Here is a 54431-nt window from a genome sequence, read left to right on the forward strand (position 1 = left end):
CGGCCGAGGTGCTGGCGGGGGAACACGTCGGTGAGGATGGCGGCGCTGTTGGCCAGCAGCATCGCGGCGCCGGCGGCCTGCAGCACCCGCAGCCCGACCACGGTCCAGGCCGTGGGCGCCAGGCCGAGCAGCAGGCTCCCCAGTGTGTAGGCGGCGAGCCCGGCCAGGTACATGGCCCGGCGCCCGAACATGTCGGCGAAGCGGCCGAAGACGATGATCAGCACCGTGTTGGCCAGCATGAAGGACAGCAGGATCCAGCTCGCCTGCACCGGGCCGGCGCGGAAATGCCGGACCACCGCGGGCAGCGCCACGTTGAGCGAGTTCCCGCCCAAGCCCATTAGAACGCTGGCCATCGTCACCACCGACAACGTCCACCAGGCATTGCGCGAGGGCACAGCGGCGAGGTGGGGACGGTCGGTGTCGACGTGCGCGGGACAGCTCACGCTCGTCCCTCCGTGCGGCCCATGAATCCAGGGTATTGGAACGTTTTTCTAATATCTAGTTCTAGAATGGAGCTTGGGATGGCGGCGTTCGGTCGTGCGGGTCAGCGCAGGGATCGCGCCGCGGCGCGCCGTCCCGGCCCTCGCCGAGGTTCACCTCAAGGGGGCCACCTCCTACAGCCTGACCAGCGAACTCAACGCCTGGGCCGCCCAGCGCACACCGAGGCCGTCGGTTTCGAAACGCTCCGTCGGCAGGGCGACGATCATTGCCAGCCGCGCATGTCGACCGGCCATCGCTCGATCACCTGTTCGCCGTCGACCAGGTGGAGGGTGTCGTGGAGGGTCACGGTCGGGTCGACGTGGGCGGGGAGCACGCGGATGAGGTCGCCTACCGCGGGTCGGGTGCCGTCTTCGGTGCTGAACGTGGTGTGTTCGTCGGAGCAGAACCAGACCTTGGCGCCGTCGATGCTCGGGAGGCCCTGGTCGAGACTGTGCGACTTGAGCCCGACGTCGACGACGGCCCATTCGGGTGACACCGAGATGACCCGGCCCAGGACGGACAGGGCCTGCTGGAACGGCTGTCCGAGCTCTCCGTACGCGGTGTCCATCAGGGCGTAGGAGCCGGCCTGGATCTCGGTGGCCCAGGTGTTGACGGCGTAGGTGCCGGTGCCGCCGGCGCTGATCAGGTCACCGCCGACGTCGGCGCTCGCGGCGAGCAGCAGCTCCATCGCCTGTCCGGTGCGTTCCCGGCGTTCGTCCTGCGACTGCACGAGCATGAGGTGCCCCTCGTAGCCCATGACACCGCGTACGGACAGTCCGGTCTTGCGGGCGAGGTCGGCGAGGGGGCCGGCGTCGGCGGGCGGGCAGCCGCAGCGCGGCAGCCCGACGTTGACGTCGATGATGACCTCGCGGACTCCGCCGGCGGCGGCCGCCTCGATCGTCTCGGCGGAGTCCACGGCGACCGTCACCCGATGCCCGTCCTGGACGAGGCGTCCCAGGCGGCGGGTGTCGAGCACCTCGTTGGCGAGCAGGAGGTCCTCGCCGAGCCCGGCCGCGGCCATCGCCTCGACCTCGCGGATCGTCGCGCACGTGAAGCCGGCGTGCCCGTTGGCGTGCTGGAGCCGGGCCAGACTCGTGCACTTGTGCGCCTTGACGTGCGGCCGGAGCCGCGCCCCCGGCAGCGCCGCGCTCATCGTGTCGAGGTTGTGCCGGAGCACCGCCCGCTCGACCAGCAGCGCAGGCGTCTGAAGTTCCTTGACCAGCATGTGTCCTCCCGGCCTGTCCGGCTCCCAGTATTCGCCTCGACCCACCGCTGATGATGTTCCGCTGCCTGACCGGCCACCCCTTTGCCGGGCCGCGGGGCTAGTGTCCGGCCAGTTCGGCAACGACCGGGGCGAGCGTGTCGGCGAAGTCGGCGCCGAAGACGAAGTAGGAGAAGCCGAGCTCCTCGCGCCGCCGCTGGATCTCCTCGACGGCCGCCGCAGGGTCTTCCGGAAGTACCGCCAGCGAGTCCGCGGCGTGGAGGGCGGCGGGGTCGGTGTCGGGGGACGCCATGAAGGGCGCGACGGCGTCGCCGATCACCGCCACGTGCTGGGCGAGTTCGACGTCCCGGGTGAGGCGGGTGCGGAAGTCGCGGACCACCCGGGTGATCTCGTCCCGCTCGTCTCCCGGCATGAGGGCGATGGCGACGGTGTCCGCGAGGTCGGCCGCCAGCGCCCGCGCCTTCGGCCCGCGCACGGCCATCACCACCGGCGTGTGCAGGTCGGGCCCGTCGAGATCCCGCAGCGCCGTCACGGTCTCGCGCATCTGGGTCAGCCGCTCGCTCGGTGGGACGACGGGCAGTCCCAGGTCGCGGAGTTCGTCTTCGATGCCGGGCCGGCCGGTGCCGATGCCCATCTCGAAGCGACCCTCGGTGAGCACCGACAGCGAGTGCGCCTCCCACGCGGTGCTCCAAGCCGGGCGCAGCGGGGAGGCGTACACCCAGCTGCCGACCCGCAGGTCGGTGAGGGTGGCCGCGACGGCCAGCGTGGGCGCCGGCGCCGGCTGCCACTGCGGGACGTCGGGCATCAGCAGCGTGGAGTATCCGCTGTCCGCGATACGGCGCAGCCGCTCTCGCCACGTCGGCAGGTCCGTCCTGAGCGGGGCGACGACCCCGAACCTGAAGGGCTTGGTTCCGCCGTTCGCCGTTGAATCGGTCATCGTTCCCGTCCTCGCCATTGTGGTTCCGGCTCTGCCGAGGCTCCGTGGTCGGTGCCTCACCCTTGCTACGAACGCCGATGTCCCGATCCGACACCGCCTCCCGAGAATTCTGCCGGGGATCTTTCCGGGACGCCGGACGTTCGTGCCCGAACTGCGCGACTCCGGTTCCGCATCGGGGGCGGGGCGTGCTGATGGTGGCGCGCGGGGGTGGTTCGGTAGCGGGGCCCGTGGTATCGATGGCGGGCATGAGCGAGACGCCTATCCCGTACGTCGGCGACCACAACGGGCCCACGCGGGTCCTGCGCCTCCACACACGTCGCGGGGTGGTCGCCAAGGCGGGCCTCACCGTCGGCGTCGACGGCGCCCACTACCACCAGGGTTGGGGGAGTGCGGCCTTCGAGATCCCGGCGGATAGGCCAGTGCACGTCAGCGTGTCACAGGGAGGCGGTCAGGTCGGGGTCGCCGCCACGGTCCTCACCCCGGAGCAGCCGGCTGAGCTGGAGTACCGCGGCCCTGCGGCGCTGTACCTGGCGGGCACCATCGGAGCCCCCGGCACCGTGAAGCAGCGCGGCTGCCTGCTCCAACTCGCGATCCTCGCTCTCGTGCCCCTCGTGCTGCTGGCGCTCGTGATCGTCGTCCTCTTGGCCGGATGACCGCCGGCGCGCCGCACCGGCCGCAGATCCGGCCGGGCGGTCGTGCCGTGGTGGACGGGGTCGGGTGCGCCCTCAGCGCCAGCCGAGTTCGGGTGCCACGTGGGTCAGGATGTTCTCCAGGACGTGCGCGTTGTAGTCCACACCGAGCTGGTTGGGGACCGTGAGCAGCAGCGTGTCCGCGGCCTGGATGGCCTCGTCGTCGGCGAGCTGCTTGACCAGCACGTCGGGTTCGGCCGCGTACGAGCGTCCGAAGACCGCCCGGGTGTTCTCGTCGATCATTCCGATGTGGTCGCCCGAGTCGGCGTTCCGGCCGAAGTAGGCGCGGTCCAGATCGCTGGTCAGCGCGAAGATGCTGCGGCTGACCGAGACACGCGGCTCGCGCCGGTGTCCGGCGTCCTTCCACGCCTGCCGGTAGGCCTCGATCTGCTTGCGCTGCTGGACGTGCAGCGGCTCGCCGGTCTCATCGTTCTTGAGCGTGGAGCTTTGCAGGTTCATGCCCAGCTCGGCCGCCCACACGCCGGTGGCGTTGGAGCTCGAGCCCCACCAGATGCGGTCGCGCAGCCCTGCGGAATGCGGTTCGATGCGCAGCAGCCCGGGCGGGTTGGGGAACATGGGGCGTGGGTTCGGCTGGGCGAAGCCCCTGCCCTGCAGCACCGTGAGCAGTACCTCGGTGTGCTTGCGCGCCATGTCGGCGTCGGTGTCGCCCTCGGGCGGCTCGTACCCGAAGTACCGCCATCCGTCGATGACCTGCTCCGGCGATCCCCGGCTGATGCCGAGCTGCAGCCGCCCGCCGGAGATCAGGTCGGCGGCGCCGGCGTCCTCGGCGAAGTACATCGGGTTCTCGTACCGCATGTCGATCACGCCGGTGCCGATCTCGATGCGGGACGTCTTCGCGCCGATCGCGGACAGCAGCGGGAAAGGAGAGGCCAGCTGCCTGGCGAAATGGTGCACCCGGAAGTAGGCGCCGTCGGCGCCGAGTTCCTCCGCGGCCACGGCGAGATCGACCGACTGCAGCAGTGCGTCCGCCGCCGACCGCGTCCGCGAGCCCGCGACGTCGCTCCAGTGACCGAACGAGAGAAAACCGATCTTCTTCACACCGGCGTCAACCATCTCGGTGCCTGCGAGATTCCAGAGCGGCCGACCACGCGGCGGCCCGCGGCCACCGGCCGTCACGAATCAGGCCGTCACCGACCGTCCGGCAGGAGGCGGCGAGGGGTCAGACGATGCGGGTGCAGAGGGTGCGTCCCCGGATCTCCCAGTGGACCCTTCTGCCGCCCGGCGGGCAGGCACCGCTGGTGTACGCGGTGATGCGCAGGACGAAGTCGTAGTCCCCGGGAGCGGAGCCGTCCCCGCACGGCCACGACGTCATCAGATCCGAGTTGTCGATGGCGACCGAGTTCTCGTTGGCGTCCTTCGTGTCAAGGAAACACCGGTGCGTTTCCGCCGTCCCCGATGATGGCCCAGGCGGCGAAGGCGACCAGCAGGACGCCCACGACCGCGGCAGCGGCCACCGGTAGCTTCATCCGTCCGAGCGGTGGAACCCGCCGGCCGCTCCCTGGGACGTCCCGCGGCGGAGGCGCCGGCACCTCGGTCTCGGCCACCCGCGTGGCGATCATCGTGCTGACGGCCTCGGGCAGCGGGGCGTCCTCGCCCTCGGCGAGCGCGGAGCAGCGTTCGAGGATCACGTCGAGGCCGGGCCGGTCCTGCGGGTCCTTCTCCAAACCGGACGCGATCAGCGGGAGCAGCGGCTCCGGCACGCCGGACAGGTCGGGATCCTCGTTGACGACGCGGTAGCCGAGGGCCTCGATCGGGCCCTCGCCGAAGGGCCGCCGTCCGGTGGCGGCGAAGGCCAGCACGGCGGCCAGGCAGAACATGTCGCTAGGCGGCCCGACCTCGCGGCCCCGGAACTGCTCGGGCGACATGAACCCGGGCGTGCCGACCACGCTGGTGCGGGTGGTCTGCGAGGTGGCATCGAGCGCGCGGGCGATGCCGAAGTCGATGATGCGGGGCCCGTCCTGCGCGAGCAGCACGTTGCCGGGCTTGAGGTCCCGGTGGACGACGCCCCGCTCGTGGATCGCCATCAGCCCTTCGGCCAGGCCCGCGCCGAGCGCCGCGACCGCCGCCGCGGAGAACGCGCCGTGCTCGCCGACGGCCTCGTGCAGCGTCGGCCCAGCGATGTACTCGGTCACCAGCCAGGGCGGGTCGGCGTCGGCGTCGGCGTCCACCACCTGGACGGTGTGGATGCCCCCGACCCGCCGCACCGCGGCGACCTCCGCCTCGAACCGCCGCCGGAACTGCGCGTCCTCCGCCAGGTTCGGGTGGATGACCTTGACCGCGACCGGACGGCCGCCCTTCGAGCGGCCCAGGGCACGGGCGGGGCCGGTGCCGCGGGTCCGTGCTAGACATCTGCCGCATGGAACGACGAACCGTGCGCTGCTACCGGTATCTGTTGATCATGGCGGTGCTGGTGGTGTTCCTGGCCGTCAGCGCCGGTCTGCTGATGCGAGCACTGCTCCGGGGTTTGGCGTACCTGGAGACGCTCGGCGCGATCATCCTTCTGGCCGTCCTCGCCGCAGCCCTCGTGACGGCCGTCGCCGCGCTGCGCGGCCGCGCCATCGTCGACGACCAGGGCGTCACGATCGTGGGCGCGCTGCGCCGCTGGCGCTACGCCTGGGACGACGTCACCGAGATCTCCCTGCACGCATCGCTGCGCTACTGGGAGGTGTACCTGCGCACGGACGACGCCGAACGCCGGGTCTTCTTCTATCCGGTTGGAGTGTTCGCGCCCCCGGCCGCCGGAGAGCGCCACTCCACACCCCCGCCCTACACCCCGCCCGGCCTGGCGAATCTCTATGCGCGCCTGACCGGGCCTCTTGGCTAGAACGTGCCGCAGTCGGCGGGGTCCCCGGGACCGGGCCGACAAGATCAACCCACACGTGTTGAGCTATATGCTGACCTGCGCAGATTTCGCCGAGCAGGATCGATCAGGGTGACGGGACAGCGATGCCGACTCACGAGTGGACCATGGCCGAAGACGACTACGGCTCGCGCGCGCGTCCCAGGCGGAAGACCTTCCTGATCGTCACCTTGGCCGTGGCGGGGCTCCTGGGAGTGCTCGGCGTGCTCTACCTGACCGGCACGCCAGGCGCGAGCACCCAGTCCCTCGGCCCGAAGAACTACAGCACCCACGTCGAATGCCAGGTGGACACGAACGGATCGCAGGGCACGGTGACCATCAGCGGCACGATCACGGGTAACGCGACGAGGTACGCGGTCACCGTCGAGGTTCTGGACGCGGCCTCTCGCCAGCGGATCGGCCTGCAGACCTTCGACGTCCGGGGCACGAAGGCCTTCGCGGGAACCACCGCGGCGCAAGCTCCGATCGGACCCGCGGGCATCGAATGCAAGATCGTCAAGGACGACTAGAAACATCGCCTCATTCGATGAGGTGACGGCGCCGGGCCAGAGCGGCGCCGAGGCCGTCGTCAGGCGGAGCTGGAGCAGCGCGACGAGCCGCTCCTCCGGGTCGTCCAGAGAGAGGTCGGCGGCGCGCCGGACGCGGTGCCGCAGCGTGTTCGGGTGGACGTGCAGGAGCGCCGCCGCATCCGCCGCGCCGTCGCGCCCACCGGCCTCGACCTCACCGACCCCGACCAGCGCCTGGCCGCGATGCTTCACCTTCGCCTGGTCAGCGGGTCTATTGCAGCTCTTTCCGGACCTTGTGGAGGTAACTGAAGTCGTCCCGTTCCGGCCGGTAGGCGAGCATCGGGCGGATCTCCCGGGTCGCGATGTTGATGGCGTAACCGCTTACCGCTCCCATCAACCAGCCGACATCGGGAACCACCAGGGCTCCAAGGGCGGCTGCGGCGACGCCCACGGTGGCCGCGACGGACCGGCTCGCCCAGGCGATTCCGGCGGCCCGGCCCGCGGACCGGTGCTCCTTGGCCGCTTCGTCGAGTTCCCTTCGGAGTTCGGTGATGACGTCGGAAGGGTGCTCGTAGTCCCGGCGCAGGTCTCCGAGGAGCCGATGCACGGCCCGCATCAGGCGTGCGCGCTCGTCCGCATGGCGTTCGCGGAAGGCCAGGACATCGGAAAGCGAGGTGGTGGGCGCCGGCGTCGGCAGGACGCGTCCGAGTTCCACCTCCCAAGCCGCCTCGCGATCGCCGCGCACCGTCATGTGCATGGTCTGCCGACGTGCGGTCGGGCTGTCGGTGTACGGGTAGAGGGCGCCGTCCGCTCGCTCTTCGAGATCGACGGCGATCTCCCGCGCGAGCGTCGCGATGATCAGTTCTCCGACCGGTCTCGGCACCACGATGGGGCCGCTGTCGTCAGGCCAGGTGGCGAGGCGGAGCCGGAGGAGTTCCCGTTCGAGCCGGTTGGGGAGCTTGGTGGGCCACATGTGGAACGCGGGCTCCGTGCGGACCCCCGGCTGGACGGCCATCCGCCGCAATTGGGAGCTGAGCGCCTTCGCCCAGGTCGAGCGCCAGTCCGCTCCGTAAAGGGGTGCGCGTACGGTGAGCGGTCGGTAGAGCCCTCGGTCGCCGAGTTCTTTCAGCGGTGCGGGAACGGCGCGGTCGTAAAACCGCTTTTCCTGCGGTACGACGGACGCGAAGCCGTCCCAGTACAGCAGCGACTGGTAAATGACCTCTGGGGGCGGAACCACGAACGGGTAGTAGAGCAGCGCGCCCATCTGGCTCCCTCCAGCCTCTTCGAGAAAGGTTACTGATAAGGGTCCGCGAGGCTGAGTGATTTCGTGCGCCGTCCGACGGATGGGGCGGCGGGGTCACGGTGTTCTGGCTTGGTTCCCTGCCGTGTGTCGCGTCGAGTGGTCTGCGCGGTAGCGCGAGGGCGCGGTTCCGTACTGGTCGATGAAGGCTTGGCGGAGCGTCTCTGCCGTCCCGAATCCGCAGCGCCGGGCCACGCTCGCGATCGGGTGCGTCGTCGTCGCCAGCAGGTGGGCGGCCGCTTCGGTGCGGGCCTGGCGTACGTAGCGTCCCGGGGTGTGGGCGAGGTGCTGGAGGAACAGCCGGGTGAGGTGGCGCTCGCTCACCCCCGCCAGCCGGGCCAGGGCGGCGGTGCTCAGATCGCCGTCGAGGTTGCCGGCGACGTGGTCGGTGATCTGCTGGACGAGGCTGTGCTCGGGCTGCGGTGCGGCGGCGACGAACATGCTCATCTGCGCTTGGTCGCCCGGCCGCTGCAGGTAGGTCACGACCAGTTGCGCCACGCCGCGTGCCAGTTCCGGCCCGTGGTCGTCCTGGATGAAGGAGAGCGTCAGGTCGAGCGCGCTGGTGACGCCGGCCGAGGTGGTGATGTTGCCTTCGCGGATGTAGATCGGGCCGGGGTCGAAGACGACCTTCGGGTACCGTGCGGCGATCTCGTCGGCCCACATCCAGTGGGTGGCGGCGCGCCTGCCGTCGAGCAGCCCGGCCGCGGCCAGCACGGCGGAGCCGGTGCACACGGACGCGACCCGCCGGCTCTCCTTGGCCAGCCGGCGCACATGTCCGACGAAGCGGGGGTCGGCCGCGGCCTCGCGGTAGCCCAGCCCGCCCGACACGATCAGCGTGTCCAGCGGGCCCTTGAGCCGTTCGAGCGCTTCCTGCCCGTGCAGCGTCATCCCGTCGGTGCAGGTGATCGCCCGGCCGCCCGGGGTCGCGAGGAGCACCTCGTAGGGCGGGGTGGCGCCCCAGTTCGCCTCGTTCAACGTCGATGTCACGCAGGCGATGTCGAGCAACTGCGCCCGGTCGTATCCGACGACCACCATCAGCCGTTCGTCCACTCTCAGGACCCTATGCCGCCGCGACAGGAGTACCAAGTTTTCGGACATTGTCGCCACGTTTCGTTGCCGCTCGCGAATCGGTCTTCGATGGTGAGGTCACCCCCGGAAAGACACCGGTCATTCGCGGATGCCGGCCGGGGCTTTGATCATTGAAGGAGCACCGCATGTCCGATGTTCGCGTGCACAACTTCTCGATCTCGCTCGACGGCTTCGCCACCGGAGCGGGTCAGGCCCCCGGCGCCCCGTTCGGGCACGCCGGCGAACGCCTGCACGAGTGGATGTTCGCCACCCGTTTCTGGCATCAGATGGGCGGTGGCCCGGGCGGGAGCACCGGCGCGGACCACGCCGTCGCCGCACTGCACGGGCCCGGGATCGGCGCCGAGATCATGGGCGCCGGCAAGTTCGGTCCGCCCGGCTGGCAGGACGATCCCGGCTATCACGGCGCGTGGGGCGCCGACCCGCCGTTCCACACCCCGGTCTTCGTGCTCACCCACCGGCCGCGGCCGTCGATCGAGATGAAGGGCGGCACCACGTTCCACTTCCTGGACGCCCCGCCCGCCGAGGCGCTCGAGCGGGCCCGCGAGGCGGCCGGTGGCCAGGATGTGCGCCTGGGCGGCGGGCCGTCGGTGGTACGCGACTTCCTCGCCGAGGGGCTGGTCGATCACATGCACGTGGTGCAGGTCCCGATCCTGCTCGGCCGGGGTGTCCGGCTCTGGGACGGCCTGGAGTCGCTGGAGGACGCGTTCGACATCGAGGCGGTCTCGACGCCCTCGGGCGTCACCCATCTGACGTTCACGGCGAAGAGCCGGTGACCGCGATGCGATCGAGCCTCGGGCAACACGCCAGCCCTGAGGCGGGCCGGCTGTCCGCGCCGGCCCTCGACGTCGTCCTGACCGTGGCGCTGGGCGGCGCGCTGAACCTCCAGAGCGCGAGGCGGCGAACCCGCAGTTCCGCGCATTTCAGTCAGGCTTTCCGCAGCGCCTATGACTTTCACCGCTGTGGCCAGTTCGTAGGAGTGGGTCATGCGATTTCCGAGGTGGTGGCGGGCCGGTTCGCGGCGGCAGCCGGGTGACGGCGTAAGAAAGAAACAGGGCGCGCGGGCCTTGCGGATCCTCGGCCGTGGGCTGGTCGTCCTTGCGGCCTTGTTCCTCGTCCCGGGCGTGGAGTTCCTCGTCAGCGCGCGGGGCTTTGCTTCCTACAGGTACGCGCCGCCACCGGCCAGGCAACTCCCCGCAGTGGCTCCGCCTGCGCATGCTCCGGGCAAGCCCACCGTGGTGGTCGTAGTCGGCAACGCCGGTGCCAACGTGGCCGACACCCTCGTCCCGTACGACGTTCTGGCGAGCACGGGAAGGTTCAACGTCTACACGGTCGCACCCGAACGCCGGCCCGTGCCGCTGCTCGGAGGGCTGGACCTGGTCCCGGACCTGGACTTCGCGCAACTGAGCACGCGGCTGGGCGGCAGAGCGCCGGACGTCACCGTGGTACCGGAGATGCCGTCCGACGAGGACGGCGATCGCCGCGTCATCGGATGGCTGCGGAGCACCGCGAGTCGCGGGCTGGTGCTGAGCGTGTGCACCGGGGCGCGGCTGGCCGCCGACGCCGGTCTCCTCGACGGCCGCGACGCCACCACGCACTGGTACCGGCTCTCCGGCCTGCAGGACGCGCATCCCGCGGTGCACTGGCGGCGCGGCGTCCGCTACATCGACGACGGAAACGTGATCACCACGGGTGGGCTGCTGTCCTCGGTGGACGGGACGCTGCGGGTGATCGAGCGGCTGGCCGGCACGGACACCGCCGCCGCGGCCGCCCGGACCGTCGGCTGGCGCCATTACTCTCCCGGCGTGCCCGCGCGCATGCCGGAATCGCGGTTGTCCCCGTCCAACGCGATCGTGCACCTGCTCAACCTCGGATTCCGCTCGAACACCAGCAAGCTGGGGGTGGTGCTCACCGGCGGCGTCGGCGAACTCGAACTCGCCTCGATCTTCAGCCCGTATGCCGAGGTCAAGGCCGCCCGGACGGTCGCGATCGCGTCCACGGCCACCGTGCGGTCACGGCACGGGCTGACCTTCGTTCCGCGGAGACGTCTCGCCGACATCGGAGACGACGTCGACCGGCTGATGGTCCCGGGCACCACCGCCGCGGGGAACCCCGACCCCGCTATCGCAGCCGCCGCCCGCCGCGCCGGCGTCCCGCTGGAATACCCGCACCGGCGGCCGGGCTTCGCGTTCGACCCGGTGCTGCGTTCCATGGCCCGCACGTTCGACAGGCCCACGGCTAGGTGGACCCGCAAGATCCTGGAGTACCCCGCCGCCGATCTCGGCACGTCCGGCCCCGGCTGGCCGTGGACGCCCACCCTGCGCCTCGTGCTTTTCGGCCTGGCCGGTGTGGTCGCTCTGGCGATCGTCCGCTTTGGCACACGGTTGGTCATGACCGCTTCACTTCGCTCGAGAACCGCGGACCGCCCACCCGATGGATCGCCGAGTGGCGGCCGCGACAGTCTCGGTGAGGACAAGGAGGAGCCGTGAAGGTGATGATCGTGGGAGCCGGGATCGGCGGGTTGTTCACCGCGTTGCGGCTGCACGCCGAGGGCATCGACTGCGTGGTCCATGAGCGCGGTGAGCGGATCCGGGAGCTCGGCGTGGGGATCAACGCGCTGCCGTTCGCGGTCCGGGAACTCGATGCGGTGGGGCTGCTGGACCGGCTCGACGGCATCGGGGTGCGCACCGGTGAGCTGATCTACACCCACCGGCTGGGGCAGGAGATCATGCGCAGGCCCTGCGGTGTGGCCGCCGGATTCGCGCACCCGCAGATCAGCGTGCATCGCGGCCGGTTACAGGGCCTGCTCCACCGCGCGGTGCTCGAACGGCTGGGCGCGGACGCGGTGCGCACCGGTCACCGCCTGGTCGGTTTCGAGCAGGACGCCGAGGGCGTGACCGCCCGGTTCGCCGACGGCTCGCACGCACGCGCGGACGTCCTCGTGGGCGCCGACGGCATCCACTCGACCACCCGGTCGACCCTGTTCCCCGATGAGGGGCCACCGCGCTGGAGCGGCATGATGACCTGGCGCGGCGCCACCGACTGGCCCGAGTTCGGCACCGGCCGGACCATGGTGATCGCCGGAGGCAACGCCGCCAAGCTGGTCGTCTACCCGATCGCGGCGGGCACGGCACCGGGCACCAGGCTGACCAACTGGGCCATGGGCGTCCTGACGGGCCGTCCCGGCGACCCGCCGCCCGACGAGCAGGACTGGACGCGTCCAGCCGAGCCGGCGGCCCTGGCCGCGCACGTCAAGCGCTTCACCTGCGACCTGTTCGACCACGCCGCCATGATCGCGTCCACCCGGGACCGGTTCGAGTTCCCCATGTGCGACCGCGACCCCCTGCCCCGCTGGACGCACGGCCGGGTCACCCTGCTGGGCGACGCCGCCCACCCCATGTACCCGATGGGCTCCAACGGCGCCGGCCAGGCCATCCTCGACGCGGTGAACCTGAGCGCCCACCTCGCGACCCAGACCGACCCCGCCCGAGCCCTGCTCGCCTACGAGCGCGACCGCCTCCCCGCCACCACCCAGATCGTCCTCCGCAACCGGCTCGGCGGCCCGGAACAGGTCATCGACGAGGTCGAGCGCCGGGCCCCGCAAGGCTTCGACCGCATCGAGGACGTGATCACCCCCGCCGAACTCGAGGCCATCGTGGCCGGCTACACCCAGGTCTCCGGCGGCCACCGCGACCGACCGACGCCCGGACCCGGCAAGGACCGCGCCTGACCGACCACGGCGACGAACTGACACGCGGGGCATCTCGGATGCCCTTGTGCAGGTCCGGGACGCACCCGCCGGGGCTTCGAACCCGTCAAATCGTGGCGCTCGCGGTTGGGGGAGGTGATCATATAGCGATGACCGGAGAAGCGGCTTCCGCCCGCGGGTACCTGCTGGACAACGCGCGCGCCGAGGCGGGTGAGAGGTTCGTCTGGCTGGCCGAGCTGTTCGACGGTGTGACGCTTGGGCACGTCGAACGACTGGGCGTCGGGACCGGCTCGCGCTGCTGGGAGGTGGGGGCCGGTGGCCGCAGTATTCCGGAGGCGCTCGCGGCGGCCGTCGGACCGACCGGATACGTCCTGGCCACGGACATCGACCCGTCGTGGCTCAAGGCAGGCGCCGGGTACGAGGTGCGCCGGCACGACGTCGCCGCTGATCCGCCTCCGGAGCCGGGGACGTTCGATCTGGTGCACGCCCGGCTCGTGCTGGTGCATGTACCCGACCGGGCCCGGGCGCTGGCCACGATGGCGGCGGCACTACGGCCCGGCGGCTGGCTGCTGATCGAGGACGCCGATACCGCTCTGCAGCCACTGGCATGCCTGGACGACAGCGGACCGGCGCAGCGGCGGGCCAACCGGCTGCGCGACGCGGTCCGGGAACTGCTGACGCGCCGCGGCGCGGACCTGCGCTACGGCCGGACGTTGCCGCGAGCCTTGCGTGATGCCGGCTTGGTGGATGTCGCCGCGGCGGGCTCTTTCCCGGTCGGCGGGCCGGCCTGCGATCGGCTCGAGGCCGCGACCATCCGGCACGTGCGCGGCGAGCTGCTCGCCGCCGGCCTGGCCGACGACGCCGAGATCGACGCCCATCTGGCCGCCGTCCACGCGGGCGAACTCGACCTGACACTCGCGCCGCTGATCTCCGCCTGGGGACGCCGACCAGCCGAGCACTCACCGGCACTCGATTAGCCGCGGATCAGGCGGGCGGCATCAGGTCGCTTTCGCTGACGGTGTACGTCAGCGGGGGATAGGCGAAGTCCGTTTCGCTGTTCTCGCGGCGCCGCAGCCGGTAGAACTCGCGGCTCTGCTCATCGTCGGCCAACGTGAGGCGCGCACCTTCGGGGAGGAGTGCATGGCCGTCGTGAAACCGAAGCAGAGTACTTGACGTCCGGAAGGTCACGCCGAGCCATTGGTCGTCCGCTGCCTGGACGGACGGGGGCAGCACGATCTTGTGCTTGAGGTGTCGATTCGCGTCGGTGGAGAATACGACGACGCTGTTGTGGGTGAGAGGGATCTCGAGCTTCTCGTCACTGGCCGCCTTCGACTCGACGATCAGCTTCCTCGGTGGGTTCGCCTCGGCATGCTGGTAGCAGGAGAAGACGGCGATGAACGACCCGTCGGCCAGATCGAGAGCTTGGTCGGAATGGCTGCTCATGGTCTTGTAAGCGTTCGTGTAGCTCTCGATCAGGGCGTTGTTGAAGCCGACCGGAAGCGCCGCCTGTTCTTGAATCCGCTGCGCTAGCCGTTCGTGCACCGCCCGGAAACGCTGCGCCGGGCTGCTGTATCGAGTGGTGGTGCGTACGAGAGGCACGCGATTCGCCTCGTCGATCCTGGTGAGCACGGCGCCACGCCGGCCTTTATCCACGTCCTCCCAACGAACGGAGGCGGACAGTTCAGCAAAGAGGTCCTCCTCGGTCGGCAAGGCGTACGAGAGGACCTCAGCCGAGATGCTAGGTCCGGGGGGCAATGTAGTCTCCCGTGTTCATGCTGAAGAAGAACGCGTCGCCGTAGTCGATGAAGGACGTGATCTTGTTCTCCTCGGCGTACAGTCTGCGCAGGTCGTTCATGCCTTCCGGGGTGGGCGGCTCCAGCCTCACCAGATCTCCGTCCACTTTGAGGAACGTGTCGCCGTTCTTGTGGACGGCTTCGGCGTTCGAACAGCGCACGACGTATCCCAGGCGAGTCGGGAGCAGTCCGGCGTCCAGCATCGAGGGCCGGATCTCGTGCGTGTACAGGCGGTTGGTGGACAGCGGCATAAAGAACACAGAGCCGGGATAGAGAGTCACGGTGAACTGCGGGGGGAACATTGCGTCGTCGCGTTCTCCGGTCGGCTCCTTGAGGCGGAAGTGGAGCTTGGTCAGCCCGCTGACGCCCTTCACGCCGTAGTCGAAGGCGTCTCCGGCCAGTGGTCGCAGTTTGTCGAGCCGGTCATAGAAGGTGCAGAAGGCCATGATGCCGTTGACGGGCATGTCCTTGGTCTTGTCGGCATGGGCCGAGATCTTGGCCTTCGACTGCTTGCGCTCGGCCGTGGCGGGGGTGTTGTGGTAGATCTGAGCGAGGACGTGATTGAGCGGCGCCTGGTTGCGGAAGACGGTGGCGGCCTCGCGGTTCAGCGCCTCGACGATGCCCGTGTCGGTCGGGCGGAAGCCCTCGGTCGGCCCGGAAAGATTCGTGGAGCACCGGAGCAGGCGGAAATGCAGTTCGTCGCCGTTTCGCGTGACCGGCGTCAGGTAGATTCCGCTGCGATGCGCCGTTCCAGGCTTGGTGGACTCCGTCAGAGACTGGAACGCATGCTCGGCACGGATCCGGTTGAAGTGATCGGAGCCGAGATCGAAGAAGCGGCGATAGTACACGCCGGCCCCATGTACGCGGATGGGAACCTGACCGAGCTCGACGAGCGGCCAAGCTTCGTCGTACCCGTGTGAGAGTTCCCGGATAACGAATACCCGGTCCGCCGCATGCAGGTGACGGTCACTGATTTCGGATACATCGCCACACAGGTAGACGGTCTTCCGCGCGAGGTCGACGGAACCAGAAGCAAGCTCCTCTTGCGTGACCACGGACCCGAAAAAGTCCCTAATCAGATCATGGTCTCGCGGCATCGAAGGCGCGACCAAGATGTTGCTCGCATCATCGAGCCAAGCTTCCGCCGGTTCTGCCTCGTACATCGAATTGCGCCCGCCATTCGTATTCCGGACGGTAGATGATATGAGATTATCACTCCTCAGCCCGCAGCGCCTTGGGAAAAAGCTGGTGACCGATCACCCGTCACCGCCGCCCTTGGACGACGGGCGAGCGGCCACCGCTGACCCGCTGGCGCGACCTTGTAGCTCAGGGCCCATCGAACGAAGTCGGGACGCTCGCCCTGGAGATCGTCCAATCGCTCCCGGCTGCTCTGCCTCTCAGAAGCGGGATGCGGTGAGGACGGGGCCGGACGCGGTGCGGTAGAGGTGGGCCAGGCGCGGGGCGACGATCGCCGTCGGCAGTTCGGTGTCGAACCAGCGGTCCACGTATGTCCAGTGATAGGGGTGGAGGAGGTACTGCCCGTTGAGCCCGTCCTCGTCGGCGAACTCCTGTTCCCACGCGTGCGTCCAGCGGCCGGTTGCCCGGCTCAGCGCCCACGAGCGGATGGCGGGAATGTGGCGGGGCATCGCCATGAGGTCGGCCTCGAAAGACACGATCGTGTCGGGCGAAGTGCCGGGGCGGACGGTCAGCAGCAGAGTGCGTTTGATGCGCCGTCCGGTCAATTCGACATGCGCGGTGGCGATCCGCGACAGCTCGACGGCTTCGGCTCCCGGTATGTCGGGGGCGGCGTCGCAGGCCAAATCCCAGTGCGCGCCGCGACCGCCGACGCTGCCCGGCAGATCGGGGCCGCCGTCGGCGCCGGGCACCGTCGTCTCCGGAGGAGTGAGGATCACCCAGCGGGACATGGAACCTCCTCCAGGACGCGCCTTTCGCGGTCGTGGGCGAGCGCGTCGGTGGCGGCCCAGAATTCCGTCACCGACGGATCGGCCGCAGCCGCCGCGCGCATCGCGTAGAAGTCGTAGGGCGTTCGCAGGGACCACAACAGGTAGACGGTGACCTGCTCGGGGCCGGTGTAACAGCGCCACATCCGCTCGAACCGCAGCCCGCGCTCCCGGGCGCCCGGTAGGTACTCGCCGCGCCAGCGGCGCAGCCACATTTCGACCGTCGGCTCGGGCAGGACGACGGTGTCGAGAACCCCGGTCACAGCTTGTCCAGCACGGTGTCGCGGTAACGGTCGATCTGGTCGCGCAGGGCGTCCAGCCCACGCGGCCCGAGCAGGCTCTCCGGGCGCGGGCCTCCGAGGCGAGGTGCGATCACGATGCGGGTGGCGCCCGCCTCGACGTACCGGCGGACGAAGTCCGGATCCCCTTCACGTCCCGGATCGCAACTCCCGGGCCATGCGGTGACTTCGACGGTGCGGCCGGCGGAGGCGGCGCGCAACAGGTCAGCCCGCTGCGCGAACTCCTCAGGCGCGATCGTGTAGGGGAACCAGCCGTCGGCGACGCGGCCCGCTCGCCGGACGGCGGGTTCGCTGTTGCCGCCCAGCACGATGGGCACCGCACCGGACGCGGGACGCGGCAGGCAGTGCACGCGGTGGAACGCGACGAAGTCGCCCCGATAGCCGGCAGGAGATTGCGACCACAGTGCCCGCATCGCGTCGATGCACTCGTCGAGACGGGCGCCGCGCCGCTGGTAGGGCACGCCGACCGCGGCGTACTCCTCCTTCTGCCAGCCGATCCCCAGGCCGAGCATCAGCCGTCCGCCGGAAAGCAGATCGATGGTCGCGGCGCGTTTGGCCAGGACGACCGGGCTGTGCAGCGGGGCGACCACCATGGCGGTTCCGAACCGCAGGGCGTCGGACCCGCCGGCCATGAAGGCGATGGTGTCCAGCGGATCGGGCATCGGAACGCCTTGCGGCGGGCCGGGGATCCGGCCGCTTTCGGAGTAGGGGTACCGCGGTTCGTACTCCGCGGCGACGACCACGTGTTCCACCGTCCACACCGACTCGACGCCGCACTCCTCGAGCGTGCCCGCGTAGTCCCGCAGGAACCCGCCCGAGGTGATCAGGCCGTCGGCGAACGGTGCCATCATCCCCAGCTTGATCATGCGCACTCCCGCCCACAGGGTCACCCTTTTCGGTGACGGCCATCACAGCCGCCCCCCCTCAGGCGGTGACAGGGTGCTTCCCGGTCACCGGGAGCCGTGCCGGTTCCCGGACCAGCCCATCGACACGATCACGATCCGGGGGCGGCGAAGTGAGGCCCGGCCCAACCGGTGGCGGCGACCACCTCCCGCGCGATGTCCACGACGAGCCGTCCGTCCGTCGCCACCCGCACGGTCTCTGCGGGGGCCCGCTGGTGCCGGATGCACCTGCCCCATGAAGTCGCCATCGATGATCGCGTGAGCGACGCCCTCGGAGCGCAGCAGCGCCGAGACCTCCCACCCCACCGTCGTCTTGCCGGCACCGGCTCGTCCTCCGATGAGCAGTACTTTTGCATTATCCATGAAGGCAGCGTGCCAGCGGGCGTCCAACTCACGCGACCCGATATCGGAGGGAATGCCGCAAGGGCAGCACGGATGGAACCTGGGACCGTCACGTCTGGAGTGAATATGGCGATCGTGTTCGAACTCGTGCTGAACTACGGGCAGAACCATGCGGCCATCGAAGATGCGCGCCGTGTCGTCGCCGCGCACCCTCCGCTGCCCGCCGGCCCGTACCGGGTGGCGCTGCACGAGCCATTGGTCGACACCGTGCTCGATGCCGCTGACCAACCCTTTCTCGAGATGTCGATCATTCCGGTCGGTGTCGGTCACAATGTGGCGATCGACCGGCACTCCCGGGTGCGGCTGACGCCCGAGGAACTGGACGAGTTGGGCGTCGGCCTGTACGGGCTTCTGGCCAAGCTCAGCGGATACCAGCTCGCCATGGTCGGCTGGGATCCGGAATGGCTCGTCGATCCGGTCGAGCTCCAACGGGAATACGCCGACAGGCTCCAAGCGGGAACGTTGTACGGCCTGGTCGTCGCCGAAACCGTTCAGCTCGGCGTTCCGATGCCTTCCCTGGTCCCGTTCGCCGATGGCTTCCTGTGGTTTCCCTTCAGGGACGCGCTGCCATCATTTTGATGCCGAACCTGACGCTGCCCGAGGAAGTAATAGGCGCTGTTTCAGCCGCCGGCCCCGTCGCCGGGCGAGGCTCCGGTGATGGCCTGCATCTCCTGGCCGATCATCTCCTGCAGGGGCATGCCGTCGCCGTTGCCGAGGATGACGCCGACCCAGCCGGTGTACGGGTAGATGTCCCAGTTGGCGCCGACGCCGGGGTTGCCGCCGGCGCGCTGGTACATCCACTGGCCGCTGACGATGGAGATCGGGATCCCGTACGCCCCGAACGACGCCGGTCCGTGGGGGATCTTGGCCCCGGTGAGCACGTCGGCCCACGGCCGGTCGAGCAGCGTCCCGTCGCTCAGCCCGCGCGCGAACCGGACCAGATCCGGCGCAGTGACGAACCCGCCGTCTCCGGGGGCATCGATGAAGGCGCGCCCCGGATTCTTGCCGAGCACGTTCGGGTCCGAGCTGCTCTTGTCCAGGTTTCGCACGGCATCGACCTGGCTGCCGTCGGCCAGCGTCATATAGGGGTGCGCGATGTGCTCGTCGGTGAGCCATTGCGGCCGGGTGTAGAACGCCGAGCCGGTCATGCCGCAGCGCCGGAAGATGTGTTCCTGGACGTAGTCCCAGTACGTCATGCCGGCCACGGCTTCCACGATCAGCGCGGAAATGGTGACCTCCGCCTCCGCGTGGGAGGTGTCGGGCACGCCTGGGACGCCCACGAGTTTCGCCTGCCGGGCCCGCTGCTCGTAATACTCGTGCACCTCTTCGCGGCTCTGGAAGACGCGTTGCACGTCCTCATCCGGACTTTCGAGCCCGGACGTGCCGGACAGCAGGTGGTGGACGGTCACCTGCTCGGCGATGTTCTTGGCGAAGCCCTTCAGGTGGGTGCCCACCGTGTCCGACAGCTTCAGCTTGCCCTGCTGCGCCAGCTGCAAGACGGCCACCGCGTGGAACGGCTTGCCCGCCGAGCTGAGGCTGAACGCGGTGCCCTCGTGATTGCGGATCCCTTTCTCCTTGTCGGCCATGCCATAGCTGCGCGACAGAACCGTCCGGCCCTTGTGCGACAACAGCACCACGCCGGAGAACTTCCCCTCGGCGGCCAGCTTCGCCACGTACCGGTCGTAGGCACCGCCGGGACGGGTGGCCGGCGGGATGCCGGGGCCGGTTCCGATGGGAAGTCGCCGTCCCGCGGCCACGGCGTCCGCGGATCGAAAGCCCATCAGCGGCGCGCTGGCCGCCACCGCCCCGGCGGCCGTCAACCCGCTCCACCCGAGCAGCCGCCGCCGGTTGAACCCACGTACGGAATTCGAGTCCATGATCACGGACCTTTCCTGATCGACGAATCCCCGGTCCTCCACTGAAGACGGAGGACCGTTGCGGTGACGTATGGGATTTTCGATACGCCCGCGATACACCGACACCAAGGAACCAGCGCAGGACGGCAGCGCATTGGAGCCCGGTGGGCTGAGCGGCGATGCCGGCGGTGCTCGCGTCGTGGCGGCCCGCAGGCCACGGGGACTAAGGCGACCAAGGAGGCTCTAAGGCGTCCTAAGGCGTGCGAATAGGGCGTTGTCCCGATGTGGGCCCCGGGGCCTTAGGGCGAACCTTGTACATGTCGGGCCAAGAGGGCCCGGCGGAGACAAGGAGCAGGACATGTACAGCATGGACATCAGCCGGGTCATCATCGCCGACCGCGTACGCGAGCGGCAGGCCGAGGCGCGCAACGCCCGCCGCGCCCGCCTCGTCAAGGCGCTCAAGCGGTGACCCCTGCACAGCGCCCTCACCCGCCAACGCCCCCGTCACGCGACGGGGGCGTTCTCTTTTGCGTGTAGTCGACGCGGTATCCCGCCGGTCTCTAGGAAGCGCTGGACGGCGCGTTCGTATCGAGCAGCGTCGCGGCGGCAGCGCGTGCGTGACGGGCGGGGACGGGGTCGCCGGTGATACCGGCGGTCACGATGGCCCCCTCGGCGAGCAGGAAGACCGCTTCGGCCGCCGATGATCCGGCGTCCCGGACCCAGGCGGCGATCTGCGCGTGGAACGCCCGCTTGTGCGCGCGGACCTCGGCGAGCACCGCCGGGGACGACGGGCCGAGTTCGCCGTGGGCGTTGACCCAGGCGCAACCGCGGAAGCCCGGTTCGGCGAACCACTCGGCGAGCCAGTCGAAGACCGCGAGGACCCGGTCGCGGGGATCGGGGACCCGCTCCACGTGGACGGTCAGGCTGTTCCTCCAGCGCTCGTCGCGCCGTCGGAGCATCGCGACGACGAGGTCCTCCTTGGCGGCGAAGATCCGGTAGATCCGCTTGAGCGGCAGGCCGGACGCCCTCCGGACGTCGTCCATCCCGACGGCCTGGATCCCGCGCCCGTAGAAGAGCCCTTCCGCCGCGTCGAGCAGGGCTTCCCGGTCGGACCGCGTCTGCTCCTCGGTGATCGGGGCGGGCATCCGCGCCTCCTTGACATTGAGAACGATCGTTCTCTAGCGTAGCGCCCATCGGTAGAGAACGATCGTTCTCAACGCGAGGAGGCCGCCATGCCAGAAGATCGTCCGCCCTACCCCCCGTTCACCCGGGAGACGGCCCTGCAGAAGGTCTAGGCGGCCGAGGACGCGTGGAACACCCGCGATCCCGAACGCGTGGCGTCGGCCTACACGCCCGACTCGGTGTGGCGGAATCGCGACACCTTCGTCAGCGGCCGCGACGAGATCGTCGCCTTCCTGACGCGCAAATGGGAACGCGAACTGGACTACGCCTTGCGCAAGAGCCTGTGGGGATTCCGCGAGAACCGCATCGCCGTCCGCTTCCAGTACGAGTGGCACGATGCGGAAGGCCAGTGGTGGCGCAGTTACGGCAACGAACTCTGGGAGTTCGACGAGCGCGGACTCATGCGACGCCGCGAGGCGAGCATCAACGACGTCGCCATCACCGAAGCCGAAAGGCGTATCCACGGCCCCCGGCCCAAGGACGAATACGGCATCGAAATCCCGCTCCGCTAACGGTCTTAAGCCGGAGGGGCGGGGGACGGCGGATCAGTCTCCTTCCAGTCTTCCAGGATCGACTCCGCGGCCTGACGGATCTCCTCCTCCGTGTCGCGAGCGGCGACGGACGCCAGTGTTGCCCGGTACTCGGGCCAGTCCGCGTATGCCATGGCCCAGATCGCTGCGAGCCGGACGCCGTTGTGTCGGCTCTCGGACGCCTTGGTGATGCGCTCCACGATCGACTGGTCTACCGAAGCGGGGGAGATCGCCGCGAGGAGCCGTACCGCGCGCTCCTTGTCGGCCCCGTAGACACTCGCGTCGAACAGGAAAAGGGCCTCATCGCGGGACCATGCGTCGAGACCGGCGCTCAGGTCGGCGAGTTCCTGGTCGGGGTCCCCGTGCTGGCTGATGGCCATCATGTACCGCTCGCCCAAGAACTCGTCCACGATGTAATGTACGGACACTCCTGCCCGCGCCGCCCATTTCTTTTCGAAGAAGACTCCCTCTTCTGGATTGCGCTCGATGGTGCCGAGCACCGTCCAATCCCGGGCGGCGGCGAACGCGTTCACATCGGCGACCCCGACATGGTCTTTGAGCACCAGCCTGCGGCTCCGGTAAGGCGTCTCGTCCATCATGGGCCCTTCATTATCTGACGCAGCGAGCAGGGGTCGGAGCTCGCACTGTGGAGGATAGGGGCGCGAGAGTCGGCGGTGCCCGGATCCACCTGGCCGGGTGTGTTCGAGACGGCCCTGTCCGGGTCCGGTCGTGAACCGGCTTCCGGATGACGGCGGACGCCCGGGAGGGGTCATGCCGACTGGCGGCTGGCGGGCTTCGTCGAGGAACGCGAGCTCGGCCGGGGCGCGCAGGGACGGGTCGTGCTGGCGCGGGACGCCGAGACCGGCGCCCCTGCGTTGTCGATCCTGAATGGAGGGGGCATGGGCTGCAACATGGACTTCGGCGCCCCTTACGCCGAGATCCGCGACCTGCTGAAACCCCGGTTCGCCGCTCTCCTGCCCGACAAGGCGAAGCCATAACCGTAAAGCCCGCGAGCACGAGCGGGTTTCCCGCGGCACGGCCGTACAGTGAGATGCACTACCCGGAGATGGGAACGGTGCTTTGGGAGGTACCGGAATGACGGGTCTGGAGATCGCGGTCGGATACCTGTTCGCCTGGGCGGTGCGGAAAGCGCGGCGGGTGGCCGGACGCGCGGACCAGGAGGTCGACCGGGGGCTGGACGCGGGAATGGATCGGCTGCACGACCTGGTCAGCCGCAAACTCGGAAACGATCCGGCGCTGGCACGGCTTTCGGACGAGGCGGAAGCCGGACGGCAGGAGCCGCGTCCCCGGACCGGTCAGCGAGTGGTCCTGGCGCTGGAGGACGCGGCCGAGGGCGACACTGAATTCGCCGACGCCCTCCAGCAAGTGGTGGAACAACTACTAGCAGCGTCCAATCCCTCGGCAGGAGTATCGGCGAGTGAGGGTGGGCAGGCCGTCGGCGGAAATGTGGACATCCGGGCCGACCACGGCTCCGCGGCGGCTCTCACCATGGGAGACGTCACGCTGGGAAACCCTCCGGTGCCGGGGCCGGACCGGCGCTGACCGCCCCCGGAGCCGCGGCGATGGCGCGTGCCCCATCAGGCATGGGCAACGTCATCAGCGCGATCGGCGGCTCCATAGCCGCGCACACCATCGGCGCGGTCAACACCTACATCACCGAATCCGCCGTCCAGAAGCAGGCCAGAGTATTGGCGCAAAGAGTCCTCGCCACCGAGCAGAGGACATGGAGGCGGCTTATAGGAGATGACGTCAAGCGCATCGACCTGCGCTACGTCCTCGAACCCGCGCCCGGGCGCTCGGCCGGCGCCGAAGCGGTGGGCAGGCTCTTCGGCGCCCCGGATATCGCGGGCTACTACCGCCGCACTCCCGGACGGCGGCTGGTGATCACCGGTGAGCCGGGCGTCGGGAAGACGGTGCTGGCGATCGAGCTCATCCTCGCGCTGATCAAGCCTCCCGAACCCGGACGGCCCCGGACCCCGGACGAACCGGTGCCGGTGCGGCTGTCGCTGTCGCAATGGGACACCGAAGCCGGCCCGGAGCAGAACCTGGTCGACCATCTCGTCCGCACGTACCGCATGCGCCGGCGCCGAGCCCGCGAGCTGGTCGAGCAGCGCCGGGTGCTCCCGGTGCTCGACGGCCTCGACGAAATGGACGCCGTCCGGCCGAACGGCGCACCCGATCCGGACGCCCCTCGTGCCCGGGCGGTCCTCGCGGCGCTGAACACCTACCAGGACGGGCTCCAGGCGGCCCCGTTGATCATCACTTGCCGGACGGCCCACTACACCAAGCTGGTGAAGTCCGCCGCCGGGCGAGGCTTGAGGGATGCCGCTCGCATCGACATCACACCCGTGTCCCCTGACGACGCGCAGGCCTATCTGGAGGCCCGCGCCAATGACCGGAGCCGGTGGCGGCCCGTCACCGACGCCCTGCGCGAGGACCCCCGGGGCGTGCTGGCGCGGACCCTGTCCACACCGTGGAGGCTGTGCCTGGCCGCGACCGTGTATTTCGAGGACGGCGACCCGGCGGAGATGCTCCGGTACCGGTCCCCGGCGCGCCTCGACCAGCATCTGATCGCCCGCTACATTCCCGCCGCGACACGGTTATGTCCGAGGCGCGGGTACACCCCCGAACGGATCCATCGCTGGTTGCATCACCTGACCGCCGCGGGCGCTGACGCTCGCAAGTCGACGGTGGACCTCTTCCTGGAGAAATTGTGGCCGCTTGCCGGGACCGACCGTGCCCGCGACGCCGACCTGCGCCTCGCCGCCGTGTACTGCGCACTCTGGGTTCTGCCGAACATGCCGTTCCAGGCCTCGCGGCCACCGATCGTCTATTTGCAGATGCCCTTTCTGCTCATCAGCATGGTCGCGGTACTGGCCGGATCGGCGAGGAAGGAACTCAGGCAGAACAGCACGCGGTGGCGTCACCTGAGCGTCGTGACACGGCGGCGGAGAGCGACGGCCTTCCTGGCCGTCATCGTGCTGTTGGGAGTCGCGGACGCGCTGATCAAAGGAACGGTTCTCGGTAGTCCGGCGCGGGGCGTGCTGATCGGTGTCGTCACCACGTTCGCGTTCTGGCTGCTCTTCTGGGTCTGGCTTGCCCCGGTGTGGCATCTGCTTCCGACGGCGGCCCGCCCTGGCGACCTCATCACCGACGACCTCGTCACCCATCTCGCGGTCGTGTTCGCGGGCTGGTCCATGGTCGTCCTGCTGACCTTCGGCGAGGCGCGCGGTCTGACGACCTACCTCGTCCTGTTCGCCTACGTGTGCGTCACGTCCTTCCGCTTCTTCGGCGGTAGCCCAGGGCGGCGCTACTTGGCGTTCCTCCTGATCTCCCGCAGGGAGCGGAAGCTTCCTCTTCGGCTGAAGGCCTTCCTCGACTGGGCCTGCGAAGCCGGAATCATGCGCCTGTCCGGAACCGCATACCAGTTCCGCCACTTGGAGCTCCAGCAATGGGTGGCGAAACGAGAAGCACCGCTCCAGGATTCGGCGTCCCGCGTCACTAACTGATCTCAAGGACCTCACCGCTCGCATCCTCGGCGGCCATTTTCTGATCCGCATCCGCCTGCACGGCTTGGCGGCGGACGCGCAGGCTCACCAGCCCGGTCACCGCCAGGCCGACCAGGCCCAGGGCCATGCCGATCCAGGCCGGTGCCGCGTACCCGTGCCCGGCTTCGATGGTGAGTCCGGCGAGCAGCGAGCCGAGGGCGTTGGCCAGGTTGAACGCGCCGATGTTGGCCGCCGATGCCAGGGCGGGCGCTTGCGACGCGCTGTCCAGCACCCATGTCTGCAGCGGCGGGATCGTGGCGAAGGCGGCCACCCCGAACAGGACGATCGCGACGATGAAGGCCGGCTTGCTACCCGCCGTCACGGCGACGATCGCCGACAGGGCGGTGAGGGCGCCGACGGAGACGCCGACCGCGGGCAGCACGGCCCGGTCGGCCATGCGGCCGCCGAGAAGGTTGCCCGCGACCAGGCCGATCCCCAGCAGCCCCATGACCATGGGCACCGCACCGGGGGAGAACCCGCCCATGTCGGTCATCATCGGCGCGATGAAGGTGATCACGGTGAACACGGGCGCGAATCCGAACACGGTCATGGCCAGTGCCAGCCACACGCCGCCCTGCCGGAAGACGCTCAGTTCGCGCACGAGGCTCTGCTCCTGGGGGCGAGGGCGGGAGGGGACCAGCGCCGCCACCCCGGCGAGGCCGACCACCGCGACGGCGACGACGGCCCAGAAGGCGGCGCGCCAGCCGAGCGCCTGCCCGATCGCGGTGCCGACGGGCACGCCGAGGACGTTCGCCAGGCTCAGTCCGGAGAACATCACCGACAGCGCGCTGGCGCGTTTGGCCGGTTGCACCAGGTCCGCCGCGACGACGGCGCCGACGCCGAAGAAGGCGCCGTGGGAGAAGGCCGCGACGATCCGTCCGGCCATCAGCACGCCGTAGGAAGGGGCCAGCGCTGAAAGCAGGTTCCCTGCCAGGAAGAGGGTCATCAGGGCGAGGAGCATGGACTTGCGGGGCAGGCGCGCCCCCGCCATGGTGAGAAGCGGCGCGCCGATGACTACGCCGGCCGCGTATCCCGAGACCAGCAGCCCGGCGGCCGGGATGCCGACGCCGAGGTCGGCGGCCAGGTCGGGCAGCAGGCCGTTGATGATGAACTCGGTGGTTCCGATGCCGAACGCGCTGAGCGCGAGGGCGAGCAGGGCCACGGGCATGAGGGGCTCCTGTCAGCGGAGGGGGAGAGGTCAGCGCGGGTAGGCGCCGCCGTCCAGGCTCAGCACCTGGTTGGTGAGGTATCCGTTGCGCAGGACGGCCATCGCCAGGTCGGCGACCTCCTCGGGCCGGCCGAACCGGCCGACGGGCAGGGCGCGGGGATCGGCGTTGCCGGGCAGCATGCGGGTGTCGGCGATCAGAGCGGGCGCCAGGGCGTTGACCGTCACGCCGCGGGAGGCGACGCGGGCCGCCAGGAAGTGGGTCAGGCCGTGCAGTCCGGCCTTGGAGGCGGCGTAGTCCGCGCCGATGACGCCGCCGGTGAAGGCGGCGGCCGAGGACATGAACAGCACGCGCCCGTACCCGCGTGCGGCCATGCCTGGCAGGGCGTGCTGGGCGAGCAGGAAGGGGGCGCGCAGGTTGACCGCGAGCGTGCGGTCCCACGCCTGGACGTCGAGCGTGGTGTAGTCCTGCTGGAGCGCATGGCCCGCGTTGGGGATCAGGATGTCCACGGGGCCGCCGAGCGCGTCGGCGGCGTCGTCCAGCAGCCTGGCCGGGATGTGAGGGTCGGCGAGGTCGCCGGCGAACGCGACCGCGCCGACCCCCGCGTTCTGGGCCTGGGCGACCAACTCGTGAGCGGGGCCGGAGTGCGACCCATAGACGAAAGCGGTCTTCACGCCGGCGGCGATGAGGAGCCGGCCCAGCGCCAGGCCGATGCCCCCTGATGCCCCGGTGAGCAGGGCCACCCTGCCGGACAGATTCTGATCGTTCATTTCCCGCCCTTTCCGGTGCCGGTCGCACGAATGGTCTGCTCATCGAAGCTCTGCCCGGAGGCCTGCTCGCCGAAGGCATGGGACGGGACCCGCCCGTGCGGCCTGACGACCGCCGGGCGGAATCCCGCCGTCCACGTGGGGATCGTCATACCCGTGCCAGGGTGAGGCCGATGCCCGTGCCCATCCCCTGCCCGTACGCGAGCTGGACCAGCAGTTCCACGGCCGGCTCCAAATAGCGGGCGTTGGCCAGCGGGCCGATGTCCACGGCGTCGAAGCCGAGCTGCGTGCCCAGCTCCAGCACGGTCTTCTTGGCGGCCTCATCGTCGGAGGCCACCGGCAGGAACAGGCCGGGAACCTCCAGCGTGGCGGCGAACACGGTGTTGAAGGCCTTGACCACCCGTGCGCCGGGCAGTGCGGCGGCGACCTGCTCGCCCGCCGAGGTGGTGTGCCCGATGGTCAGCGACATGAAGTCGGCGGCCAGCGGGTTGGTGGCGTCGATGACGACCTTGTCCCGCAGAGCGGTCCTGATCTGTGCGTCGAACTGGGCGACGGCGGGGAACGGCACGGCCAGCGCGGTGGCCTCGGCCTCGGCGACCTGTGCCGCGACCTGGTCCGGAGCGGTGGAGGAGTCCGCCGTGGTGACGGTGTGCCCGGCCGCGGTGAGACGGCGCTCCAGCGCGGAGCCGACGTTCCCCTTGCCGATGATGCTGATCTTCATGAGCGGCCCTTTCCGGTGGGCGGGCGCGTCGACGGCACGACGCAAAGTGCGTCGAATTCGACGCATCTGGCCTCGATCGTACGATTGCGTCGAATTCGACGCAACTCCGGTAGGCTCGTCGCATGAGCGAACCGCGGTGGTTGAACGAGACGCAGATGCGCGCCTGGACCGGCTTCCTGGAGACGTCTGGCCTGATCCAGCGGCACGTGGAACGGCAGCTGCGCGAGGACGCCGGGCTCACCATGATCCAGTACGAGATCCTGCACTGGGCCAACGAGTGCGCCCCCGAGCGCCGGTGCATCACCGAGCTGGCCGACCTGATGATCACCTCGCGCAGCGGCCTGAGCTACCAGGTGGCCCAGCTGGAGAAGGCCGGACTGCTCCGCCGCGAGACCGACCCCGACGACGAGCGCAGGGCCATGGTCGTCATCACCGACGACGGCCGGCGGCTCCTGGAGAAGACCGCGCCCGGGCACGTCGAGGCGGTCCGCGACGGACTGATCGACCTCCTGACCGACGAGCAGATCGCCCAGCTCGCCGGCATCCTGGACGATGTGCGCACCCGGCTGCGTCCCCGCGTGCTGTCGAGCGGCGTCCGCCGAGGCGGCGGCAGGCGCCGTTGACCTAGGCCCGATCCCTCCGGAACGATCGCCCGGTTTCGCCGGCGGTGCGTCCAGCTGCCCGGGTCCTGGTCAGCTCCACAGATGTCAGGCGGCCGGCTTGAGGTAGGCCGGGAGGGTCCGGTGGCCGTTGGAGATGAAGGAGTCGAGCGGAACGAGTTCGCTCGGCTTCACGGCGAGAGCCAGGTCGGGGAACCTTTCGAACAGCGCCGGCAGCGCGATCGACGCCTCCAGCCTCGCGAGCGGCGCGCCGAGGCAGTGATGGACGCCGTACCCGAACGCCAAGTGCTCCTTGTCGGTGCGGGTGACGTCGAAGAGGTCGGCGTCGTCGCCGTGCGCGTCCGGGTCCCGGCCGGCCGCCGCGTAGCAGGCCAGGATCGCATCACCCTTGCCCAGTTCGGTGCCGTCCTCCAGCTCGATGTCCTCGACGGCGAAGCGCAGCGGCAGGTTGGCGATCGGAGGCTCGACCCGCAGCGTCTCCTCGATGACGTCGTCCCACGTGGCGCGCCTGGCTCGGACCAGGGCCAGCTGGTCGGGACGGGTGAGCATGGCGTGGACGGCGTTGCCGAGAAGGTTGACGGTCGTCTCGTGCCCCGCGCTCAGGAACAGGACGAGCGTGTCGACCAGCTCCTCCTCCGACAGCGGCGAGCCTTCGTCCCGGGCCGCGATGAGGGCCGAGGAGAGGTCGTCCGCGGGACGCGTGCGCTTCTCCCGGACGACGTCGCGCAGGATCTCCTGCATCCGCGGAAACGCCGCGGCGGCCTCCTCCGGGCCGGTGGTCGTCCGGAAGAACGCGTCGACGCAGCGGCGAATCTCCTCCCGCGCGTCCGGGTCCTCGACTCCGAACAGCTCGCAGATCACCCTGATCGGCAGCGGGTAGGCGAACCGGTCGCGCAGGTCCACCGCCTCGCCCGGCGCGGCGGCGTCGAGATCGTCGAGGAGCGCGGCGACGATCGTTTCGACGCTGGGACGCAGCGCGGCCGTGCGGCGCACGGTGAACGCGCTCGAGATCAGCCGCCGCAGCCGCCGGTGGTCCTGGCCGTAAGCGGTCAGCATGTTCCGCACCGCGACCCAGGCGAACAGCTGCCACCCGGGGCCGACCTCCCCGTTGATGAAGGGCGGCCAGTGCAGGTAGGCGTCCTTGGAGACACGGTCGTCGGTCAGCAGCCGCCGGAGCAGCGGGGGACTGCTCACCGCCCACGCCTCCACGTCACCGGGGAGGACGACGCGCGTCGCGGGCCCGCGCGCACGTATCCGGGCGGCGTCGCCCTGCACGTCGCGACCGGTGGGGTCGATCGCGAGCGGCTCGTCGTTCTCGGAAGTGCGCATCGGACTCTCCGTCTGTTCGATGGGGCCGAACGGTCATCAGGACGCCGGACCGAGCGTCTCCGTCCTACGGTCCGCCCGGCGACGCACGTCCGCAAGAGGCCCCGCAAAGCCTTACCGGTTCGTGCAGGGCGCCCATCGGACTCACGACCTGGTGGTGCCGGGAGTGAGGATTTCCATGAGGTGTCCGTCGGGGTCGTGGAAGTAGGTGCCCCTGCGGCCTTCGGCGAGCTTGCCATGGTAGATCTGACCGATCTCTCGGCATGCGGGATCGGCGTAGTGGGCCATTCCGCGGTGCTGGATGCGGGCGAGGGCGGCGTCGAACTCCTGCTCGCTGAGCATGAACGCGTAGTGGTGCGGCTCGAATTCGTCCAGCTGGTCGTAGTCAAGGGTGACGTTGTTGGCCAGCGTGACCGGCGTGAAGTGCGCCACCGGCGGATCGACGCTCAGGCCGAGGATTTCGGCGAGGAATTGCGCGGAGGCTTGCGGGTCACGGGCGGGGACGATGGTGTGATTCAGCTCCACGGTCATTACGACTCCTTTTCAGGAACGGGGGCCATGCGTAGTGGACGGCTAGGCCACCCGATCTATTCGAACACCGGCTAGTTCGTGCGGAGGGGTCAGGCCGGCTGCGCGGCGGGCGCGGGGGCGGCGGCCTCCCGGGCCTTGCGAGCCTTGCGGGTCTCGCGGAGGATCAGCAGGCCCGTGACCGCGATCAGTGCCGAGGTCAGGCCGTGGATGCCGAACGCGGCGGCCGTGGAGCCGTGGTGGGCCAGGACGTTGACCATGTCGCCGAACGGGGCGACGGCCACCATGAGCACGACCCAGCCGAGGGCGCGGCGGTGGTCCGCCACCAGCAGGACGCCCATCGCCAGGCCCATCGCGATCTCGCGGCTGCCCTTCACGACGAGGAAGCCGCCGCCGTCGCCGGAGGGCAGGTTCGGCAGGCCGAAGCCGTGGACGGCCGTCTCGGGGGTCAGGACGAACGAGATCCCGAGGTAGAGGGTGAACAGGACGCAGGCGATGGCGAGGGCGGTGTTGACGTTCTTCAGCGACATGGTTCTTCTCCTCTGACGTTCAGGGGACGGGTCGGTGCCCCGCTTCTGGGACAGAATGTCCCTGAACTGAGAGACATATTGCCCCTAAGTTGGGTTCTGGTGCAAGTTGTCCCAGACTGTGGGCACCATGACACCGGGTGACGGCGGCCGCCGCGGCCTTGAGCGAGAGGGAGCGTTCTCCATGACCCCACGAACCGCCGGAATCGCCGACGGACCAGGGCGCCCGCTCGATCCGCGCACCGTGCGCACCCGCCAGGCGGCGCTGGCCGCCGTCCGCGAGCTGCTCGTCGAGTCGGGACTGTCCGGAGTGACGCACGTCACCGTCGCGGCGCGTTCGGGAGTCGGCCGCTCGACCCTCTACCGGTACTGGCCCGACGTCCCGTCGATGGTGTCGGACGTCATCGCCGAGCTGCGCGTCGCCATCACGCCGGCACCCTCCGGCGACCTCGCGACCGACCTGGTGACCCTGCTGAACGGCACTCGCGAGATGCTGCATCATCCGGCGTCCGAACGGGCGATGAGGGCGCTCATCGAACGAGCGGGCATCGACCCGGCCTACACGGACCTGCAGTCACAGCTGCACGCCGCGGGCGCCGCCGTCATAGAACAGTTCCTCCAGGCGGGCATCAAGCGCGGGGACGTACCCGATGACCTGGACGTCGAACTGGCCGTGGCACAGCTGGCCGGTCCCCTCTTCTATCAACGGCTCCTGGCCGACGGAGAGGTCTCCGCCGAGATGGTCACGAAGGTCGTGGACGCCTGGATCCAGGTCTACGCCCCTGGCCGGGGCGAAGGCGGCTCCTGAGATCCAGAGTCCTTAAGGCGGATGTCATCGCCGACCGGGCCGCGTGATGCGTTCGAGCCATCGTTGGAGGAGGGCGGTCTCGGCGGGCTCCAGGGCCTCGGTCCCGGTGAGATCGAGTTGCGCGTGCAGGCGCAGGGCGTGACCGGCGCCCGACGCCTACGCCGAACCGCCGGGATGCTCGGCCGCAGGACCCGCACCGGCGCGCCGGGCCGGGCGGCCGGATGCCCGGCCCGGCGCATCTGGTAAGGAACGGGCAGGGCTCTCTCCGGAGCCTGCCCCCTGCCGGTGAACGGCCGGCGCCGTGCGGAACGGAGATCGGTCAGTGAAACTCGACGTGCAGTTGGACGGGCGGCCCGACGAGGCCGCGGAGCGCGCCCGCGCACTGATCGCCGCCGGGGTGGACGGGCTGTTCACCTTCGAGGGCCCGCACGACGTGTTCCTGCCGCTGATCGTCGCCGCCGGTTCGTCGGACGTGCCGCCGACCGACCTGATGACCAACGTCGCGATCGCCCTTCCCCGCAGCCCGATGAACCTCGCCAACATGGCGTACGACCTGCAGTTGCTGAGCAAGGGCCGGTTCCGGCTCGGACTGGGCTCGCAGATCAGGCCGCACATCGAGAACCGGTACGGCTCGACCTGGAACAGGCCGGCCGCGCGGATGCGCGAGACGGTGCTCGCGGTGAAGGCGATCCTGAACTCCTGGCAGGACGGCACGCCCCTCGATTTCCGTGGCGAGTTCACCCGGCACACCCTGATGCCCCCGACGTTCGTGCCCGGGCCGAATCCCTACGGCGTCCCGCCCGTCCTGCTCGGCGCCCTGGGACCGGTGATGACGCGGACGGCGGCCGAGGTCGCCGACGGGTTGCTGGTGATGCCGTTCCACAGCCACCGGCACTTTCGCGAGCGCACCCTCCCGGCCGTCGCCGAGGGGCTGGAACGGGCGGGGCGCGCACGCCTCGACCTGTATCCGCAGGTCATCGTCGCGATGGGCGACACTCCAGAGGAGATCGAGGCCGCGAGCTTCGGGGTAAAGGGGCTGCTGGCGTTCTACGGTTCGACCCCGGCCTACAGGCCGGTCCTCGACATCGAGGGCTGGGGGGATCTGCAGCCCGAGCTGAACGCGCTGTCGAAGACCGGCGACATCATGACGATGATCGGCCTGATCGACGACACGATGATGCGGACCCTCGCGGTCGCCGGAACGCCGGCCGAGTGCGCGACCGAGATCAGGACCCGGTTCGGCGACGTGGCCGACCGGGTCTGCGCCTATTTCCCCGGTACGGCCCACCCGCAGGAGCGGATCGCGTCCCTGGCGACCGAACTCCGCGCCGAGGGGCGGGGTTAGCTCCGGTACGGCTCGGTGTCCGATTCCATGACCGTCACGACGGCGGGGTGAGTTTGGCGGCGACGGCGTCGAGGACCCACTCCAGGCCCGTCGCGAAGGACTCCTCGGCGTCCACCTCCGTGCACTCGTACACGAACTTGGCGAGCGCCGGGAAGCGGCCCGTGTCCAGCATCCTGCTCAGATACGGGCCGGAGGCGCGCTGCCACTCGCGCTCGGACAGGCCGGTGGCGGCCTCGGCGCGCAGGTTCGCGATCTCGCGCCTGATCGCGCCGGTGGTGTAGGCGCTGACGGTCTCGACGGCGCGTGCGACGGTGTCGAGGCCGGCGAGGCCGTCCAAGGCGGCCAGCGTGGCCTCGCCCACGGCGAGCGCGTTGGGGCCCAGGGTCGGACGGCCGCCGAGCAGGTCGGCGAGCCATGGGTGCCGGAGGGCGGCCTGCCTGGTGCGGTGGGCGCGGACGCGCAGCACCTCCCGCCAGTCGCCGGGCGGCTCCTCGGGGAGGATCTCTGCGTAGACCTCGTCCAGCATGAGGTCGAACAGCTCCTCCTTGGAGGAGATGTACCCGTACAGCCGCATCGGGCCGGCGTCCAGCCGGGCGGCGACCTTGCGCAACGACACCGCCTCGAGCCCGCCCTCGTCGGCCAGCGCGACGGCGGCGGCGACGATCCGCTCCCGGTCGAGCGGCACGGGCCGGGTCGGCGGCTCCGGCCGGTCCCACACAGTCATGCCTACACCGTACAGTTGCGATACAGCGTATCATGTCAATACAGTGTATCGACATGAGACGCCGTATCGCCGTGATCGGAGCCGGCCCCGCGGGGCTGACCTTCGCCCGCGTCCTGCATCGCCACGATCACCCCGTCACCGTCCTCGAACGCGATGCCGCGCCCGACGCGCGTCCCCCGGGCGGCACGCTCGACCTGCAGGAAAAACTGGGCCAGCGCGCACTGGACAAGGCGGGGCTGCTGGCGGAGTTCCGGGCGCAGTCACGTCCCGAGGGGCAGGCCATGCGGATCCTGGACACCGACGGGACCGTGCTGCGCGACTGGCGACCCGGTCCGGACGACCAGGCCCACCCCGAGATCGACCGCAGGCAACTCCGCGACCTGCTGCTCGGACCCCTGGACGTGCAGTGGGGCCGGGGCGTGACGGAGGTGGTGCCGGGGACCAGCGACGGCGTCCTGGTCCATTTCGCGGACGGACGGCAGGAGACGTTCGACCTCGTGATCGGCGCGGACGGAGCCTGGTCCCGGGTCCGCCCGGCGCTCTCGCCCGCGACGCCGCACTACACCGGCGTCACCGCGGTCGAGACCTCACTGGACGACGTCGACACCCGCCGCCCCGACCTCGCACGGCTGGTCGGCGACGGTTCCGTGGCCGTGTACGGCGTGAACCGGGCGTTCGTCGCCCAGCGCAACAGCGGCGGCCACGTCAAGGTGTACGCCCAGTTCCGCGCGCCGCTGGACTGGCACGCGCACCTGGACCTGGCCGATGTCGAGGCCGTGCGATCGAGCCTGCTGGCTCTGTTCGACGGCTGGACCGCTCCCGTCCTGGAACTTCTCCACCACGGCACCGCTTTCGTCCACCGCCCCCTCTACGTCCTGCCCGTGGGCCACACCTGGACCCACATCCCCGGGGTGACGCTTCTGGGCGACGCCGCGCATCTGATGCCTCCGTTGGGGGCGGGCGCGAACCTCGCGATGATCGAAGGCGCCGAACTGGCCGAGTGCATCGCCACCGGCCCTGCGGATCTGGACGCGGCCATGCGCGCCTTCGAGGAACGGATGTGGGCACGGGCCGGCGGATGGGCGAAGATCACGACAGACGGGCTGGAACGCCTCGTGAGCCCGGACCCCGCCGAAGCCCTCGCTCTCTTCGACGGAGTCCAGCCATCGTGACCACGGATGCCGCGTGCGTTCGTTATGGGAGTTGCAGAGGGAAGGCAGCCGCTCGGGCATAGAGCTTGTAGAGCTTGAACGGCCCCGCGAAGGAGAGCCCGCACGCGTTGTTGAGCACGCTCGTCGCCTTCTGGTTGGTCAGCGTCGTGCCGCGCGCCCCCGGATGGTCGATCTGGCCGCCCATGAACACCGCCATCTTGGCGAGCATGTGGTCGCGCTGGTCGGTCGTCATCTCCTGCCAGGAATGGCAGGTCATCGCGGCGAGCATCGCGTCGTCGAGTTCGCCTGTGCCGGGGTGGTCGGGGTCGCCGGCGGACGCCGTCCTGGATGCGGGCGGGGCGGTGGCCTTCGGGGTCGTGAACCACGGGCACGGGCCGCCGGGCTTCAGGTTGGCCATGCAGGTGAGCAGTTCGAGCTCGTTGCCCAGGTTGCCGAACCCGAAGCTCAGGAACGGCGCCTTGCCGTTCAGGCAGTCCGGCAGGTTGCCGGGCGAGGTGGTGACCGTGCCGTTGGAGTACCAGCAGTTTCCGGAATTGCCGGGGAATGCGTCCCACCAGAAGTCCACGCCATTGCCGGTCATCGTGTTGCCGTAGAACTGGTTGCGGTGCGAGGTGGACAGCTTCAGCGGGTCGCACCCCGTCATGGGCTGGTCGGCGCAGACGAACGCGTCCGGCACGGCGAAGAGCATGGCCCCGCGCCGCCGGTTGTCGCGGAAGGTGTTGTTGCGGACGACGTTGTCGTCACCGCCGGCGATCCACATCCCGCTCCCGACCGGGACCGGCACGGTCGGCACCACGTCGCTGTCCGCCAGGTACGGGTTGAAGTTGTTGGAGTAGAAGTCGTTCTTCTCGATGAGGTCGCCCTGCTGCGGGAAACCGGGATGCCCGGCGGCGGTGAAAACGTCGGTCGTGAAGCCGAGGGCGTTGCCGTAGAAATTGTTGTGGTGCACCCAGGTGGCGCTGCCGTCGGTGCCCGAATAGCCGCTGGTGTTGTGGTGCGAGTCGCAGTACCGGATCTGCTGGCTGTAGCGCGCGGTCGGGTAGACCTTCTCATCGCGTCCGGCCGCGGTCTTCGCGCCAGACCCGGGATACAGCCCGGAGTCGCCGTTGCCGGCCGCCTCGCAGTTCTGGATCACGCCGTGGTCCTCGACGAAGGTGAGCACGCCGTACTCGCCCGCGTAGAACGTCTTGAAGCTGTCCAGCAGGTACCCGTTGCTCTCCAGCACGTAGATGTCGTGCTCGTTGGCGTGCCGGACGGTCACGTTCCGCAGCACGAAGCCGTCGGCGCGGTCGGCGCGGATCCCCACGTCCTTGGCCGAGTTCCGCGGGCCGCCGTTGCCGGACGACGGGTCGCCGGCGTCGACGGCCACGTCGTCGGCGCTCACGCCCGACCCCTCGAGTTGGAGGTTGCAGCGCACGCATGAGCCCCGGTTGGGGATGCCGTGCCGGTCGACGAGCGGCGGGTCCGGGTCCTTGCCGGGGCCGGGCGTCCGGCCGAGCACGGCGACCAGGTTGGCGTCGTTCTGGCAGGTGTACTCGCCGAGGTAGGAGTACGCGCCGGTGCTCAGCTTGTACTGGTCGCACGCGGGGTCGTGGGTCGGCTTCTTGCGCGCCGTGGGCTCGGTGTAGACGCCCGGCAGCACCACGACCCGGTCGTTGTTCCGCGAATCGGTCACCGCGGGCTGGATCTCGCTGTACCGGCACCGATCGAACAGCGCCCGGTTGATCCGCGTGAGCTCCCGCGCCGCGGCGGCGCCGAGCGTCCGATGGTCGTGCGGGCGGACGTTGTAGCCCGACTTCAGCGCCCGCTTGATCGAGGCGTCCAGCCGTTTCAGCGAATCCGGCTGGCACACCACGCGGGTCGTGCTCCCCGGGACGGTGTCGACGGCCGACGCGAGGCTCCGCGGCGTCGGCACCTTCCCGCCCGCGCACGGGCTGACGGAGCAGTCGGGACCGGGAGACGGCCAGTACGACGGCCGCTCGATGTGCGCCTGCGCCGCCTGCACCAGGCCCAGGACCAGCACGGTCGCGGCCACCAGGGGCACCCACCATTTCCTGTGAAACCGAGGCCTCATTTGGGTGCTCCCTCGCTCAGCGCTCGCTCTGGGTGATCCAAACGCTTGCTCGGCGCCCATGGAACCACGATCACCAAATCCGAGGAAGTCTCACAACAGGACTGTTATCGATCTTTCGCCGCTTCCCGGTGGCGACGGCAGAGGCGGAGAGGAGCGTCGCCATTGCGAGGCCGCCCCAGAGGGCGGCCGGGCCGCGGGCGGCGAGAGCGGTGATCACCGCGGGGGAGACGGCGAGGCCGAAGCCCGTGGAGAGCTGGAAGCGGGCGAGGGCGCGTCCCAGGACATGGGCAGGAGTGATGGCGGTGACGAGCGCGGTGGCGCTGCCCGCGTAGATGATCTCGCCGATCGTGCAGACCACGGACACAGCGGCGACGGCGGGGGTGCCCCAGCCGTGTCCCAGCGAGGCGGCCGCGAGGAAGCCCAGGTAGGACGCGGTCAGCACCACGCCGGAGAGGGCCAGCACGGTCCTCCGGGAGAAGCGGGACAGCAGGACGGTGACCGGTACCTGCAGGGTGACGACCAGCACCGTGTTGGCCACGAAGACGGCCGCCGGCCACACCGGAGACGCATGGAACTGCGTCACCAGGACCAGAGGGACCGCGACCTCGGGGACGTTGAGGCAGAAGACGTAGACCACGTTGGCGGCGAGCAGCGCGAGCATCCGGGGCGCGGGCTCGTCGTCCCGGTCGTCGGCGGGGGCGGCCTTCGCTGGACGCGCGTGGATGCGGACCGACCATGCCAAGGCGGCTGCTGCAAGGTAGGCGAGCGCGGTGACGACCGCCAGCGCCCGCAACACGGTGGTGCCGCCCGCCAGGCAAGCAGTGGCGAGCAGTGCTCCGACGCCCAGGGCGGCGTTGCGGAGGGAGCGGGCCGCTGCGAGGGCGGTGTCGCGGTCTCGGCCATGGGCGACCGTGGCCACCAGCGCGGCATGGGCCGCAGGCCATGCCTGGTTGCCGATGCCGAGGAAGAGCGCCGCCGCCGCGAAAAGCCAGACGTGCCCCGCCGGCGCCGCCAGCAGCAGCGCCACGCCCAGCACTCGCACCAGCATCGACGCCGCCACGACCGTGCTGCGCGCGCCGTGGTCCAGCCACCGGCCCACCGCGGGCATGCACCCCAGGCCCGCGACGATGCCGACCGTCATGGCGGTGCCGGTGACCGGCGCGGACAGCCTCAGCACCGTCACGCCGTAGAGCAGCAGAAAGGGCCGCAGCATGCCGGTTCCCAGCGCGTCCACGGCCAGCGCGACGGCATAGCGGGGGCCTCCGGAGGCGCGGACGAGCGCGCGCGGCTGGATTCTGGTGAGGGTCGCCATGGCGTCAGACGGTGCGTTCGGCCGCCTGGGCACGGCACGCCGGTTGACGCATATCGTCAATCGGCACCGTCACCAGGGCGTCCGGGCGGCGATGATGAGCGGATGACGCTGAGGATCGACATCAGCGGCCTGCCGTCCGAGCCGGTGCGGTTCGCCGCCTCCCCGCTGGCCGAACTGACCGCGATGCTGCACGTGCTGGCCGAACCCGGTCACCATCCGCAGTTCGCGGGCTGGGCCGCGGACGTCTGGGCCGGGCTGCGGCCCGAGCTGGCCGAGCGGCTCAGGGAGGCGGAGTTCCTCTGGCGTTCCTCGCAGGCCGACTTCATGATCCCCGCGCGCCCCCGGCTGACCCTCGCCGAGGAACTGGACGACGTGGACCGCATCGACGACGAGACCTACGTGACCGCCGCGCTCGTCACCACGTGCGGCAGCAACCGGGTCCACTTTCGCGGCGCGTCGCCGCTCACCGACACGACCGCGCGCGAGCGGGCCCTGGACGTGGCCCAGGCCCGCGGCGCGCTGCAGGAGGCCTTCGCGGAACGGCTGCTCGCGGACCCGGCCGCGGTCCGGGCGCGGGTGCGCCGCACCCTCGAAGAATGCGCCGAGGCGTTCTTCGACGGCGCCTGGGCGGACGTCGCGGCGCGGCTCGCCACCGATCTGCGCCTGAAGAACGAGCTGCTCAGGCGGCAGGGCGTCGGGGCGGCGCTCGCCTCGGTCTCCGGCGCGGTCACCCTGGCGCCGGACGGTGACTGCATCATCGTGGACAAGGTGCAGGACAAGGCGACCGCCGCACGCGGCGCCGGGGTCACCTTCATCCCGAGCGTCTTCGGCCGCCCGCACCTGGTGGCGGTCCACGCGCCCGGGTGGCATCCGGTGGTGCAGTACCCCGTCGCCGAGCCGGGTCCGGCCGAGCCGGTCTCCCTGGAGACGGTCACCCTCCGGCTGGAGGCGCTCGCGCATCCGGTCCGGCTGCGGCTGCTGCGCACCCTGGCCCGCGGCCCGCACACCACCGGCGAACTGGCGCATTTCTGGGAACTCTCACCCCCGGAGGTGTCCCGCCACCTCGCCGTCCTGCGCCGCGCGGGCCTGCTCACCTCTCGACGGCAGGGCCGTTACGTCCAGTACACCCTCAACCTGTCCGACCTGACGTCGCTGGGCGGCGACCTCCTGGCCGCCGTACTGCGCTGAGCGGTGAACCCGGCGTAATCACCCCGCGTACCAAGGGCGGGATGGGGAGACTGTGAAGCGCCAGGAAGACGCCAGGCTGGGGATGGTTGGTGCCGGCCGTGCAGGCGCTGACGCGGCGGTAAGACTCATCGAAGCACTCGAAGAGGACTGCGGCGCTTGCGCGGGGGCCGGCAGGACGCGCAGCGAGCAGTGGCAGGACTGGGAATTGCGCGCCGGTGAGCTGATCGCGGTGGCGCAGGCGGCGCGCCGCGCGGACGAGATGCACGCCCCTGCCGGAGCCGGAAACGCCGGAAACAATGGCAGCACATCGGCATCGAGATCGTCTGAGCAGGTCACGATCCTCGCGGTCATCGATCGGGCCATCGAGGATCACATGAAGGCGCGCCCTCTCGAACCGCAGGAGAACGACTGTAGTGCTTGCGGTGGGAGCGGAAAGAAGCTGTCCCCGGTTGGGCGCCTTCTCGCCGAGATGCTGATGCGCCACGGATTCGTACGCGAAGACCGGAGCGGATAGGGGCTGAGGGCAGGCGGTAACCCGCCAAGGCATGCGCAGGTGCCGGGCATTCGGCGCCGGGCGCGACCCTTCGCGCCCGGCGCCGGCGCTCGCTCTACCTCAGCATCGACGTCCGGTGTTGATGCAGGTGACGGCCTTGCGCATCAGGCGCGAGGACATGACGTTCTCGAAGTCGCCGTGATCGGTGATCGGCTTGTGCAGCTGCTCGGGGAAGGTGTCGAGGGCGTAGAGGGTGCCCTTGGCGATCTGCGCCTTGCTGACCTTGATGGTGTAGCTGAGCGTCATACGGAGTTGCGGCACGGCCTTCGTCCCGGACGGGCAGGCGCCCGCGGCGTCCGGGAACACGATGTGGGCGCGGTGGTTGGCGCTGTCGGTGTTCTGACCGTCCCAGCAGCTCGGGAAATCCAGAACCCGGGTCACCCTGCTGCCGGACGGGCAGATCGGGTACTTGTCGGCCGTCACACGGTCGGTGAAACCGGTGCACGTCCAATGCGCCCGGGCGTTGGCGGTGCCGTTGGTCAGGGATTTCGCGTCGCCGGTCACGGCCCGCAGGAACCGGGGCATCGCGGTGACCTTGCTGCGGGCGTTTCCGCGGTACTGGATCGACACCGTGGCGGGCACCAGCACGCGGCCGATGTTGAGGTCTGCCGCGCTGGAATCGTTCTGGGCGGAATCCGCGGCGCTGCGCAGCCGCACGACAGGCCAGTAATACGTCGACTTGTCGCCGTTGCTGCAGGTCGTGCCGGCTCGGCTGAGGCTGCCGTCGGTGGAGAACGCGTCCGTGGACAGATTGCCGACGTAGTCGTGGATATGGTGCGCACCGTTCTCGACGCCGGGCGCGACGATGAAGTTGGCCGAGTTGTGATGGCCGTTCTGGTTGCGCCCGCAGCGGGACGTGAACGTGCCGCGCGACCCCCTCCGGGTGGCCTTGACACCGCCGGCGCTACGCGGCACCTGCCTTATGTCGATGAAGTCCGCAGCGGTCGGATTGGCCGTGGCTTGCTGCCCGCCGCCCGCCTGGCCGCCCCCGCCCCCGCCCGCGTCACCGGCGCCGGTCAGGGTGCAGGGTGCCAGGGCGTCGAGGCCGGCGGGGCGCTGCGCCACCCGGCCGATCGCGGTCGCGATCCGGTTGATCGTCGCGACGCGCTTGTCCTTCAGCGGGCCCAGGATGGCGTTCTGCACGAAATTGGGGCCTCCCTGCCCCGCCGACGAGGTCAGGCGCGCATTCGCCTCCTTGATCTGCGTGTCGAGCTGGGCGAGGTTGCGGTCCACTTCCGCCTTGGCCTGCGCCGGCACAGCCGGCAGCCGATCGGCCACGGTCGGGCACGTGATGGTCTGCGCCCGGGACGCGGTGGGCGTCGAAGCGCCGGCCGGCGCCACCCCGACGGCGGCTAAGGACGCCACGGCGAGACCACCCCCGGCGACCAAGGCCAGGGAACGCAGGACCGAGAGCGGGCGGCGAGCATGCCCCATGGGTTCCTCCATTTTTGAAGGGTGTGAGGAAGTCCACCCGGCTCCATTCCGCTGGTACGCACTCCACCGGCGCGATGGTTCAAAGGGATCGCGAAAGTCTTCGGACGCGTGTTCCACGGCGATCCCTTAGCGATCACTCAGCACCGCTTCAACACAGCCTTAAGGAACTCCGCTGAAATCCACGCCGGGCTAACGTCCCTGGTGTCGTACTTCCCGACACGCCTGCGCGCCCTCCACCTCACCCGGCCCCAGACGCGCAGGCCGTCGGTCCTCTCCTCTGGAGGTAGCGCAGATCTTCGGTGGCCGTTCCGCACGCGACCCGGTCCCGTGCGGAACGGCCGCTCGCACGCGTGATCCGGCCACGGGGAACCCTGACCGCCCCGTCGATGTGATCTCTCTGGTCTTCGGTGTTCTCCGGAGGCCATGATGGCGACGTGATCTCATCAGGCGGTCGGCCGCAGAAGGCGCGGACGCGAACCGCTGGGTTCGAGAGGCAACTGGCGGCGTTCGGCGAGGTCCTGGCCGCGCACCCGTTCGCCGGTGACCATCCGGACGCGACGGCCGACATAGCGGTCGAGTTCGCACGCGCTCGCGAGCATCTTGAGGCCGCCGAGCGGGAGGCGGCCCACGACCGGACGCTGGCCAGGCGGGAACTGGACGCCTCCGTCGCGGCGCTGAACCGGCTCAATGCCCGTATCGCCGGAACCGTCCCGGTGAAAGAGGCGTCCGAGCCGAAACCGCAGGCGTCGGCCCCTGGGGTGCCGCGTGCTGTGGGCGACCGGCCCCGGCCTCGTCTGCGCGACCGGTACACGTCCAAGCAGCTGGCTTTGCGCGCAGGCCTCGCGGCCCTGGCCCTCTACCTCGCCGCAGTAGCGGTCCTGGGCGGGTGGCCCATGACGGTGGTCGCGGTGATGGGTGTGATCTTCGGATTTCCGTTGGCTTATGCCGGTGCCGATCTCGGAAAAGAGGTCCTGAGGCAGGTCTGGGGCGCTTTCAAAGGCGGCATCGTCGAGGCCGAGTACCGCCGCACGGCCAAGGCGGCGGAGGGGGACGCTTGGGAGCAGCACTTTGTCTACGAGGACGCCGACGGCCGCTCCGTGACGTACCGGCGGGGCGTGCCCAAGGAGTCCCTCGCGGCGCTGCCGTCACGCAAGCTCTGGCTCGTGGCTCACGGGGACGAACCCGAATTGCAGAGCCTATCGACACCCCTCTGGCTGACTCTGTTGCTGGCCTTCATGCTCTCGGTGTGCCTCGCGGGCGCGGCGGCGGTGCTGGGCGCCGTGCCGGGAATGCTGATCGCCGCGCTCACCGGCCACACCTTCGGCTGACCGGTCGATAAGCGTCCATCGCAGCAGGTCATGCGGTCTCGCCGGCGCGGACGAGGACCTGGAGGCGCGGGGCGACGACAGCCGGCTCGCCGGCTCACCGGACGATGCCGAGCCGCTCCGCCGCGCGCCCGAAGGCCGAGTTCGTCATGCGTTGTGGCCCACGTCACTCTTCGGGCTTGGGTGGGCCCGGCGGATTCTCCGTGGGCGGCGGGTCTAGATAGCGACCGAACTCGACCACGACTCCCGGAGTGTCTGATGTCCGATTCTTTCCAGATGGCGGTGGTGACCGGAGCGGGCCGCGGCTTCGGGCGCGCGATCGCGACCGCGCTCGTCGCGGCGGGCACCGGTGTCGTCGGCATCGCCCGCGACGAGCGGGAACTGCATGCCGTAAGCGAGGAACTGGGGGAGGGGTTCACCCCGGTCGCAGCCGACGCCACCGACGAGGCGCTCGCTCAGAGCGTCATCGGTAAGTACAAGCCGGGCCTGCTCGTGCTCAATGCCGGAGTCATGCCGCATATGGCACCGGTGCACGAGCAGACCTGGGAGACCTTCAGCCGCAACTGGCATGTCGACACCCGGCACGTCTTCACCTGGACCCGGGCGGCGCTGCTCGAACCGCTGGCGCCGGGCAGCGCGGTCGTCGCGATGTCCAGCGGGGCGGTCGTGGCCGGGTCCCCGCTCAGCGGAGGGTACGCCGGGGCCAAGGCCGCGATCCGGTACATCAGCGGCTATGCCGCCGAGGAGTCGGACAGGGCGGGGCTGGGAATCCGGTTCGTCGCGCTGCTCCCGCAGCTCACACCGGCGACCGGCCTCGGGGCGAAGGCGGTCGCCGACTACGCCGCGCGCCAGGGCGTCGACCGGGACGTCTTCGCGCGTGCCTTGCAGCCGATACTCACCCCGGAGCAGGTCGGCAAGGCGGTCGTGGATCTCGCAGGCGACCGCGACGCCGGTCCGGCCTACCTGCTCGCCGGTGCCGGGCTGCGCCCGCTCGACTGAGCCTCGGAGAAAGAGCCTCGATGAGCAGATTTGACGGCCAGGTCGTCGTCGTGACGGGCGGGGGCAGCGGCATCGGCCTGGCAACGGCGAAACGGTTCCACCAGGAAGGCGCCCGCGTCGCCATCGCGGGACGCGACCGGGAGCGGCTTCGCAAAGCCGCCGCTCTGATCGGCGATGACGTCCTCACCGTCGCGGCTGACGTCGGCCGGCTCCAGGACATCGACCTGCTCTTCTCCACCGTCGCCAGTGAGCTCGGCCGGATCGACGTCCTGTTCGTCAACGCCGGCTTCAAGGGTTTCCAGGCGCTTGAGGAGTCGACCGAAGAATTCTTCGACGAGGCTTTCGATGTCAACGCCAAGGGCGCCTTCTTCACCTTGCAGAAAGCGGTCCCGCACCTGAGCGACGGGGCCTCCGTCGTTCTGTGCGGGCTGGCCCCGGTCGACCCGGCCTGGCGTCGACCGGGAACCGGCGTTTACACCGCGTCCAAGGCCGCCCTGCGTTCCTTCACCCGGAGCGCGGCGGCCGAGCTCGCGCCGCGGCGGATCCGCGTGAACGCCGTGAGCCCCGGCCCGATCGACGTGTCCGACTCCGGTGACGCCCGCCTGCCACCCGGTGGGTCGGCCGAGCGGATGCGCCAGATGGCCGCCGCGGCCCCGATGAAGCGGCTGGGCGAACCCGAGGAGGTGGCCGGCGTCGTCGCGTTCCTCGCCTCCGGCGACGCCTCCTACGTCACCGGTCAAGAGATCGTCGTGGACGGCGGCATATCGTCCTAAAGGCACCTGTCGCGCTCCAGCGCGGCCCCCACGGCCGCGCCTGCAAGGAGTGTGTCGACCAGCGCGAATTCGATGGTCAGGGCCAGAACGGGGGGACGGGGTGGGCGTGGTCGGGGGCGTCCAGGAGACGGAGGTCGTTCAGGTTCCCCGTGCCGGGAAGGGGGACCTCCTCGACCAGGCGGCCGTCGTGGTGGTCGATGACCTGGATCCATGAGTCGCCGCGGTGCCGCTTGTCGCGGGGGGAAGGGACGGAGACGCCGACGATGAAGTGGTCGTCGGTCATGGCGAAGCCGCGGGCGAACCCGGCGCGGGGCAGGCGCAGGCGGCGGCCCCGGTCCGAGCGGATCTCCTTGGTCTTGGTGCTTATCCAGAACAGTTCCCCGTCGCGGCGGGCCAGCCCGTGAATGGAATGCCCGGCGTTCGGGTGCACGTCCACGAGGCGGAACGTCGCCCGGTCGTACACGTTGATGAAGCTCGCGGGGCCGAAGCCGTGGGCCGCGACGAAGAGCCGGTCGCCGTGCCACAGCAGGGAGTTGTAGTGCCAGCGGTCGTCGGCCGACGAGGCGTCGCGTTCCACGTACGGCCGGACGGTCTGCGCGGCGAGGTCGAACTCGACCGTGTCGTCGGCGCCGACGCCGATGAGGGAGTTGGTCCAGGGGCTCACCGTCCAGGCGCGTCCGGCGTCGTAGGCGAGCTGGTGCGTGTTGACCTGCAGGCGCACGGGGACGGCGCGGTTGAAGGCCAGGTCGCGGCCGAACGCCAGGAGTTGCCGGTTGTTGACGATGAAGAGCTCGTCGGGGCTCCAGGTGATGCCGAAGGGGCGGCATGTCGCGCGCTCGGTGATGGTCGGGTCGAAGAAGCCGGGCCGGACGGGGATGTGCCCGACCTCCTGGGTCCGGAGGTCGACGACGACCGCGAGGCTGCACATGTTGGACACGGTCGCGAGGATCCGCATGGCGTCAGCGGGACGGGAGGGCGCCGAGGCGGCGGCTCGACCGCTCGATCATCATCCGGGCCAGCCCGTCCGCCCGCGAGGACGGCCCGGCGAGGGTGAACCCGTCGGCGCAGGCGTCCGACAGCGTCCCGGCGATGTGCTCGCGGACCTCGCGGAAGTGCCCGCCGAGTTCGCCCGCCGGCCAGCGCACCTGGATGGACGGCCCGTCGTGCGCGCCGGGAAGCGCGGCCAGGATGTGGCGTGCGACGTCCAGTTCCTCGATGGCGAGGGCGGTGAGGTGGCCGGTGCCGCCGGCGGGCCCCGCGCGTCCGGTGAGCCTGGCCTCCTTGCGGTACCGGTCCAGCAGGAGATGCACGAAGGAGCCCGGCGGTGGAGGAGCCGGGTCCATCTCGTCCAGCAGGGCGAGCAGCCACTCGACCATGACCGTTCCGGCCGGTCCGAGGTCCTGCCGGTCCTGGAGCTGCTCGCCGAGATAGTGGGCGCGTGCGAGCGCGCGCCCGGTGTCGATCATCCGGGGTGCGGCCGTTCGCGGCCCGTAGGTCCGGTCCAGTGCCGCCGGTGAGCGCTCGGCGACCCGCGCGAGCAGCGCGATCTGCACGTAGACGTGGAAGGCCGCGAGGGCGCGGTCGGTGTTCCACAGGTTGTGCTCGCCGGTCCCGGGCGTGTTCCAGAGCGACCGGATCTTCGCCGCACCGGCGGCCGGGCGCAGCAGGGCATGGCCGCGGCGGATGTCGTAGAGCTTCTGGTGCAGCGATTCGTGCAGCAGATGCTCGGCCGTCCACCAGGGGTTCCTCAGCTTCGCCCGGTTCAGGAAGATGACGCCGCTGAGCTGGAACTGCGAGCTGGACGCCTTGCCCTTCCACGCGCCCTCGGGCGGGAACACCGCGATCAGGTGCGTGTGGGACAGGGCGCTGCGCGCGAGCGACGGAAGCAGTTCGCCGAGCAGGCAGACGGCGTCCTCCAGGACCGCCGTCTCGGCTTCGCCCGGCGTGCAGAGGGAGCCCTCGTACTCGCTGCGCACCAAGAGCCGGAAGGCATGCCCGAACGCGTCGTCGGGCGCGTCCTCGCGCCATACCGCGCCGCCGAAATCCGCCGCGCGGAGGGGCTGAGCACCCTTGCGAGTCGGGCGCGCGCCGGTGTCGCGGATGCTCTCGAGAAGTGCGGCGCAGTGTTCCAGGGGCAGGCCGCGTGCACTGCCGTTCACGATGCGGGAGAAGGCGTGCTGGATCGCGCATCTCACCACGGGATCATCGAAGAGGTCGCATTTCTCGATGTCCGTGCCCGCCAGTTCCCGGTGGAGCCGCGCGGCGGCCGGTATCGTCGCGGAGATCCTCTCCAGCCGGCGCAGGTAGGAATGGCGGAGTCGATCGCGAATGTAGCCGCTGTCTCCGAAACCCGGGTCGCTCGCGAAGGCCTTCTCGAGGTCGCGGGCGATCGGATCCGCCGGAAGGCCGCCGGTTCCGGCGGCCTTTCCGGCCCGGTCTCCGGGGTTCACGCCGGCTCGGTCTCCGGCTCGGTTTCGGGCTCGGTCTCGGCCTCGTCGTCGTGGTGGTGGTGTCCGGCGTCGCGTTCGGCCAGCGCCATCTCGTCGGCGGACAATTGCAGCCTCTCGAGCTGCTCGTCGGTGAGGAATACGCGCCGACGGCCGCTGCGAGGGGAATTCTCGGGCATGTGCTGCCTCCTTGTGCCGCGCGGAGAGGAGCCGTGGCATTTCCGTGGGAATGCTTTCCTGCTCGCTCTCAGGAGTATGAGCGTAAGACGGTGTCTCGACCGGTGTCAACGACGGTTCTGGCCGCATCCGGCACCGATCTTCCGACGTCAAGATCCGTTCGATGATCCAAAGGGAGATCGAATTCTTCGGTGCCGGAAAACCTTCGAATATCTAAGTTCTCGCCGGCCCCGTTCCGCACCGAATGGTGTTCCGGTTCGGTGCGGCGGCGCGCGGGCTGCGGCGAACGCCGGCGCGCGGGCGCCGCTCGGCCCGGTAGCGTCCTGGAAAGTTCGTCAAAGAGATCCGGGAGAGATGATCTTCAGATGCGGTACCTGTTCTCCGTGATCCACGACCGGCCCACCCTCGCCACCCCGGAGGAGGACGCCGCGATCGACGTGTTCAACGAACGGCTCCAGGCCGAGGGCAACTGGGTCTTCGCCGGCGGCCTCGCCGCGCCCGACACCGCCACCGTCATCGACAATCGGAGCGCGGAGGCGCTGGTCACCGACGGGCCCTTCCTGGAGTCCAAGGAGTACCTCGCCGGCTTCTGGATCATCGAGGCCGCCGACCTCGACGTGGCGCTCGCGCTCGCCGCCGACGCGTCGAAGGCCTGCAACCGGAAGATCGAAGTGCGGCCGTTCCTGTGACCGGTACCGATGTCCGCGAGGCGGTCACCCGGGCCCACCAGGAGGAGTGGGCCCGGGTCGTCGCCTCACTGACGAGGCGTTTCGGTGACCTCGACATCGCCGAGGAGGCCGCCGCCGAGGCGTTCGCGACCGCCGTGCAGCGGTGGCCGGACGACGGCGTGCCGCCCAACCCGGGCGCCTGGCTGACCACCACCGCCGTCCGCAAGGCCATCGACCGGATCCGCCGCGAGAGCAAGCGCGACGACAAGCACCGCGAAGCCCGGATGGTGCACGACGACGGCCCGCCCGAGCCGGCCGGCGCCGTCGACGACGACCGGCTCCGGCTGATCTTCACCTGCTGCCATCCGGCGCTGGCGGCGCAGACCCGCGTGGCGCTGACGCTGCGCATGGTCGGCGGCCTGACCGTGCCCGAGATCGCCCGCGCCTTCCTGGTGGCGGACACCGCCATGGAGCGGCGGATCACCCGCGCGAAGGCCAAGATCAAGGCGGCGCGCATCCCGTACCGGGTGCCGTCCGCCGAGGACCTCCCGGCGCGCGTGTCCGGCGTGCTCGCCGTCCTGTACCTCGTGTTCAACGAGGGCTACCTGGCGTCCGGCCCCGGCACCGATCCGGTGCGCGCCGACCTGACCACCGAGGCGATCCGGCTCACCCGCCTCATCCGGGCCCTGCTGCCCGGCGACGGCGAGGCGGCCGGGCTGCTGGCGCTGATGCTGCTGACCGAGGCCCGCCGCCCCGCCCGGGTCTCCGCCGGCGGCGAGCTCGTCCCCCTGGCCGAGCAGGACCGCGGGGCCTGGGACGCGACGCTGATCGCCGAGGGGCACCGGCTGGTGCGCGAGCGCCTCGCGGCCGCCGCCGGCGGGGTCGCTCCGGGCCGCTACCAGATCCTCGCGGCGATCAACGCCGTGCACACCTCCGCCCGCGACATGCGCGACACCGACTGGTCGCAGGTCGTCGCCCTCTACGACCAGCTCGTCCGTCTCGACGCCTCCCCGGTCATCGCGCTCAACCGGGCGATCGCGGTCGCCGAGGTCGACGGCCCGGAGGTGGCGATGGCGTCCGTCGACCGCCTTGCCGACGAGCTGGCCGGCTATCACGCCTACCACGCCACCCGCGCCGACCTGCTGCGCCGGCTGCGCCGCGGTCGTGAGGCGCGCGCCGCCTACGACAGGGCCATCGAGCTCGCGGGCAACACCGCCGAGACCGCCTACCTGGCCCGCCGCCGCGACCAGCTGCGGTGACGAACCCCCTCATCCGACGATGAGGGGGAGGGTCTCCCAGCCCCGGACGGTGGAGGTCTGGCCGAGCCTGGCGTTATCCCAGTCGACTTCCCAGGTCGGGAAGCGTTTGAGGATCTCCTCCATCGCGATCCTGCCTTCGAGGCGGGCCAGTGCCGCACCGAGGCAGTAGTGGCCGCCGAGCCCGAAGGTGAGCTGCTGGCCGATGTCGCGGTGGAGGTCGAAGCGGTCGGGGTCGGTGTGGCGGCGGTGGTCGCGGTTGGCGGAGCCCACGATGAACAGCAGGGCGCTGCCGGCCGGAACGGTCTCGCCGTGGAACCGCACGTCGCGGGTGACGTAGCGGGCGATGGAATGGCCGGTCGGCTCGTACCGGAGGATCTCCTCGATGGCGTTGCGGATGAGGGACGGGTCGTCGACGAGCTCGCGGCGCTGCTCCGGGTGCCGGGCGAGGACGGCGCCGATCCAGCCGATGAGCCGTCCGGTCGTCTCGTTGCCGGCGTTGGAGACGACGTTGACGTAGGTCAGGACCTCGTCCCGGGTGAGTGTGCGGGTCCGCCCGTTCTCGTCCTCGAATTCGGCGTTCAGGAGATCGGTCATGAGGTCGTTGGACGGATGGTCGCGGCGCCAGTCGATGTAGTCGGCGAAGGCCTCGTTCGTGAGCGACTCGGCCCCCTTGAACCTCATCTTCTGGCCGTCCTCGGTGCGCAGCGCCTCGTCGGCCATGTCGCGGATGGCGGGCTGGTCGGCCTCGGGGATGCCGAGGAGCATGCCGATGACGCGCATCGGCATCTCCGCGCCGACCGCCTCGACGAGGTCGAAGCGGCCGGCCCCGGCGAGCGGGTCGAGGACGGCGGTGCAGAACCCGCGGACCTGCGGTTCCAGCATGCCGATCCGGCGCGGGGTGAAGACGCGCGAGAGCAGCCGGCGGTGGACGTCGTGGATGGGCGGGTCCTCGAAGATGAGGGTGCCCGACGGGATCTCGTAGCCCGACTGGATGATCTCGAGGATGTCTCCCCGGGACGAGGAGAACGTCCGCCAGTCCGGCAGCCCGCGCTCGCAGTCGGCGAACCGGGTGACCGCGTAGAAGTCGTATTTCTCGTTGTAGTACAGCGGCTTCTCTTCCCGGAGCCGACGGTAGATCGGGTACGGGTTCTGAGCGATGCCTGCGTCGTAGGGGTCCCAGTAGATCTCGCCGCCGGTCTCCACCTTTCGCACCTCCCTGTATCGCGCGGGTCGTGGCGGTTCCGTCCGCCTACTTGAGCATTGCGCCGGCGTCGATCGGCAGCGGGACGCCGGTGACGTAGCGGCCCTCGTCGGAGACCAGGAAGAGGATCGCGTTGCTGACGTCCACCGGCTCCACCCACGGGACCGGAAGCGCGTTCATCAGCTGCGAGACCGGCGCCATGTCCTCGGCGGTCGGGTTCTCCAGGTCGGGCCGGAACATCCGGTAGGTCATGTCGTTCATCAGCATCGGGCTGTTCACCTGGGTGGGGTGGACGGAGTTGACGCGGATGTTGTGCTGGGCGAACTCGACCGCCATGCTGCGCATCAGCCCGACCACGCCGTGCTTGGACGCGATGTAGTTGCCGATGTTCGGGTGGGACTTCAGCCCGCCGACGGAGCTGGTCAGCACGATCGCGCCGCCGCGTCCGCCCTCGATGACGTGCGGGACGGCGGCCTTGACGGTCTGCCAGACGCCGGTGAGGTTGACGTCGATGGAGTCCCGCCACAGCTTCTCGCTCATCTTCTCGATGGCGTCTCCAGCGGCGGCGAGTCCGGCGTTGGCGAGGATGATGTCGAGCCGGCCGAACCGGCTCACTCCTTCGTCGACCGCGGCCTTCAGCGCGTCGTAGTCGCGGACGTCGGCCTGGACGGCGTGGATGCGCCGGCCCGCCTTCTCGACCTGCGCGACCGTCTCCTCCAGGTCCTCGGGGGTGGACATCGGGGTGGGCACGCTGTCGATCTGCTTGCAGACGTCGACGGCGATGATGTCGGCGCCCTCCTCCGCCAGGCGCACGGCGTGGCTGCGGCCCTGACCGCGGGCGGCGCCGGTGATGAACGCGACCTTGCCTTCGACTCTTCCGGGCATGCTGTCCCTCTTTCTCGGCTCGGGGCCCTCGTCCAGGCGACGAAGGCGACGGTGCGGTTGTGGGTCGTCCGGCTTCGTCCCGATGCCGGCGTCAGTCACCCTTGGCCTCCTCGACGGCCCTCTGCCAGGCCCGCGCGACCATGACCGCGCCGACGCGCGTGCGGTAGGCGGCGGATCCGTGCAGGTCCGACGGGACGGACGCGAGTTCGGACATGGCGGTGCGCCCGACATCGGCGGCGTCGATCGCGGCGGCCTTCCCGCCGGTCGCGGCGGCCTCCGCGGCCGGGGCCCGCCGCGCGGTCGGGCCGAGCCCGAACAGGCCGATGCCGCAGCGCCGGATCCGGGCGTCCTCGTCGAGTTCGACGGCGACGGCGGCGCCCGCCAAGGCGAAGTCCGCGTACCGGCGGGCGAACTCCTCGACGGCGAACCCGCTGCGGGCGCTCCGGACGGGAAAGGTGATCCCGGTGAGCAGCTCGTCCTCCGCCAGGTCGGTGCTCCACAATCCGGTGAAGAACCGGGTGGCGGGGATCGTCCGCCGTCCCCGAGGCGAGAACGTCTCCAGCCGGGCGTCGAGGGCCAGCGCCACCGCGGGGTACTCGGCGGCGGCGTCGGCGTGGGCGAGCGACCCGCCGATGGTGCCGCGGCTGCGGATCCGGAAGTGGCCGATCAGGGGAGTGGCGCGGGCCAGCAGCGGGACGGCGCCGGCGACCTCGCCGGACCGCTGGATCGCGGCCTGCGTGGTGCCCGCGCCGATCCACAGCGATCCGTTGCGGCGCTCGATGCCGCGCAAGCCCGGCACGCGCCGCAGGTCGACCAGGTGACCGAGGACCGCCAGCCGCCGGACGAGCATGGGGACGAGGCTCTGCCCGCCGGCGATGGCCTTGGCGTCCTCGCCCAAGTCGGCGAGAAGCGCGACGGCCTCTTCGAGCATCGTCGGGACGTGGTACTCGAACGATCCCGGGGGCTCCGGGTGTCCGTACTCTAGGGTGGGCACCTCGGCGGTGGTGGGCAGGAGGTAGTCCTTGAAGGTCGTGGTGAGGGGGTTGCCGTCCTCGTCGTAGGCGCAGTGCTCGTACAGCGCGCCGCCGATCCCCTGCACCGCGCCGCCCGCGATCTGCCCCTCCACCACGTTCGGGTTGCAGGGGAGCGCCGCGTCGGGATAGGCCCGCCCGCCGGCCCCGTGCCCGCTCACCGGTCCGCCCATGCCTGGACGGTCTCGGGCTCTGCGGACCGACCGGCGGGGAAAGGTGCGTCGACTGCCATCGAACAGCTTCTCCGTTCTTCTCGGAGGCCGATGGTGGGAAGGGGACGGATGGCGCCGCGATCTCTGCTAAACGACTGTTTAACACCCGCTCCGCGGGCCGTCAAGGAGAAGGAGACATGACTTCGCCTCGCCGTATGGGACCGGAGAATTCCAAAACCCGGCTGCGGTTCCTGGACATCGCCGAACGGCTGATGCTGGAGGAGGGGTACGCCGCCGTCGGGATCCGGCGCGTGGCCCGCGAGGCCGGCGTCACGCCGGCCCTGATCCACTACTACTTCCGGACCCTGGACGACCTGTTCATCGCCCTGATCCGCAGGCGGTCGGAGCAGGAGTTGGAGGCGCAGGAGCGCGCGCTGGAGTCCGGCGGGCTGCTGCGCTCCCTGTGGGCCTACAACAGCCATCCCCAGGGAGCGACGCTGAACGTCGAGTTCATCGCGCTGTCGAATCACCGCAAGGCGGTGCGCGCCGAGCTGGTCGGCTATGCCGAACGGGCCCGCGAACTCCAGAGAAAGGCGGTCGCCGAATATTTGAAGGCGCGCGGAATCGACCCCGAGGCGCTGCCCCCGCTCGCTTTGACCGTTCTGATATCGACGGTTTCCCGAGCGCTCACGATCGAGGACGCCATGGGGCTCACCGCGGGCCATGACGAAGCCCTGGCCCTCGTCGAGGAGTACCTGCGGAAGATCGACGGCGCTCCCGTCCAGGACGCGGAGTGAACCGTCCAAGGGCGAGAGGTCGAGGTGCAGGCCTGCCTCGGCGCGAAGCGGCACGTCCGGCGGTGCACGGGGACGCATTGACCACATGTCACGCATGGATGAAGACGTTCTTGGTCTGAAGGAACTCGAAGAGTCCTTCCCGGCCTCCCTCTCGTCCGATGCCGCTCTGCTTGTAGCCGCCGAACGGCGCGCCGGGCGGCTGACCGGAGACGCCGTTGACGTGCACGCTGCCCGACTGGAGCAGCGGCACGATCCGGTGCACCCGTGACACGTCCCGGGTCTGGAGGTAGGTGCCCAGGCCATAGGGGGTCGAGTTGGCCAGATCGACCGCCTCCGCCTCGCTCCCGAAGGGGAGGATCGACAGCACCGGGCCGAAGATCTCCTGACGGGCGGCCTCGCTCGCCGGATCCACGTCGGCGAGGACCGTCGGCTCGACGAAGTAGCCGTCGCGGACGTGCGGCGGCAGCGAGGCCCGATCCACGGCGCCGCCGCCGATCACCACCCGTGCGTCCTTCCTCGCCCGGTCGATCACACCGAGGACGCGGTCCCGAGACGCCGCGTCGATCACGGGGCCGACGGCGGTGCCCGGCTCGAACGGATCGCCCGCGCGCAGGCCAGCGACGCGCCGGCGGGTCGACTCGACCACGTCGTCGTACACCTCGCGGTGCACCAGCATCCGGGTGGTGAGATTGCAGCCTTGGCCGGCGATGTTGTAGCAGGAGCGCACGGTCAGGGCGACGGCCTCGTCGAGGTCGGCGTCGGGGAAGACCACGTTCGCCGACTTGCCGCCCAGTTCCAGCACGACCGGTTTCACCGTGTGCCGGGCCGCGTCCAGGATCTTCTTCGCGGTCGGGATCCCGCCCGTGAACGAGATCTTCGCGACGTCCGGATGCCGCACCAGCCGGTCGCCGGCCTCCGCGCCGCCGGGCAGGACGTGCAGGACCCCGGGAGGCAGACCCGCCTCCAGAGCGATCTCCGCGAACCGGGCCACGGTGTAGGGGGCGAGCTCGGACGTCTTGACGACCACGCAGTTGCCCGCGGCCAGCGCGGGCGCCACCTTCATGCCGATCGACGTGATCGGCCCGTTCCACGTCACGATGACGCCGACGACGCCGTACGGCTCGGGGAGCGTGTAGTCGAAGCCCGTG

At 70.2% G+C, this 54431-nt stretch carries 56 protein-coding genes and 2 pseudogenes (1 of these 58 running past the window's edge); 24 read left to right on the plus strand and 34 right to left on the minus strand.

All coding sequences use genetic code 11. The features are described 5' to 3' along the window. The 3 genes from AB0C78_RS34100 to AB0C78_RS34110 form a co-directional block, all read right to left on the minus strand. Positions 1 to 443, minus strand: a 443-nt coding sequence (locus AB0C78_RS34100; protein ID WP_360756074.1) for an MFS transporter, incomplete at its 3' end; no start/stop codon positions are given. Positions 444 to 703: 260 nt separating this feature from the next. Further along, positions 704 to 1705, minus strand: coding sequence for an alanine racemase (locus AB0C78_RS34105; RefSeq protein WP_360756077.1), 1002 nt, complete (start codon positions 1703 to 1705; stop codon positions 704 to 706). A 97-nt stretch (positions 1706 to 1802) separates the two neighbouring features. After that, positions 1803 to 2639, minus strand: coding sequence for an LLM class flavin-dependent oxidoreductase (locus tag AB0C78_RS34110; RefSeq protein ID WP_360756079.1), 837 nt, complete (start codon positions 2637 to 2639; stop codon positions 1803 to 1805). Positions 2640 to 2884: 245 nt separating this feature from the next. Between AB0C78_RS34110 and AB0C78_RS34115 the strand changes: the two genes are divergently transcribed. After that, the gene (locus AB0C78_RS34115) at positions 2885 to 3292 is read left to right on the plus strand and encodes a hypothetical protein (RefSeq protein ID WP_360756081.1); all 408 of its coding nucleotides are present in this window, start codon (positions 2885 to 2887) and stop codon (positions 3290 to 3292) included. Between the two features lie 72 nt (positions 3293 to 3364). On the opposite strand, the gene AB0C78_RS34120 is transcribed toward AB0C78_RS34115, so the two are convergent. The 3 genes from AB0C78_RS34120 to AB0C78_RS34130 form a co-directional block, all read right to left on the minus strand. Further along, positions 3365 to 4387 carry an LLM class flavin-dependent oxidoreductase gene (locus AB0C78_RS34120; RefSeq protein ID WP_360756240.1) on the minus strand — a complete coding sequence of 341 codons (1023 nt, stop codon included), beginning with the start codon at positions 4385 to 4387 and terminating at the stop codon, positions 3365 to 3367. A gap of 121 nt (positions 4388 to 4508) precedes the next feature. Beyond that, positions 4509 to 4661, minus strand: coding sequence for a hypothetical protein (locus tag AB0C78_RS34125; protein WP_360756083.1), 153 nt, complete (start codon positions 4659 to 4661; stop codon positions 4509 to 4511). Between the two features lie 49 nt (positions 4662 to 4710). Beyond that, positions 4711 to 5658 carry a serine/threonine-protein kinase gene (locus AB0C78_RS34130; RefSeq protein ID WP_360756243.1) on the minus strand — a complete coding sequence of 316 codons (948 nt, stop codon included), beginning with the start codon at positions 5656 to 5658 and terminating at the stop codon, positions 4711 to 4713. A 47-nt stretch (positions 5659 to 5705) separates the two neighbouring features. Between AB0C78_RS34130 and AB0C78_RS34135 the strand changes: the two genes are divergently transcribed. Together AB0C78_RS34135 and AB0C78_RS34140 are read left to right on the plus strand one after the other, a co-directional pair. After that, positions 5706 to 6173 carry a PH domain-containing protein gene (locus AB0C78_RS34135; RefSeq protein ID WP_360756085.1) on the plus strand — a complete coding sequence of 156 codons (468 nt, stop codon included), beginning with the start codon at positions 5706 to 5708 and terminating at the stop codon, positions 6171 to 6173. Between the two features lie 143 nt (positions 6174 to 6316). Next, on the plus strand, positions 6317 to 6718 hold the full coding sequence (locus AB0C78_RS34140; RefSeq protein WP_360756251.1) for a hypothetical protein: 402 nt from the start codon (positions 6317 to 6319) through the stop codon (positions 6716 to 6718). A gap of 60 nt (positions 6719 to 6778) precedes the next feature. Here AB0C78_RS34140 and AB0C78_RS34145 read toward each other — a convergent pair. From AB0C78_RS34145 to AB0C78_RS34155, 3 genes and pseudogenes are all read right to left on the minus strand, one after another. Then, a pseudogene (locus AB0C78_RS34145) lies at positions 6779 to 6895 on the minus strand (helix-turn-helix domain-containing protein); the annotation flags it as partial. Between the two features lie 91 nt (positions 6896 to 6986). Further along, positions 6987 to 7979 (minus strand): hypothetical protein, encoded by a 993-nt coding sequence (locus AB0C78_RS34150; RefSeq protein WP_360756087.1) that lies wholly within the window; start codon positions 7977 to 7979, stop codon positions 6987 to 6989. A 93-nt stretch (positions 7980 to 8072) separates the two neighbouring features. Further along, positions 8073 to 9065, minus strand: a complete 993-nt coding sequence (locus AB0C78_RS34155; RefSeq protein WP_360756090.1) for a helix-turn-helix domain-containing protein — start codon at positions 9063 to 9065, stop codon at positions 8073 to 8075. Between the two features lie 164 nt (positions 9066 to 9229). Here AB0C78_RS34155 and AB0C78_RS34160 point away from each other — a divergent pair, with 164 nt between their 5' ends. The 5 genes from AB0C78_RS34160 (at position 9230) to AB0C78_RS34180 (ending at position 13787) form a co-directional block, all read left to right on the plus strand. Then, a complete protein-coding gene (locus tag AB0C78_RS34160; protein ID WP_360756093.1) occupies positions 9230 to 9877 on the plus strand; it encodes a dihydrofolate reductase family protein in 648 nt (215 codons plus the stop codon). Next, positions 9874 to 10137: a hypothetical protein gene (locus AB0C78_RS34165; RefSeq protein ID WP_360756095.1), complete on the plus strand. Its 264-nt coding sequence runs from the start codon at positions 9874 to 9876 to the stop codon at positions 10135 to 10137. Before AB0C78_RS34160 ends, AB0C78_RS34165 begins: the two co-directional genes overlap by 4 nt. After that, entirely contained in the window at positions 10088 to 11590 is a 1503-nt protein-coding gene (locus AB0C78_RS34170) for a DJ-1/PfpI family protein (protein WP_360756097.1), read from the plus strand. Before AB0C78_RS34165 ends, AB0C78_RS34170 begins: the two co-directional genes overlap by 50 nt. Positions 11591 to 11595: 5 nt before the next feature. Further along, on the plus strand, positions 11596 to 12831 hold the full coding sequence (locus tag AB0C78_RS34175; RefSeq protein WP_360756245.1) for a flavin-dependent oxidoreductase: 1236 nt from the start codon (positions 11596 to 11598) through the stop codon (positions 12829 to 12831). A gap of 128 nt (positions 12832 to 12959) precedes the next feature. Then, the gene (locus tag AB0C78_RS34180; RefSeq protein WP_360756100.1) at positions 12960 to 13787 is read left to right on the plus strand and encodes a methyltransferase domain-containing protein; all 828 of its coding nucleotides are present in this window, start codon (positions 12960 to 12962) and stop codon (positions 13785 to 13787) included. 7 nt (positions 13788 to 13794) lie between these two features. Here AB0C78_RS34180 and AB0C78_RS34185 read toward each other — a convergent pair whose 3' ends face one another. The 5 genes from AB0C78_RS34185 to AB0C78_RS34205 all read right to left on the minus strand — a co-directional run bounded on the left by AB0C78_RS34185 (position 13795) and on the right by AB0C78_RS34205 (position 17729). After that, positions 13795 to 14520, minus strand: coding sequence for an alpha-ketoglutarate-dependent dioxygenase AlkB (locus tag AB0C78_RS34185; RefSeq protein WP_360756103.1), 726 nt, complete (start codon positions 14518 to 14520; stop codon positions 13795 to 13797). A 28-nt stretch (positions 14521 to 14548) separates the two neighbouring features. Beyond that, positions 14549 to 15766: a hypothetical protein gene (locus AB0C78_RS34190; RefSeq protein ID WP_360756106.1), complete on the minus strand. Its 1218-nt coding sequence runs from the start codon at positions 15764 to 15766 to the stop codon at positions 14549 to 14551. A 234-nt stretch (positions 15767 to 16000) separates the two neighbouring features. Next, positions 16001 to 16528 carry a Dabb family protein gene (locus AB0C78_RS34195; RefSeq protein WP_360756109.1) on the minus strand — a complete coding sequence of 176 codons (528 nt, stop codon included), beginning with the start codon at positions 16526 to 16528 and terminating at the stop codon, positions 16001 to 16003. Next, positions 16513 to 16827, minus strand: a complete 315-nt coding sequence (locus AB0C78_RS34200) for a hypothetical protein (protein ID WP_360756112.1) — start codon at positions 16825 to 16827, stop codon at positions 16513 to 16515. The genes AB0C78_RS34195 and AB0C78_RS34200 overlap by 16 nt, the downstream gene beginning before the upstream one ends. Then, positions 16824 to 17729, minus strand: coding sequence for an LLM class F420-dependent oxidoreductase (locus AB0C78_RS34205; RefSeq protein ID WP_360756114.1), 906 nt, complete (start codon positions 17727 to 17729; stop codon positions 16824 to 16826). Before AB0C78_RS34205 ends, AB0C78_RS34200 begins: the two co-directional genes overlap by 4 nt. A 504-nt stretch (positions 17730 to 18233) precedes the next feature. On the opposite strand from AB0C78_RS34205, the gene AB0C78_RS34210 reads away from it, so the two are divergent. After that, positions 18234 to 18746 (plus strand): hypothetical protein, encoded by a 513-nt coding sequence (locus AB0C78_RS34210; RefSeq protein WP_360756116.1) that lies wholly within the window; start codon positions 18234 to 18236, stop codon positions 18744 to 18746. A gap of 41 nt (positions 18747 to 18787) precedes the next feature. Here AB0C78_RS34210 and AB0C78_RS34215 read toward each other — a convergent pair whose 3' ends face one another. After that, positions 18788 to 20086, minus strand: coding sequence for a serine hydrolase domain-containing protein (locus tag AB0C78_RS34215; RefSeq protein ID WP_360756118.1), 1299 nt, complete (start codon positions 20084 to 20086; stop codon positions 18788 to 18790). Between the two features lie 497 nt (positions 20087 to 20583). Continuing rightward, complete coding sequence (locus AB0C78_RS34220; protein ID WP_360756120.1) at positions 20584 to 21168, minus strand: TetR/AcrR family transcriptional regulator; 585 nt, start codon at positions 21166 to 21168, stop codon at positions 20584 to 20586. Positions 21169 to 21255: 87 nt separating this feature from the next. On the opposite strand from AB0C78_RS34220, the pseudogene AB0C78_RS34225 reads away from it, so the two are divergent. Then, positions 21256 to 21717 (plus strand): annotated as a pseudogene (locus tag AB0C78_RS34225) (nuclear transport factor 2 family protein). 5 nt (positions 21718 to 21722) lie between these two features. Here AB0C78_RS34225 and AB0C78_RS34230 read toward each other — a convergent pair. Then, complete coding sequence (locus AB0C78_RS34230) at positions 21723 to 22334, minus strand: HEAT repeat domain-containing protein (RefSeq protein ID WP_360756122.1); 612 nt, start codon at positions 22332 to 22334, stop codon at positions 21723 to 21725. A 496-nt stretch (positions 22335 to 22830) separates the two neighbouring features. Between AB0C78_RS34230 and AB0C78_RS34235 the strand changes: the two genes are divergently transcribed. Both AB0C78_RS34235 and AB0C78_RS34240 read left to right on the plus strand, forming a co-directional pair. Then, positions 22831 to 23298, plus strand: a complete 468-nt coding sequence (locus AB0C78_RS34235; RefSeq protein WP_360756124.1) for a hypothetical protein — start codon at positions 22831 to 22833, stop codon at positions 23296 to 23298. 41 nt (positions 23299 to 23339) lie between these two features. Beyond that, the gene (locus AB0C78_RS34240; protein ID WP_360756126.1) at positions 23340 to 25265 is read left to right on the plus strand and encodes an NACHT domain-containing protein; all 1926 of its coding nucleotides are present in this window, start codon (positions 23340 to 23342) and stop codon (positions 25263 to 25265) included. On the opposite strand, the gene AB0C78_RS34245 is transcribed toward AB0C78_RS34240, so the two are convergent. The 3 genes from AB0C78_RS34245 to AB0C78_RS34255 form a co-directional block, all read right to left on the minus strand. Continuing rightward, on the minus strand, positions 25258 to 26472 hold the full coding sequence (locus AB0C78_RS34245; RefSeq protein WP_360756128.1) for an MFS transporter: 1215 nt from the start codon (positions 26470 to 26472) through the stop codon (positions 25258 to 25260). The two genes, AB0C78_RS34240 and AB0C78_RS34245, sit on opposite strands and share 8 nt — an antisense overlap. A gap of 30 nt (positions 26473 to 26502) precedes the next feature. Continuing rightward, complete coding sequence (locus AB0C78_RS34250) at positions 26503 to 27240, minus strand: SDR family NAD(P)-dependent oxidoreductase (protein WP_360756130.1); 738 nt, start codon at positions 27238 to 27240, stop codon at positions 26503 to 26505. 145 nt (positions 27241 to 27385) lie between these two features. Beyond that, on the minus strand, positions 27386 to 27958 hold the full coding sequence (locus tag AB0C78_RS34255; protein WP_360756132.1) for an NADPH-dependent F420 reductase: 573 nt from the start codon (positions 27956 to 27958) through the stop codon (positions 27386 to 27388). 122 nt (positions 27959 to 28080) lie between these two features. On the opposite strand from AB0C78_RS34255, the gene AB0C78_RS34260 reads away from it, so the two are divergent. Continuing rightward, the gene (locus tag AB0C78_RS34260; protein ID WP_360756135.1) at positions 28081 to 28581 is read left to right on the plus strand and encodes a MarR family winged helix-turn-helix transcriptional regulator; all 501 of its coding nucleotides are present in this window, start codon (positions 28081 to 28083) and stop codon (positions 28579 to 28581) included. An 84-nt stretch (positions 28582 to 28665) separates the two neighbouring features. On the opposite strand, the gene AB0C78_RS34265 is transcribed toward AB0C78_RS34260, so the two are convergent. The 3 genes from AB0C78_RS34265 to AB0C78_RS34275 all read right to left on the minus strand — a co-directional run bounded on the left by AB0C78_RS34265 (position 28666) and on the right by AB0C78_RS34275 (position 30962). After that, on the minus strand, positions 28666 to 29907 hold the full coding sequence (locus AB0C78_RS34265; protein ID WP_360756138.1) for a cytochrome P450: 1242 nt from the start codon (positions 29905 to 29907) through the stop codon (positions 28666 to 28668). Positions 29908 to 30048: 141 nt separating this feature from the next. Next, positions 30049 to 30435 carry a VOC family protein gene (locus tag AB0C78_RS34270; protein WP_360756141.1) on the minus strand — a complete coding sequence of 129 codons (387 nt, stop codon included), beginning with the start codon at positions 30433 to 30435 and terminating at the stop codon, positions 30049 to 30051. 89 nt (positions 30436 to 30524) lie between these two features. After that, positions 30525 to 30962 (minus strand): DUF4267 domain-containing protein, encoded by a 438-nt coding sequence (locus AB0C78_RS34275; protein ID WP_360756144.1) that lies wholly within the window; start codon positions 30960 to 30962, stop codon positions 30525 to 30527. A gap of 181 nt (positions 30963 to 31143) precedes the next feature. Between AB0C78_RS34275 and AB0C78_RS34280 the strand changes: the two genes are divergently transcribed. Both AB0C78_RS34280 and AB0C78_RS34285 read left to right on the plus strand, forming a co-directional pair. After that, the gene (locus AB0C78_RS34280; protein WP_360756147.1) at positions 31144 to 31767 is read left to right on the plus strand and encodes a TetR/AcrR family transcriptional regulator; all 624 of its coding nucleotides are present in this window, start codon (positions 31144 to 31146) and stop codon (positions 31765 to 31767) included. A 322-nt stretch (positions 31768 to 32089) separates the two neighbouring features. Continuing rightward, positions 32090 to 33112 (plus strand): TIGR03617 family F420-dependent LLM class oxidoreductase, encoded by a 1023-nt coding sequence (locus AB0C78_RS34285; protein WP_360756150.1) that lies wholly within the window; start codon positions 32090 to 32092, stop codon positions 33110 to 33112. 34 nt (positions 33113 to 33146) lie between these two features. On the opposite strand, the gene AB0C78_RS34290 is transcribed toward AB0C78_RS34285, so the two are convergent. After that, a complete protein-coding gene (locus AB0C78_RS34290) occupies positions 33147 to 33836 on the minus strand; it encodes a TetR/AcrR family transcriptional regulator (protein ID WP_360756153.1) in 690 nt (229 codons plus the stop codon). 53 nt (positions 33837 to 33889) lie between these two features. Here AB0C78_RS34290 and AB0C78_RS34295 point away from each other — a divergent pair, with 53 nt between their 5' ends. Next, entirely contained in the window at positions 33890 to 35008 is a 1119-nt protein-coding gene (locus AB0C78_RS34295; RefSeq protein WP_360756155.1) for an NAD(P)/FAD-dependent oxidoreductase, read from the plus strand. Positions 35009 to 35030: 22 nt separating this feature from the next. On the opposite strand, the gene AB0C78_RS34300 is transcribed toward AB0C78_RS34295, so the two are convergent. Then, positions 35031 to 37052, minus strand: coding sequence for a right-handed parallel beta-helix repeat-containing protein (locus tag AB0C78_RS34300; protein ID WP_360756157.1), 2022 nt, complete (start codon positions 37050 to 37052; stop codon positions 35031 to 35033). 100 nt (positions 37053 to 37152) lie between these two features. Then, on the minus strand, positions 37153 to 38394 hold the full coding sequence (locus tag AB0C78_RS34305; RefSeq protein WP_360756160.1) for an MFS transporter: 1242 nt from the start codon (positions 38392 to 38394) through the stop codon (positions 37153 to 37155). Positions 38395 to 38496: 102 nt separating this feature from the next. Here AB0C78_RS34305 and AB0C78_RS34310 point away from each other — a divergent pair, with 102 nt between their 5' ends. Continuing rightward, positions 38497 to 39582: a DUF5937 family protein gene (locus AB0C78_RS34310; RefSeq protein WP_360756162.1), complete on the plus strand. Its 1086-nt coding sequence runs from the start codon at positions 38497 to 38499 to the stop codon at positions 39580 to 39582. Positions 39583 to 39634: 52 nt separating this feature from the next. After that, positions 39635 to 40096, plus strand: coding sequence for a hypothetical protein (locus AB0C78_RS34315; protein WP_360756165.1), 462 nt, complete (start codon positions 39635 to 39637; stop codon positions 40094 to 40096). A 99-nt stretch (positions 40097 to 40195) separates the two neighbouring features. Here AB0C78_RS34315 and AB0C78_RS34320 read toward each other — a convergent pair whose 3' ends face one another. Next, on the minus strand, positions 40196 to 41581 hold the full coding sequence (locus AB0C78_RS34320; protein ID WP_360756168.1) for a DUF1996 domain-containing protein: 1386 nt from the start codon (positions 41579 to 41581) through the stop codon (positions 40196 to 40198). Between the two features lie 422 nt (positions 41582 to 42003). Here AB0C78_RS34320 and AB0C78_RS34325 point away from each other — a divergent pair, with 422 nt between their 5' ends. The 3 genes from AB0C78_RS34325 (at position 42004) to AB0C78_RS34335 (ending at position 44666) form a co-directional block, all read left to right on the plus strand. Next, a complete protein-coding gene (locus AB0C78_RS34325; protein WP_360756172.1) occupies positions 42004 to 42897 on the plus strand; it encodes a hypothetical protein in 894 nt (297 codons plus the stop codon). Between the two features lie 255 nt (positions 42898 to 43152). Further along, positions 43153 to 43893, plus strand: coding sequence for an SDR family oxidoreductase (locus AB0C78_RS34330; protein WP_360756175.1), 741 nt, complete (start codon positions 43153 to 43155; stop codon positions 43891 to 43893). Between the two features lie 50 nt (positions 43894 to 43943). After that, positions 43944 to 44666, plus strand: coding sequence for an SDR family oxidoreductase (locus AB0C78_RS34335; RefSeq protein WP_360756177.1), 723 nt, complete (start codon positions 43944 to 43946; stop codon positions 44664 to 44666). A 76-nt stretch (positions 44667 to 44742) separates the two neighbouring features. On the opposite strand, the gene AB0C78_RS34340 is transcribed toward AB0C78_RS34335, so the two are convergent. The 3 genes from AB0C78_RS34340 to AB0C78_RS34350 are packed head-to-tail and all read right to left on the minus strand — an operon-like array spanning position 44743 to position 47292. After that, positions 44743 to 45621, minus strand: coding sequence for a hypothetical protein (locus AB0C78_RS34340; RefSeq protein WP_360756179.1), 879 nt, complete (start codon positions 45619 to 45621; stop codon positions 44743 to 44745). A 4-nt stretch (positions 45622 to 45625) separates the two neighbouring features. Continuing rightward, entirely contained in the window at positions 45626 to 47116 is a 1491-nt protein-coding gene (locus tag AB0C78_RS34345) for an HEXXH motif-containing putative peptide modification protein (protein WP_360756182.1), read from the minus strand. Further along, positions 47113 to 47292, minus strand: coding sequence for a hypothetical protein (locus AB0C78_RS34350; protein ID WP_360756185.1), 180 nt, complete (start codon positions 47290 to 47292; stop codon positions 47113 to 47115). Before AB0C78_RS34350 ends, AB0C78_RS34345 begins: the two co-directional genes overlap by 4 nt. A 363-nt stretch (positions 47293 to 47655) precedes the next feature. Here AB0C78_RS34350 and AB0C78_RS34355 point away from each other — a divergent pair, with 363 nt between their 5' ends. Then, a complete protein-coding gene (locus AB0C78_RS34355; RefSeq protein ID WP_360756188.1) occupies positions 47656 to 47979 on the plus strand; it encodes a YciI family protein in 324 nt (107 codons plus the stop codon). After that, complete coding sequence (locus AB0C78_RS34360; protein WP_360756190.1) at positions 47976 to 49217, plus strand: DUF6596 domain-containing protein; 1242 nt, start codon at positions 47976 to 47978, stop codon at positions 49215 to 49217. Before AB0C78_RS34355 ends, AB0C78_RS34360 begins: the two co-directional genes overlap by 4 nt. A 9-nt stretch (positions 49218 to 49226) precedes the next feature. On the opposite strand, the gene AB0C78_RS34365 is transcribed toward AB0C78_RS34360, so the two are convergent. The 3 genes from AB0C78_RS34365 to AB0C78_RS34375 form a co-directional block, all read right to left on the minus strand. Next, entirely contained in the window at positions 49227 to 50420 is a 1194-nt protein-coding gene (locus AB0C78_RS34365) for a cytochrome P450 (RefSeq protein ID WP_360756193.1), read from the minus strand. Between the two features lie 46 nt (positions 50421 to 50466). Beyond that, positions 50467 to 51303 carry a mycofactocin-coupled SDR family oxidoreductase gene (locus AB0C78_RS34370; protein ID WP_360756196.1) on the minus strand — a complete coding sequence of 279 codons (837 nt, stop codon included), beginning with the start codon at positions 51301 to 51303 and terminating at the stop codon, positions 50467 to 50469. Between the two features lie 91 nt (positions 51304 to 51394). Then, complete coding sequence (locus AB0C78_RS34375) at positions 51395 to 52507, minus strand: FAD binding domain-containing protein (protein WP_360756199.1); 1113 nt, start codon at positions 52505 to 52507, stop codon at positions 51395 to 51397. Positions 52508 to 52683: 176 nt separating this feature from the next. On the opposite strand from AB0C78_RS34375, the gene AB0C78_RS34380 reads away from it, so the two are divergent. Beyond that, positions 52684 to 53283, plus strand: a complete 600-nt coding sequence (locus AB0C78_RS34380) for a TetR/AcrR family transcriptional regulator (protein ID WP_360756202.1) — start codon at positions 52684 to 52686, stop codon at positions 53281 to 53283. Positions 53284 to 53371: 88 nt separating this feature from the next. Here AB0C78_RS34380 and AB0C78_RS34385 read toward each other — a convergent pair whose 3' ends face one another. Then, on the minus strand, positions 53372 to 54431 hold the 3' portion of the coding sequence (locus tag AB0C78_RS34385; protein ID WP_360756205.1) for an aldehyde dehydrogenase family protein. 422 nt of this gene lie beyond the right edge of the window; only the last 1060 of its 1482 coding nucleotides appear in the window; the start codon falls outside the window, past its right edge; its stop codon occupies positions 53372 to 53374.

Origin of the sequence: Actinomadura sp. NPDC048394, from assembly GCF_040651755.1 — a bacterium.
Classification (GTDB): domain Bacteria; phylum Actinomycetota; class Actinomycetes; order Streptosporangiales; family Streptosporangiaceae; genus Spirillospora; species Spirillospora montaniterrae.

What these genes read in the sequence shown, in the direction of transcription:
- AB0C78_RS34235 (WP_360756124.1), top strand. Translation starts at nt 22,831, where the DNA reads ATGACGGGTCTGGAGATCGCGGTCGGATACCTGTTCGCCTGGGCGGTG.
- AB0C78_RS34250 (WP_360756130.1), bottom strand. Translation starts at nt 27,240, where the DNA reads ATGAACGATCAGAATCTGTCCGGCAGGGTGGCCCTGCTCACCGGGGCA.
- AB0C78_RS34110 (WP_360756079.1), bottom strand. Translation starts at nt 2,639, where the DNA reads ATGACCGATTCAACGGCGAACGGCGGAACCAAGCCCTTCAGGTTCGGG.
- AB0C78_RS34330 (WP_360756175.1), top strand. Translation starts at nt 43,153, where the DNA reads ATGTCCGATTCTTTCCAGATGGCGGTGGTGACCGGAGCGGGCCGCGGC.
- AB0C78_RS34125 (WP_360756083.1), bottom strand. Translation starts at nt 4,661, where the DNA reads ATGACGTCGTGGCCGTGCGGGGACGGCTCCGCTCCCGGGGACTACGAC.
- AB0C78_RS34280 (WP_360756147.1), top strand. Translation starts at nt 31,144, where the DNA reads ATGACCCCACGAACCGCCGGAATCGCCGACGGACCAGGGCGCCCGCTC.
- AB0C78_RS34160 (WP_360756093.1), top strand. Translation starts at nt 9,230, where the DNA reads ATGTCCGATGTTCGCGTGCACAACTTCTCGATCTCGCTCGACGGCTTC.
- AB0C78_RS34305 (WP_360756160.1), bottom strand. Translation starts at nt 38,394, where the DNA reads ATGGCGACCCTCACCAGAATCCAGCCGCGCGCGCTCGTCCGCGCCTCC.
- AB0C78_RS34350 (WP_360756185.1), bottom strand. Translation starts at nt 47,292, where the DNA reads ATGCCCGAGAATTCCCCTCGCAGCGGCCGTCGGCGCGTATTCCTCACC.
- AB0C78_RS34380 (WP_360756202.1), top strand. Translation starts at nt 52,684, where the DNA reads ATGACTTCGCCTCGCCGTATGGGACCGGAGAATTCCAAAACCCGGCTG.
- AB0C78_RS34150 (WP_360756087.1), bottom strand. Translation starts at nt 7,979, where the DNA reads ATGGGCGCGCTGCTCTACTACCCGTTCGTGGTTCCGCCCCCAGAGGTC.
- AB0C78_RS34135 (WP_360756085.1), top strand. Translation starts at nt 5,706, where the DNA reads ATGGAACGACGAACCGTGCGCTGCTACCGGTATCTGTTGATCATGGCG.
- AB0C78_RS34375 (WP_360756199.1), bottom strand. Translation starts at nt 52,507, where the DNA reads ATGGGCGGACCGGTGAGCGGGCACGGGGCCGGCGGGCGGGCCTATCCC.
- AB0C78_RS34370 (WP_360756196.1), bottom strand. Translation starts at nt 51,303, where the DNA reads ATGCCCGGAAGAGTCGAAGGCAAGGTCGCGTTCATCACCGGCGCCGCC.
- AB0C78_RS34210 (WP_360756116.1), top strand. Translation starts at nt 18,234, where the DNA reads ATGGCGATCGTGTTCGAACTCGTGCTGAACTACGGGCAGAACCATGCG.
- AB0C78_RS34320 (WP_360756168.1), bottom strand. Translation starts at nt 41,581, where the DNA reads ATGGAGGAACCCATGGGGCATGCTCGCCGCCCGCTCTCGGTCCTGCGT.
- AB0C78_RS34190 (WP_360756106.1), bottom strand. Translation starts at nt 15,766, where the DNA reads ATGTACGAGGCAGAACCGGCGGAAGCTTGGCTCGATGATGCGAGCAAC.
- AB0C78_RS34105 (WP_360756077.1), bottom strand. Translation starts at nt 1,705, where the DNA reads ATGCTGGTCAAGGAACTTCAGACGCCTGCGCTGCTGGTCGAGCGGGCG.
- AB0C78_RS34275 (WP_360756144.1), bottom strand. Translation starts at nt 30,962, where the DNA reads ATGTCGCTGAAGAACGTCAACACCGCCCTCGCCATCGCCTGCGTCCTG.
- AB0C78_RS34295 (WP_360756155.1), top strand. Translation starts at nt 33,890, where the DNA reads ATGAGACGCCGTATCGCCGTGATCGGAGCCGGCCCCGCGGGGCTGACC.
- AB0C78_RS34340 (WP_360756179.1), bottom strand. Translation starts at nt 45,621, where the DNA reads ATGCGGATCCTCGCGACCGTGTCCAACATGTGCAGCCTCGCGGTCGTC.
- AB0C78_RS34270 (WP_360756141.1), bottom strand. Translation starts at nt 30,435, where the DNA reads ATGACCGTGGAGCTGAATCACACCATCGTCCCCGCCCGTGACCCGCAA.
- AB0C78_RS34175 (WP_360756245.1), top strand. Translation starts at nt 11,596, where the DNA reads ATGATCGTGGGAGCCGGGATCGGCGGGTTGTTCACCGCGTTGCGGCTG.
- AB0C78_RS34180 (WP_360756100.1), top strand. Translation starts at nt 12,960, where the DNA reads ATGACCGGAGAAGCGGCTTCCGCCCGCGGGTACCTGCTGGACAACGCG.
- AB0C78_RS34195 (WP_360756109.1), bottom strand. Translation starts at nt 16,528, where the DNA reads ATGTCCCGCTGGGTGATCCTCACTCCTCCGGAGACGACGGTGCCCGGC.
- AB0C78_RS34265 (WP_360756138.1), bottom strand. Translation starts at nt 29,907, where the DNA reads ATGCGCACTTCCGAGAACGACGAGCCGCTCGCGATCGACCCCACCGGT.
- AB0C78_RS34355 (WP_360756188.1), top strand. Translation starts at nt 47,656, where the DNA reads ATGCGGTACCTGTTCTCCGTGATCCACGACCGGCCCACCCTCGCCACC.
- AB0C78_RS34260 (WP_360756135.1), top strand. Translation starts at nt 28,081, where the DNA reads ATGAGCGAACCGCGGTGGTTGAACGAGACGCAGATGCGCGCCTGGACC.
- AB0C78_RS34255 (WP_360756132.1), bottom strand. Translation starts at nt 27,958, where the DNA reads ATGAAGATCAGCATCATCGGCAAGGGGAACGTCGGCTCCGCGCTGGAG.
- AB0C78_RS34205 (WP_360756114.1), bottom strand. Translation starts at nt 17,729, where the DNA reads ATGATCAAGCTGGGGATGATGGCACCGTTCGCCGACGGCCTGATCACC.
- AB0C78_RS34290 (WP_360756153.1), bottom strand. Translation starts at nt 33,836, where the DNA reads ATGACTGTGTGGGACCGGCCGGAGCCGCCGACCCGGCCCGTGCCGCTC.
- AB0C78_RS34170 (WP_360756097.1), top strand. Translation starts at nt 10,088, where the DNA reads ATGCGATTTCCGAGGTGGTGGCGGGCCGGTTCGCGGCGGCAGCCGGGT.
- AB0C78_RS34140 (WP_360756251.1), top strand. Translation starts at nt 6,317, where the DNA reads ATGGCCGAAGACGACTACGGCTCGCGCGCGCGTCCCAGGCGGAAGACC.
- AB0C78_RS34310 (WP_360756162.1), top strand. Translation starts at nt 38,497, where the DNA reads ATGACGCTGAGGATCGACATCAGCGGCCTGCCGTCCGAGCCGGTGCGG.
- AB0C78_RS34115 (WP_360756081.1), top strand. Translation starts at nt 2,885, where the DNA reads ATGAGCGAGACGCCTATCCCGTACGTCGGCGACCACAACGGGCCCACG.
- AB0C78_RS34220 (WP_360756120.1), bottom strand. Translation starts at nt 21,168, where the DNA reads ATGCCCGCCCCGATCACCGAGGAGCAGACGCGGTCCGACCGGGAAGCC.
- AB0C78_RS34245 (WP_360756128.1), bottom strand. Translation starts at nt 26,472, where the DNA reads ATGCCCGTGGCCCTGCTCGCCCTCGCGCTCAGCGCGTTCGGCATCGGA.
- AB0C78_RS34230 (WP_360756122.1), bottom strand. Translation starts at nt 22,334, where the DNA reads ATGATGGACGAGACGCCTTACCGGAGCCGCAGGCTGGTGCTCAAAGAC.
- AB0C78_RS34240 (WP_360756126.1), top strand. Translation starts at nt 23,340, where the DNA reads ATGGGCAACGTCATCAGCGCGATCGGCGGCTCCATAGCCGCGCACACC.